At 74.9% G+C, this 53,241-nt stretch carries 63 protein-coding genes (1 of these 63 only partly in view); 26 read left to right on the forward strand and 37 right to left on the reverse strand.

From position 1 onward, the window contains the following. Positions 1-65 precede the first annotated feature (65 nt). Positions 66-440: a hypothetical protein gene (locus WCD58_RS27900; protein ID WP_337706383.1), complete on the reverse strand. Its 375-nt coding sequence runs from the start codon at positions 438-440 to the stop codon at positions 66-68. Positions 441-573: 133 nt separating this feature from the next. Between WCD58_RS27900 and WCD58_RS27905 the strand changes: the two genes are divergently transcribed. Then, complete coding sequence (locus tag WCD58_RS27905) at positions 574-1,011, forward strand: VOC family protein (RefSeq protein ID WP_337706384.1); 438 nt, start codon at positions 574-576, stop codon at positions 1,009-1,011. Here the strand turns inward: WCD58_RS27905 and WCD58_RS27910 are convergent. Genes WCD58_RS27910 through WCD58_RS27925 form a run of 4 tightly spaced genes read right to left on the reverse strand, consistent with a single transcriptional unit; the run spans position 957 to position 4,605 of the window. Continuing rightward, complete coding sequence (locus WCD58_RS27910; protein WP_337706385.1) at positions 957-2,615, reverse strand: long-chain-fatty-acid--CoA ligase; 1,659 nt, start codon at positions 2,613-2,615, stop codon at positions 957-959. The two genes, WCD58_RS27905 and WCD58_RS27910, sit on opposite strands and share 55 nt — an antisense overlap. 31 nt (positions 2,616-2,646) lie before the next feature. Beyond that, a complete protein-coding gene (locus tag WCD58_RS27915; protein WP_337706386.1) occupies positions 2,647-2,985 on the reverse strand; it encodes an EthD family reductase in 339 nt (112 codons plus the stop codon). 22 nt (positions 2,986-3,007) lie between these two features. Beyond that, positions 3,008-3,943, reverse strand: a complete 936-nt coding sequence (locus tag WCD58_RS27920; protein ID WP_337706387.1) for an NAD(P)H-dependent flavin oxidoreductase — start codon at positions 3,941-3,943, stop codon at positions 3,008-3,010. After that, a complete protein-coding gene (locus WCD58_RS27925; protein ID WP_337706388.1) occupies positions 3,928-4,605 on the reverse strand; it encodes a nitroreductase family protein in 678 nt (225 codons plus the stop codon). Before WCD58_RS27925 ends, WCD58_RS27920 begins: the two co-directional genes overlap by 16 nt. Before the next feature lie 92 nt (positions 4,606-4,697). Between WCD58_RS27925 and WCD58_RS27930 the strand changes: the two genes are divergently transcribed. Next, entirely contained in the window at positions 4,698-5,351 is a 654-nt protein-coding gene (locus tag WCD58_RS27930; RefSeq protein WP_337706389.1) for a TetR-type transcription factor C-terminal domain-containing protein, read from the forward strand. A 97-nt stretch (positions 5,352-5,448) separates the two neighbouring features. Further along, a complete protein-coding gene (locus tag WCD58_RS27935; RefSeq protein ID WP_337706390.1) occupies positions 5,449-5,730 on the forward strand; it encodes a hypothetical protein in 282 nt (93 codons plus the stop codon). A gap of 64 nt (positions 5,731-5,794) precedes the next feature. Here WCD58_RS27935 and WCD58_RS27940 read toward each other — a convergent pair whose 3' ends face one another. From WCD58_RS27940 to WCD58_RS27955, 4 genes are all read right to left on the reverse strand, one after another. Then, entirely contained in the window at positions 5,795-5,950 is a 156-nt protein-coding gene (locus tag WCD58_RS27940) for a DUF6131 family protein (protein WP_337706391.1), read from the reverse strand. A gap of 135 nt (positions 5,951-6,085) precedes the next feature. After that, positions 6,086-7,060 (reverse strand): ATP-binding protein, encoded by a 975-nt coding sequence (locus tag WCD58_RS27945; protein ID WP_337706392.1) that lies wholly within the window; start codon positions 7,058-7,060, stop codon positions 6,086-6,088. Then, a complete protein-coding gene (locus WCD58_RS27950; protein ID WP_337706393.1) occupies positions 7,057-7,410 on the reverse strand; it encodes an STAS domain-containing protein in 354 nt (117 codons plus the stop codon). The genes WCD58_RS27945 and WCD58_RS27950 overlap by 4 nt, the downstream gene beginning before the upstream one ends. Continuing rightward, positions 7,407-9,266 (reverse strand): GAF domain-containing SpoIIE family protein phosphatase, encoded by a 1,860-nt coding sequence (locus WCD58_RS27955; RefSeq protein ID WP_337706394.1) that lies wholly within the window; start codon positions 9,264-9,266, stop codon positions 7,407-7,409. The genes WCD58_RS27950 and WCD58_RS27955 overlap by 4 nt, the downstream gene beginning before the upstream one ends. 177 nt (positions 9,267-9,443) lie before the next feature. Here WCD58_RS27955 and WCD58_RS27960 point away from each other — a divergent pair, with 177 nt between their 5' ends. Together WCD58_RS27960 and WCD58_RS27965 are read left to right on the forward strand one after the other, a co-directional pair. Beyond that, a complete protein-coding gene (locus WCD58_RS27960; protein ID WP_337706395.1) occupies positions 9,444-9,863 on the forward strand; it encodes a YciI family protein in 420 nt (139 codons plus the stop codon). Continuing rightward, positions 9,836-11,131: an RNA polymerase sigma factor gene (locus WCD58_RS27965; protein ID WP_337706396.1), complete on the forward strand. Its 1,296-nt coding sequence runs from the start codon at positions 9,836-9,838 to the stop codon at positions 11,129-11,131. The genes WCD58_RS27960 and WCD58_RS27965 overlap by 28 nt, the downstream gene beginning before the upstream one ends. A 78-nt stretch (positions 11,132-11,209) precedes the next feature. Here the strand turns inward: WCD58_RS27965 and WCD58_RS27970 are convergent, their stop codons facing one another. The 7 genes from WCD58_RS27970 to WCD58_RS28000 all read right to left on the reverse strand — a co-directional run bounded on the left by WCD58_RS27970 (position 11,210) and on the right by WCD58_RS28000 (position 19,788). Continuing rightward, positions 11,210-13,102, reverse strand: a complete 1,893-nt coding sequence (locus WCD58_RS27970; RefSeq protein WP_337706397.1) for a hypothetical protein — start codon at positions 13,100-13,102, stop codon at positions 11,210-11,212. Positions 13,103-13,318: 216 nt separating this feature from the next. Further along, the gene (locus tag WCD58_RS27975) at positions 13,319-14,593 is read right to left on the reverse strand and encodes an MFS transporter (RefSeq protein WP_337706398.1); all 1,275 of its coding nucleotides are present in this window, start codon (positions 14,591-14,593) and stop codon (positions 13,319-13,321) included. A 135-nt stretch (positions 14,594-14,728) separates the two neighbouring features. Then, on the reverse strand, positions 14,729-16,132 hold the full coding sequence (locus WCD58_RS27980) for an MmgE/PrpD family protein (protein WP_337706399.1): 1,404 nt from the start codon (positions 16,130-16,132) through the stop codon (positions 14,729-14,731). A gap of 20 nt (positions 16,133-16,152) precedes the next feature. Next, positions 16,153-16,980 (reverse strand): cyclase family protein, encoded by an 828-nt coding sequence (locus tag WCD58_RS27985; RefSeq protein ID WP_337706400.1) that lies wholly within the window; start codon positions 16,978-16,980, stop codon positions 16,153-16,155. Then, the gene (locus WCD58_RS27990) at positions 16,977-17,831 is read right to left on the reverse strand and encodes an HpcH/HpaI aldolase/citrate lyase family protein (protein WP_337706401.1); all 855 of its coding nucleotides are present in this window, start codon (positions 17,829-17,831) and stop codon (positions 16,977-16,979) included. The genes WCD58_RS27985 and WCD58_RS27990 overlap by 4 nt, the downstream gene beginning before the upstream one ends. Then, positions 17,828-19,021 carry a CaiB/BaiF CoA transferase family protein gene (locus WCD58_RS27995; RefSeq protein WP_337706402.1) on the reverse strand — a complete coding sequence of 398 codons (1,194 nt, stop codon included), beginning with the start codon at positions 19,019-19,021 and terminating at the stop codon, positions 17,828-17,830. Before WCD58_RS27995 ends, WCD58_RS27990 begins: the two co-directional genes overlap by 4 nt. Beyond that, the gene (locus tag WCD58_RS28000; RefSeq protein ID WP_337706403.1) at positions 19,021-19,788 is read right to left on the reverse strand and encodes an IclR family transcriptional regulator; all 768 of its coding nucleotides are present in this window, start codon (positions 19,786-19,788) and stop codon (positions 19,021-19,023) included. Before WCD58_RS28000 ends, WCD58_RS27995 begins: the two co-directional genes overlap by 1 nt. Positions 19,789-20,000: 212 nt before the next feature. On the opposite strand from WCD58_RS28000, the gene WCD58_RS28005 reads away from it, so the two are divergent. Both WCD58_RS28005 and WCD58_RS28010 read left to right on the forward strand, forming a co-directional pair. Beyond that, positions 20,001-21,386: an FAD-dependent oxidoreductase gene (locus tag WCD58_RS28005; RefSeq protein ID WP_337706404.1), complete on the forward strand. Its 1,386-nt coding sequence runs from the start codon at positions 20,001-20,003 to the stop codon at positions 21,384-21,386. Continuing rightward, a complete protein-coding gene (locus WCD58_RS28010) occupies positions 21,383-22,843 on the forward strand; it encodes a dihydroorotase (RefSeq protein WP_337706405.1) in 1,461 nt (486 codons plus the stop codon). The genes WCD58_RS28005 and WCD58_RS28010 overlap by 4 nt, the downstream gene beginning before the upstream one ends. 51 nt (positions 22,844-22,894) lie before the next feature. On the opposite strand, the gene WCD58_RS28015 is transcribed toward WCD58_RS28010, so the two are convergent. Beyond that, positions 22,895-24,442, reverse strand: a complete 1,548-nt coding sequence (locus tag WCD58_RS28015) for an acyl-CoA synthetase (protein WP_337706406.1) — start codon at positions 24,440-24,442, stop codon at positions 22,895-22,897. A 215-nt stretch (positions 24,443-24,657) separates the two neighbouring features. Between WCD58_RS28015 and WCD58_RS28020 the strand changes: the two genes are divergently transcribed. Continuing rightward, the gene (locus WCD58_RS28020) at positions 24,658-25,800 is read left to right on the forward strand and encodes a TetR/AcrR family transcriptional regulator (protein ID WP_337706407.1); all 1,143 of its coding nucleotides are present in this window, start codon (positions 24,658-24,660) and stop codon (positions 25,798-25,800) included. 3 nt (positions 25,801-25,803) lie between these two features. Here the strand turns inward: WCD58_RS28020 and WCD58_RS28025 are convergent, their stop codons facing one another. After that, entirely contained in the window at positions 25,804-26,442 is a 639-nt protein-coding gene (locus WCD58_RS28025) for a LysE family translocator (RefSeq protein ID WP_337706408.1), read from the reverse strand. Between the two features lie 205 nt (positions 26,443-26,647). Between WCD58_RS28025 and WCD58_RS28030 the strand changes: the two genes are divergently transcribed. Both WCD58_RS28030 and WCD58_RS28035 read left to right on the forward strand, forming a co-directional pair. Beyond that, positions 26,648-26,998 carry a DUF3099 domain-containing protein gene (locus WCD58_RS28030; RefSeq protein WP_337706409.1) on the forward strand — a complete coding sequence of 117 codons (351 nt, stop codon included), beginning with the start codon at positions 26,648-26,650 and terminating at the stop codon, positions 26,996-26,998. Positions 26,999-27,002: 4 nt separating this feature from the next. Continuing rightward, a complete protein-coding gene (locus WCD58_RS28035) occupies positions 27,003-28,397 on the forward strand; it encodes an MFS transporter (protein ID WP_337706410.1) in 1,395 nt (464 codons plus the stop codon). Here WCD58_RS28035 and WCD58_RS28040 read toward each other — a convergent pair. The 3 genes from WCD58_RS28040 to WCD58_RS28050 are packed head-to-tail and all read right to left on the reverse strand — an operon-like array spanning position 28,394 to position 30,654. Beyond that, complete coding sequence (locus tag WCD58_RS28040) at positions 28,394-28,894, reverse strand: hypothetical protein (RefSeq protein ID WP_337706411.1); 501 nt, start codon at positions 28,892-28,894, stop codon at positions 28,394-28,396. The genes WCD58_RS28035 and WCD58_RS28040 overlap by 4 nt on opposite strands. A gap of 39 nt (positions 28,895-28,933) precedes the next feature. After that, positions 28,934-29,296, reverse strand: a complete 363-nt coding sequence (locus tag WCD58_RS28045) for a nuclear transport factor 2 family protein (RefSeq protein ID WP_337706412.1) — start codon at positions 29,294-29,296, stop codon at positions 28,934-28,936. Then, positions 29,293-30,654 carry a PP2C family protein-serine/threonine phosphatase gene (locus WCD58_RS28050; protein WP_337706413.1) on the reverse strand — a complete coding sequence of 454 codons (1,362 nt, stop codon included), beginning with the start codon at positions 30,652-30,654 and terminating at the stop codon, positions 29,293-29,295. The genes WCD58_RS28045 and WCD58_RS28050 overlap by 4 nt, the downstream gene beginning before the upstream one ends. A gap of 47 nt (positions 30,655-30,701) precedes the next feature. On the opposite strand from WCD58_RS28050, the gene WCD58_RS28055 reads away from it, so the two are divergent. Beyond that, positions 30,702-31,115, forward strand: a complete 414-nt coding sequence (locus tag WCD58_RS28055) for an ATP-binding protein (protein WP_337706414.1) — start codon at positions 30,702-30,704, stop codon at positions 31,113-31,115. Between the two features lies 1 nt (position 31,116). Here WCD58_RS28055 and WCD58_RS28060 read toward each other — a convergent pair whose 3' ends face one another. Next, the gene (locus WCD58_RS28060; protein ID WP_337706415.1) at positions 31,117-31,770 is read right to left on the reverse strand and encodes a hypothetical protein; all 654 of its coding nucleotides are present in this window, start codon (positions 31,768-31,770) and stop codon (positions 31,117-31,119) included. A gap of 123 nt (positions 31,771-31,893) precedes the next feature. On the opposite strand from WCD58_RS28060, the gene WCD58_RS28065 reads away from it, so the two are divergent. Beyond that, positions 31,894-32,691 carry an excalibur calcium-binding domain-containing protein gene (locus WCD58_RS28065; RefSeq protein WP_337706416.1) on the forward strand — a complete coding sequence of 266 codons (798 nt, stop codon included), beginning with the start codon at positions 31,894-31,896 and terminating at the stop codon, positions 32,689-32,691. A 162-nt stretch (positions 32,692-32,853) separates the two neighbouring features. Here the strand turns inward: WCD58_RS28065 and WCD58_RS28070 are convergent, their stop codons facing one another. After that, on the reverse strand, positions 32,854-33,021 hold the full coding sequence (locus WCD58_RS28070; protein WP_337706417.1) for a hypothetical protein: 168 nt from the start codon (positions 33,019-33,021) through the stop codon (positions 32,854-32,856). Between the two features lie 167 nt (positions 33,022-33,188). Continuing rightward, positions 33,189-34,055, reverse strand: a complete 867-nt coding sequence (locus WCD58_RS28075; protein WP_337706418.1) for an NmrA family NAD(P)-binding protein — start codon at positions 34,053-34,055, stop codon at positions 33,189-33,191. A 108-nt stretch (positions 34,056-34,163) separates the two neighbouring features. Here WCD58_RS28075 and WCD58_RS28080 point away from each other — a divergent pair, with 108 nt between their 5' ends. Beyond that, on the forward strand, positions 34,164-34,997 hold the full coding sequence (locus tag WCD58_RS28080; RefSeq protein ID WP_337706419.1) for an alpha/beta fold hydrolase: 834 nt from the start codon (positions 34,164-34,166) through the stop codon (positions 34,995-34,997). 4 nt (positions 34,998-35,001) lie between these two features. Here the strand turns inward: WCD58_RS28080 and WCD58_RS28085 are convergent, their stop codons facing one another. Continuing rightward, a complete protein-coding gene (locus tag WCD58_RS28085) occupies positions 35,002-35,406 on the reverse strand; it encodes a RidA family protein (protein WP_337706420.1) in 405 nt (134 codons plus the stop codon). A gap of 96 nt (positions 35,407-35,502) precedes the next feature. Between WCD58_RS28085 and WCD58_RS28090 the strand changes: the two genes are divergently transcribed. The 10 genes from WCD58_RS28090 (at position 35,503) to WCD58_RS28135 (ending at position 42,413) form a co-directional block, all read left to right on the forward strand. Further along, complete coding sequence (locus tag WCD58_RS28090) at positions 35,503-36,081, forward strand: TetR/AcrR family transcriptional regulator (RefSeq protein ID WP_337706421.1); 579 nt, start codon at positions 35,503-35,505, stop codon at positions 36,079-36,081. An 11-nt stretch (positions 36,082-36,092) separates the two neighbouring features. Beyond that, a complete protein-coding gene (locus WCD58_RS28095) occupies positions 36,093-37,439 on the forward strand; it encodes an amidase (protein WP_337706422.1) in 1,347 nt (448 codons plus the stop codon). 286 nt (positions 37,440-37,725) lie between these two features. Next, the gene (locus tag WCD58_RS28100; protein ID WP_337706423.1) at positions 37,726-38,655 is read left to right on the forward strand and encodes an acyl-CoA dehydrogenase; all 930 of its coding nucleotides are present in this window, start codon (positions 37,726-37,728) and stop codon (positions 38,653-38,655) included. Beyond that, positions 38,652-39,386 carry a PIG-L deacetylase family protein gene (locus WCD58_RS28105; RefSeq protein WP_337706424.1) on the forward strand — a complete coding sequence of 245 codons (735 nt, stop codon included), beginning with the start codon at positions 38,652-38,654 and terminating at the stop codon, positions 39,384-39,386. The genes WCD58_RS28100 and WCD58_RS28105 overlap by 4 nt, the downstream gene beginning before the upstream one ends. After that, the gene (locus tag WCD58_RS28110) at positions 39,383-39,991 is read left to right on the forward strand and encodes a class I SAM-dependent methyltransferase (RefSeq protein WP_337706425.1); all 609 of its coding nucleotides are present in this window, start codon (positions 39,383-39,385) and stop codon (positions 39,989-39,991) included. Before WCD58_RS28105 ends, WCD58_RS28110 begins: the two co-directional genes overlap by 4 nt. Next, a complete protein-coding gene (locus tag WCD58_RS28115) occupies positions 39,988-40,734 on the forward strand; it encodes a glycosyltransferase family 2 protein (protein WP_337706426.1) in 747 nt (248 codons plus the stop codon). The genes WCD58_RS28110 and WCD58_RS28115 overlap by 4 nt, the downstream gene beginning before the upstream one ends. A 153-nt stretch (positions 40,735-40,887) precedes the next feature. Beyond that, positions 40,888-41,106 carry a hypothetical protein gene (locus WCD58_RS28120; protein ID WP_337706427.1) on the forward strand — a complete coding sequence of 73 codons (219 nt, stop codon included), beginning with the start codon at positions 40,888-40,890 and terminating at the stop codon, positions 41,104-41,106. 145 nt (positions 41,107-41,251) lie between these two features. Continuing rightward, positions 41,252-41,668: an STAS domain-containing protein gene (locus WCD58_RS28125; protein WP_337706428.1), complete on the forward strand. Its 417-nt coding sequence runs from the start codon at positions 41,252-41,254 to the stop codon at positions 41,666-41,668. Between the two features lie 22 nt (positions 41,669-41,690). Continuing rightward, positions 41,691-41,897 (forward strand): DUF2795 domain-containing protein, encoded by a 207-nt coding sequence (locus tag WCD58_RS28130; protein ID WP_337706429.1) that lies wholly within the window; start codon positions 41,691-41,693, stop codon positions 41,895-41,897. A 24-nt stretch (positions 41,898-41,921) separates the two neighbouring features. Further along, positions 41,922-42,413: a nucleoside deaminase gene (locus WCD58_RS28135; protein ID WP_337706430.1), complete on the forward strand. Its 492-nt coding sequence runs from the start codon at positions 41,922-41,924 to the stop codon at positions 42,411-42,413. 39 nt (positions 42,414-42,452) lie between these two features. Here the strand turns inward: WCD58_RS28135 and WCD58_RS28140 are convergent, their stop codons facing one another. The 4 genes from WCD58_RS28140 to WCD58_RS28155 form a co-directional block, all read right to left on the reverse strand. After that, entirely contained in the window at positions 42,453-42,770 is a 318-nt protein-coding gene (locus WCD58_RS28140; RefSeq protein WP_337706431.1) for a hypothetical protein, read from the reverse strand. Positions 42,771-42,900: 130 nt separating this feature from the next. Then, entirely contained in the window at positions 42,901-43,539 is a 639-nt protein-coding gene (locus WCD58_RS28145; RefSeq protein ID WP_337706432.1) for a DUF1707 SHOCT-like domain-containing protein, read from the reverse strand. A gap of 15 nt (positions 43,540-43,554) precedes the next feature. Continuing rightward, positions 43,555-44,799 (reverse strand): RNA polymerase sigma factor, encoded by a 1,245-nt coding sequence (locus WCD58_RS28150; protein ID WP_337706550.1) that lies wholly within the window; start codon positions 44,797-44,799, stop codon positions 43,555-43,557. After that, entirely contained in the window at positions 44,799-45,149 is a 351-nt protein-coding gene (locus WCD58_RS28155) for a YciI family protein (RefSeq protein WP_337706433.1), read from the reverse strand. The genes WCD58_RS28150 and WCD58_RS28155 overlap by 1 nt, the downstream gene beginning before the upstream one ends. A gap of 174 nt (positions 45,150-45,323) precedes the next feature. Between WCD58_RS28155 and WCD58_RS28160 the strand changes: the two genes are divergently transcribed. Further along, positions 45,324-45,566 (forward strand): hypothetical protein, encoded by a 243-nt coding sequence (locus WCD58_RS28160; protein ID WP_337706434.1) that lies wholly within the window; start codon positions 45,324-45,326, stop codon positions 45,564-45,566. Positions 45,567-45,572: 6 nt separating this feature from the next. On the opposite strand, the gene WCD58_RS28165 is transcribed toward WCD58_RS28160, so the two are convergent. Both WCD58_RS28165 and WCD58_RS28170 read right to left on the reverse strand, forming a co-directional pair. Beyond that, complete coding sequence (locus tag WCD58_RS28165; RefSeq protein ID WP_337706435.1) at positions 45,573-46,208, reverse strand: pyridoxamine 5'-phosphate oxidase family protein; 636 nt, start codon at positions 46,206-46,208, stop codon at positions 45,573-45,575. Positions 46,209-46,218: 10 nt separating this feature from the next. Next, positions 46,219-46,785, reverse strand: a complete 567-nt coding sequence (locus tag WCD58_RS28170) for a TetR/AcrR family transcriptional regulator (RefSeq protein WP_337706436.1) — start codon at positions 46,783-46,785, stop codon at positions 46,219-46,221. A 94-nt stretch (positions 46,786-46,879) separates the two neighbouring features. On the opposite strand from WCD58_RS28170, the gene WCD58_RS28175 reads away from it, so the two are divergent. Continuing rightward, the gene (locus WCD58_RS28175; RefSeq protein ID WP_337706437.1) at positions 46,880-47,608 is read left to right on the forward strand and encodes a molybdopterin-dependent oxidoreductase; all 729 of its coding nucleotides are present in this window, start codon (positions 46,880-46,882) and stop codon (positions 47,606-47,608) included. On the opposite strand, the gene WCD58_RS28180 is transcribed toward WCD58_RS28175, so the two are convergent. After that, positions 47,579-48,166 carry a TetR/AcrR family transcriptional regulator gene (locus tag WCD58_RS28180; protein ID WP_337706438.1) on the reverse strand — a complete coding sequence of 196 codons (588 nt, stop codon included), beginning with the start codon at positions 48,164-48,166 and terminating at the stop codon, positions 47,579-47,581. The genes WCD58_RS28175 and WCD58_RS28180 overlap by 30 nt on opposite strands. A 69-nt stretch (positions 48,167-48,235) precedes the next feature. Here WCD58_RS28180 and WCD58_RS28185 point away from each other — a divergent pair, with 69 nt between their 5' ends. Then, positions 48,236-49,375, forward strand: coding sequence for an acyl-CoA dehydrogenase family protein (locus tag WCD58_RS28185; RefSeq protein ID WP_337706439.1), 1,140 nt, complete (start codon positions 48,236-48,238; stop codon positions 49,373-49,375). Between the two features lie 16 nt (positions 49,376-49,391). Here the strand turns inward: WCD58_RS28185 and WCD58_RS28190 are convergent, their stop codons facing one another. The 5 genes from WCD58_RS28190 to paaE all read right to left on the reverse strand — a co-directional run. Beyond that, positions 49,392-49,706: a DUF8129 domain-containing protein gene (locus WCD58_RS28190; protein ID WP_337706440.1), complete on the reverse strand. Its 315-nt coding sequence runs from the start codon at positions 49,704-49,706 to the stop codon at positions 49,392-49,394. Positions 49,707-49,748: 42 nt separating this feature from the next. Then, on the reverse strand, positions 49,749-50,384 hold the full coding sequence (locus tag WCD58_RS28195) for a DedA family protein (RefSeq protein WP_337706441.1): 636 nt from the start codon (positions 50,382-50,384) through the stop codon (positions 49,749-49,751). Positions 50,385-50,504: 120 nt separating this feature from the next. Further along, positions 50,505-50,879, reverse strand: a complete 375-nt coding sequence (gene paaI / locus WCD58_RS28200; protein ID WP_337706551.1) for a hydroxyphenylacetyl-CoA thioesterase PaaI — start codon at positions 50,877-50,879, stop codon at positions 50,505-50,507. 22 nt (positions 50,880-50,901) lie between these two features. Continuing rightward, positions 50,902-52,935 (reverse strand): phenylacetic acid degradation bifunctional protein PaaZ, encoded by a 2,034-nt coding sequence (gene paaZ / locus WCD58_RS28205; RefSeq protein ID WP_337706442.1) that lies wholly within the window; start codon positions 52,933-52,935, stop codon positions 50,902-50,904. A 10-nt stretch (positions 52,936-52,945) separates the two neighbouring features. After that, a protein-coding gene (gene paaE / locus WCD58_RS28210) for a 1,2-phenylacetyl-CoA epoxidase subunit PaaE (RefSeq protein WP_337706443.1) crosses the window boundary here: on the reverse strand, positions 52,946-53,241 show its 3' portion. The gene runs 808 nt beyond the window's last position; the window shows 296 of its 1,104 coding nt (coding positions 809-1,104); its start codon lies beyond the right edge, outside the window; the stop codon is at positions 52,946-52,948.

Consider the following 53,241-nt stretch of genomic DNA (forward strand, 5'->3'; position numbering starts at 1 on the left):
CGCCGCGGGCGGGGGCCGGCCCCCCCCCCGCCCGCCCCCCCCCCCCCCCCCCCACGGCCGGACGGTCACGCCAGCTGCCGTCCGAGACGCTGCGGCAGCCGCGCGACGACCTCGTGCCCGAGCTCGCCGGGCTGCGGGAGCGCGTCGAGGAAGCCGGTGGCGACGATCGCGCGCAGCACGTCGTCGCCGTCGCGGAACTCCTGGGCCAGCGCCACCACGACACGGTCGGCGACCGCCCGCGAGCCCGCCACCGGCCCGAGCGCGGCCGCGACGTACCAGTGGGCGAGATCGGCGAGCAGCACCGTGAGCTCCACCTCGCCGTACTGCTCGCCGTGCTCGCGCACCAGCTCTGCGGTCTGGGGCCCCGCGTCGACGAGGACCCGGGCGACGGCGAGCGCGATCGAGGGACGTGTGTGCCGGCGGTGTCGCAGCCGCAGCATCGCGTGTTCCCCTCTGCTCGGTGTCGTGCTGCACCATGGCGCCCCGCATCGCGACGGCGCATCCGGTTTCCGTCGAGAACGCCGCGCCGGCTCCGTCCCCGGGTCAGGAACCGGAACGACGGGGAGGACCACCATGACGATCAAGCAGATGCACCACGTCGGCGTCGTCGTCGACGACCTCGACGCGGCGGTCGCGTTCTTCCTCGAGCTGGGCATGGAGCTCGAGGAACGGACGCCGGTCGAGGGGACGTGGGTCGACCGCGTCGTCGGCCTCGAGGGCGTCCGCGTCGAGATCGCGATGGTGCGGACCCCCGACGGGCAGAGCCGCCTCGAGCTGACGGCGTTCGCCACGCCGACGGCGACCACCACCGAGCCGGACGCGCCGGCGAACACCATCGGCCTGCGCCGGCTCATGTTCGCGGTGGACGACATCCACGACACCGTCGACCGCCTGCGCGCCCACGGCGGCGAGCTCGTCGGGGAGATCGCGCAGTACGAGGAGATGTTCCTGCTCTGCTACCTGCGCGGGCCCTCGGGAATCATCGTCGCGCTCGCCGAGGAGCTGAGCTGACCGCGCAACACCAACTTGTCGAACTTCCCCGTGCTCGTGCGCGGGATCTCCTCGACGAACGCGTAGCCGTCGGGCAGCCACCACCGGGCGACGCGGGTGGCGAGGAAGTCGCGGAGCTCGTCGACGGTCACCGGGCGGTCGGCGACGACGTAGGCGAAGGGGCGTTCGCTCCAGCGCGGGTCGGGCCGCCCGACGACGGCGGCCTCGCGGACGGCGTCGTGGGCCATGAGCTCGGCCTCGAGGTCCACCGAGGAGATCCACTCGCCGCCGGACTTGATCGCGTCCTTCGACCGGTCGGTGATCCGCAGCCATCCCCGGCGGTCGAGGGTGCCGACGTCGCCGGTGCGCAGCCAGCCGTCGTGGAAGCGGTCGGCGGTGTCGGTCCCGGGCGCGAAGTAGGCGCCGGCGACGGCGGGTCCGCGGACCTCGACCTCCCCGACCGACGCCCCGTCCGACGGCAGCGTCGACCCGTCCTCGCCGGTGACGCGCAGCTCGTAGAGCGGGCTGACGCGGCCCGCGGCGCCGCGGTGCGACCAGCGCTCGGGGTCGTCCGCGCCCTGGTCCATGCTCAGCGTCGCGCCCGGGAAGATCTCGGTCATGCCCCAGCCCTGCACGAGGTCGACGCCGAAGCGTTCCGCGTAGGCGCGCATGAGGCTCTCGGGCACCTGGGTACCGCCGGAGATGACGGTGCGCAGGGTCGCCAGCGTCACCGGCCGTCCGCCGGTGCGCGCCATCTCGTCGGCATGCCGCAGGACGTCCATCCAGACCGTCGGCACCCCGCACGACCAGGTCACGCCCTGCTCGTCGACGACCCGGCCGACCGGCCCGGGCTGCAGGTGCGCGGCGGGCATGACGAGGTCGGCGCCGGCGACGGCGCAGACGAACGGCAGGCCCCAGCCCATGGCGTGGAACATCGGCACGATCGACAGCACGCGGTCGCGGCGGGAGATGCCGTACGCGTCGGTGCCGGCCATCGCGAGCGCGTGCAGCACGATCGAGCGGTGGGAGTAGAGGACGCCCTTCGGGTGTCCGGTGGTCCCGGACGTGTAGCAGAGCGAGGCGGCGGCGCGCTCGTCGAGCTCGGGCCAGTCGTAGGAGCCGGCGCCGTCGAGCAGGGTGTCGTAGTCGAGGGCGTCCGGGACCTCGACGCCGTCGGGCAGCGCGCCGACCACCACGACGTGCCGCACGCCGCGGACCCGCGCGAGCACGGGCAGGAAGCGCTCGGCGAGGGTCGCGTCGAGCAGGATCACCTCGTCGCCGGCGTGCTCGACGGTGTAGGCGATCGTGTCCTCGTGCAGGCGCAGGTTGATGGTGTGGAGCACGGCGCCCATGCCCATCACCGCGTAGTAGATCTCGAGGTGCTCCTGGGTGTTCCAGGCGAACGAGCCGACGCGCGTGCCGACCCCGACGCCGAGTTCGGCCAGCGCGGCGGCCAGGCGGTCCACCCGCTCGGCCACGGCCCCGAAGGTCGTCGTGCGGCACGCCCCGGACGCGTCCGTCACCGTGCTGACCCGCGCGTCCGGGTGCACCGCGCGCATCCGCCACAGCAGGTGCGCCGTGGTGAGGGGGACGTCCATCATCAGCCCGGGCAGGGCGGTGCTCATCGACTTCCTCCGGGGTCGCGGTCCGCGCCGGTCAGCTGTTCGTCGGCTTCCCGACGACCTCCTCGCCCATCGAGACCGTGAGGCTCACCCCGAAGCGCTCGATGATGTCGCCGGAGCACCCCCGCATCTCGGCCCACTCGGGCGACCGGGTGCTGGCCTCGAACGCGGCGCGGTCGGCGAACGCCATCTCGGCGATCCGGTACGTCACGGGCTGGGCGTCGCCGAGCCCGTCGGTGGTCAGCGTCGTGACGATCGACTCGAGGTGCGGGACCGCCGCGGCGCGCGGGACGTGGGTGCTGGCGTAGTACTCCTCGAAGGCCTCCCGGTCCTCGGGCTTCGGCGCGGACCAGAAGGCGTAGAGCTTGTACACGGTGACCTCCGGGTTGGGGTGTTCAGATCGGACCGCCGGCGGCGGCGTACTCGGATGCGAGCCGGTCGACGAGCTCGGCGAGGGCGGGGACGTCGTCGATGACGCCGGTGACGTGCCCGGCGCTCCAGGCGTCCTGCCAGCGCGAACGGCGCCCGCCGTTGGCGCCGGCGAGGGTGGTGGTGACGTCGAAGCCGGCGGCCTTCTCCCCGGCGCCGTCCTGCGGCAGCGAGTCGCGCAGGAACGAGGCCGGCAGTCCGGTGACGGCGTCGGTGAGCACGATGTCGCCGCTGGTCGCGCCGGCGACCATGGCCTTGTACCCGGGCGCGGCCAGGCTCTCGCGGGTCGCGAGGAAACGGGTGCCGGCGTAGCCGAGGTCGGCGCCGAGCACGCGCGCCGCCGCCAGGGATGCGCCGTCGCCGATGCCGCCGGCGAGCACCACCGTGCCGGCCCAGCGGCGGCGCACCTCGCGCACGAAGGCGAACGGGTTCATCGTGCCGGTCTGCCCGCCCGCACCGGCGGTGAGCAGGATCAGCCCGTCGGCCCCGGCCTCGATCGCGCGGTCGGCGTGGCGGATCGAGGCGACGTCCGACCAGACCGTGGTGCCGGCGGCGTGCAGGTCCTCGATCACTCCCGCCGGCGAGCCGACGCTGGTGATCACCAGCTCGCAGCGGCGCCGGACGAGGACCTCCAGGTCGTCGCCGAGACGTCGGTTCGAGCGGTGGACGATGAGGTTCGCGGCGACGGGGGCGTGCGCGGCGTCGAGCTTCCCGTCGAGGAGGCCGAGCCAGTCGTCGAGCTCGTCGACCGACCGGCAGTTCGCCGTCGGGAAGGCGCCGATCACCCCGGCCGTGCACGCCGCGGCCACGACGTCGGGACCGGAGACGGTCAGCATCGGGGCCGCGACGAGGGGCAGGCGCAGCCGGCCCCGCAGGCGGTCGGGGATCACCGACGTCCCCACTGCTCCCAGTGGATGACCTCGGCGGGGTCCGGGCGCATCGCCGGACGGAAGTCGGTGCCCTTCGTGTACGCCACCGGCGAGAGCGCCGCGATCGTCACCTCGTCGATCGGGATGCCCACGACGTCGGCGGTCTCCTGCTCGCGGAACAGCGAGACGGAGGTCCACGACGTCCCCAGCCCGCGGGCGCGGGCGGCGAGCATGAACGACCACATGCCGGGCATGACGCTGCCGAGCAGCGTGGTCTTCGCGATGGCCGGGCCGTTGTCCGGCCGGCCCATGGCGCAGGCGAGGACGAGCGCCGGGGCGCGGTGCATGTTCTCGGCGAGGTAGTCGGCCGACGCCGAGGTGCGCTGCTGGCTGGCGTTGCGCTCGGGCGTGCCCTTGTCGACGGACCCGATGTAGGTCGGGATCTGCCGGTACTGCTCGTAGGCGGCCCGGTAGACCGCGGCCAGGGCCTCGCGGCGCTCCCGGTCGGTGACGATCACGAACTGCATCAGCCACCGGTTCGACCCCGACGGGGCCTGCAGCGCGACCCGGACGCAGTCGGTGAGCAGCTCCTTCGGCACGGGGCGCTCGAAGTCGAGGCGCTTGCGCACGCTGCGGGTGGTGGTCAGGACGTCCTCGGCGGACAGACCGAGTTCGGTGTCGGCGGGCAGAGCCACGGCGTCGTGCTCCCTTCGGGCAACCTACGCAGTAGTATGTTGGCTCGTCGCCTAGTGTCAAGGGTCACGTCGGAGTCGTCGAGGGGAGCCGGGTGAGCGAAGCGACCGCGATCAGTCAGGGACGGCCGGGGCCCGGTGACCAGGGCCGATCCGCCGTCCTGGACGCCGCGGCGAAGACCTTCGCGCGGCGCGGCTACGCCGGCTCGAGCATGGACGACATCGCCGACGAGCTGGGTTCGACCAAGGGCCGGGTCTACCACTACTACCGGAGCAAGGCGCGGGTCCTCGAGGACATCCTGCTGCTCGGCGCCCGCACGCTGCACGAGGCCGTCGCGCCGGTGGCCTCCCGACCCGGGCTCGCCCCCGCCGCACGGCTCGAGGAGATGGCGGTCGAGCACGCCCTGGTGCTCATGCGCCAGAACGACGTCCAGGCCGTCACCCTGCACACGATCCACCTCGTCACCGGGCGGGCCAGCGAGCCCGGCGAGGCCAACCCGTTCCGCTACATCGTCGAGGCCCGCGACGCCTACGAGGAGCTGTGGCGCACGGTCATGGCGGACGGCGTCGTCGCCGGCGCCTTCGCCGCCCCCGACCCGGACCTCGCCGTCCGCGCCGTGCTCGGGGCCTTGAACTGGTCGACGGTCTGGTACCGCCCGAGCCCGCACGACACCGACGACCGCACCCGCCGCCTCGCCGAGGGCCTGGCGTCCTACGCCGTGCGCGGGGTGCTCCGGCACGACGGCTGAGATCCCCTGGCTGGTCATGCCGACCGGGTGGCGGGGGCGCCGACCTCGCGACCCAGGACGTGGGAACAACCCCGGGCTCCCGGACCGTCACAGCAGCATGGAGCGACAGACGATCCGGCACCCCGCCCCGCCGCGGATCGAGGCGCCGGCCGGGCTGGCCGACGTGGGCGAGCTCGGGGAGCCGTGGGCGGCCGCCGCCTGGCAGCACGCCGTCGCGATCGCGGCCGGCTGGCGGGGCGACGCCCCGGCGCGGACGCCCTGGGGCTACCCGCCGCCCATCCCGTACGCGGCGATCCCGCGGCCGCGGGGCCCGATCCCCGCTCCTCCGCAGCACGCCCGACCCGGCACGACCCCGCGCCGGCTGCTCGCCCCGGCGTGATGCGCTCCGCGCAGGTGAGTGATCCGGGTCGTCATGACGACCCGGATCACTCACCTGCGAAGCATCAGAAGTAGGTCTTGCGTCCGCCGACCCCCCGCCCGGCGGCGCCCAGCAGGGTGAGCACGAGACCGACGACGAGCAGGATCGCGCCGATCGTGTAGAGGATCGAGATCCCGAGCACGTAGCCGAGGATGATGAGGATGACGCCGAGGACGATCACTGATGGTCTCCTTGGTGGCGCGGGGCCCGCGGGCCCGGCACCCGGCCGACTGCAGTCGAGCAGCCGCCGGATGCTCGACGGCTGCGCGGCCGACAACACCTCAGATCGGCGCCCGCGGGTGGAGGAAATCGGGAACTAATTTCCTGCTCTGCTGCCGATCTCGAGGCGGACGTGGGTGCCGTCGACGCCGGTCCAGAGGTGCAGGACGTCGCTGAGCTGGCGTGCGAGCCACACACCGCGGCCGCGCACCGACCGGATCTCGGGGCAGCGCAGCCCGGGCGTCGTGGTGGTCATGTGGCCGGGGTCGCTGATCTGCGCGACGAGCCGGTCCGGCCCCGACCACCAGGACAGGGTCCCGTGCCCCGGACCGTGCTCGATGCTGTTGCTGACCAGCTCGCCGATCGCGAGGACGAGGCCGTCGAGCTGGTCGTCGTCGAGGCCGGCCTCCTCGCCGCGGAGGTGGGTCTCGCGCCGCACGTCGCGCAGCGCCCCGACACCGTCGAACGCGGTGACGTGCTGCGGCGGGCCGAGCGCCGGCGCGGGCGGGGCCGGGACGGCCGTCAGCACCGTCTCCGGGGTCCGGTAGCGCGGGTTCGGGCTCGCGGTCGCGCCGACGTAGAGCTCGGGGTGGTTCCAGTCGAGGAAGCGCTCGGCCTCGTCCGCGGCGCGGGTGGCGTCGCAGAGGCAGAGCAGGGTGACCGGGAGCCCGCGCAGGGCCAGGTTCGAGCTCGCCTCCAGGACGCTCCACGCGTCGGGCGTGCCCGCGGCCGAGCTGTCGGAGAGGACCAGTGCGGCGCGCCCGTCCGCGGTCATCTCGCGCAGCGTCGTGGCCCGGCGCGCGGCGGTGGTCTGGCCGCTGTAGCTGTAGGGCTGCGCCGGCTCGCCGAACACGATGCCCGCGGCCGTCGCCCCGAGGTGGCGTTCCAGGGCGTCGCGGACGACGTCGTCGATGACGGCGAGGACGAGGTCGCCGCGGGTCAGCGCCTCCTCCAGCACCGGGGCCAGCGTGGCGACGAGCACGTCGACGTCGCGGTAGTTGATCGCGAGGTGGCGGAAGGGATCCGCCGCGCCGCCGGTCGGCGGGGCGGGACGGTCGGGGGCCGCGGTCACGTGGCCGGGTCCTCGGGTGCGGCCCGGTCGAGCACCTCGAGGCGGCTCGTGAGCCCGAGGATGTCGAACATGCGGCGTGTCTGCCCGTGCCCGAGGCGCACCGCGAGACGCCGGTTCGCGGCGTCCGCGCCGTGCTGGGCGAGCAGCACCAGGCGCACGCCGCACGACCCGACGTACTCCAGCCCCGACAGGTCGAGGACGAGGACCGGCGGGGCGTCGGCCTCGGCCGCGGCGACCTGGTCCTGGGCGACGGCGAGCGTGTCGTTGTCGAGCTCGCCGCGCAGGGCGAGCTCGAGGCGGTCGTCGTAGGACGTGCGGTCCACCTCCAGGACGGCGGGGGTCTCGGTCATCGCTGCGCCTGCACCACGAGCAGGGCGACGTCGTCGCGGAGCCGTCCGCGCTGGAAGTCCGAGACCGCGGCGAGGACGCCGTCGGCCAGGGCGTCGGCCGACCGGCCGGCGAGGCCCGCGACCACGGCCGCGAGACGTTCGGGCCCGAAGAAGCCCGCCGGGCCGCGGGCCTCGGTGACGCCGTCGGTGTAGAGCACCAGCGTGTCGCCCGGGGCGAGACGGATCTCGGTCTCCGCGAGGTCGAGGTCGGCGAACACCCCGACCAGCGTGCCGGGGAGGTCGATCCACTCGACACGATTCCCGCGGAGCACGAGACCGGGCGGGTGCCCCCCGTTCACCAGCGTGACCGTGACGTCCTCGGCGTCGCGCGACATGACGGCGTGGGCCATCGTCGCGAACCGGGAGCGGGCCTCCCCGCGGTGGCGCAGCATCGCGGCGTTGACCCGCCGCAGCACCTCCGCGGGCCGCAGCCCGTGCCGGACCTCGGCGTGCACGGTGTGCCGGATGAGCGAGGTCAGGGCGGCCGCCTGCGGGCCCTTCCCGCACACGTCGGCGACGGTCAGCGCCCAGCGCCCGCGCTCCTCGTCGAGGTGGACGTCGTAGAGGTCGCCGCCGACGTAGACGTCGGTGAGGTCCGGGTCCGGCGGGAGGTAGCGCCCGGCGCAGGACACCCCGGGGATCTCCGGCAGCTCGCTCGGCAGCAGAGCGGTCTGCAGCGTGCGCGCGACCAGGCGCTGCTGCTCGTAGAGCGCGGCGTTGTCGAGGGCGAGCGCGGCCGTCGCGGCCAGCTGGCCCACGAACGTCAGGTCCTCCTCGCCGAAGCGCCGCCCCGACTCGGCCTGGACGAGCGTGAGCGCGCCGAGGCTGCGGCCCCGCACCAGCAGCGGCACGACGATCGCCGAGCGCATGCCGAGCTCGCGGATCAGCTCGAGGTGGGTCTCGTCGACCGCGGACGCGACGAGCAGCTCGTCGGGGACCTCGGGCAGGACCACCGGCGTGCCGGTCCGGGCCACGTCGACGGCCCCGCCGCGGGCGTCGGGGTCGCGCGGGTAGCGGCGCTCGAGCCGGTCCACGAACTCGATCTTGCCGGGGTCGAGGTGCGCGACGGCGACCTTCTCCACGCGTGACCCGCGCACGAGGTGCACGGCCGACCAGTCGGCGATCCCCGTGACGGCGAGGTCCGCGAGCTGGCGCAGGCGCTCCTCCACCGACAGCGGCGCCTCCATCAGCCGGCTCGCCTGCGCGAGGAACGCCATGCGGTCGCGCTCGCGTTCGGCGGCGGCGCGCGCGTCGCGCTCGGCGCTGTAGAGCCGGGCGCGGTCGAGGGCCTGGGCGCACAGCGAGGCGACGGTCACGAGGAACTCGCGCTCGGCGGGGTCGAAGGCCCGCGTGCGGTAGAAGCTGAAGACCACGGCACCGAGGTCGCGGTCGTCGACGCGCAGGGGCAGGACCGCGGACGCCTCGTGTCCCTGCGACACCCCGAGCGGGGCCATCTCCGGGTAGCGCGCGCGCCACTGCTCGGCGTCCTCGAGCCACACCGGCCGCCCGGTGAGCACCGCGTCCGACATCGGCCGCCCGCGGTGCAGCGGGATCGTCGCGAACGCCCGGGTGTCGCCGGGCCAGCCGTGGGTGTGCAGCGACTCCATGACGTCCGCCCCGTCGCGGCGCCCGTACGCCGCGCAGGCGTCGGCGCCGATGAGGGCGGCGGCCGTCGTCGCCGTCAGCCGGCCGATGTCCGCGGGCGTGAGGGCGCGGGACAGCTGCTCGGTCAGCTGCTGGATCCCGGCGGCCCGGGCCGAGGTCGCGTCGAGCACCGACTCGGCCACGGCGAGTAGCTCGTGTGCGTCGGCCGTCACCCGGCGGAGCCTAACCGCCACGACTCCCCGCGGACAGGGAGCGATTCCGGTGACAGAAGGTGATCATTCGGGTGACGCGAGGAATTCTGCGCGCCGATGTCGATCCGCGTCGCGGCCGCTCGACCTGAGGGTGCCAGGGTCCGCGAGGGACCCGGAACACGCCAGGGAGACAGAGCCATGAAGTACATGCTGATCATGCGCGCGACCGACGAGGCCTACGCCGGGATGGCGGACGTGAGCATGGACGAGATGATCGAGCTGATGGGCCGGTTCCAGGAGGAGATGCTGCGGGCCGGGGTGCTGCTCGCCGCGGAGGGCCTCGACGACCCCGCCGACACCGTCGTCGTCGACCACGGGTCCGAGCCGCCGGTGGTCACCGACGGCCCGTACGGGGAGACCAAGGAGCTCTTCGGCGGCTTCTACCTGCTCAACGTGGCCTCGCGCGAGGAGGCCGTCGAGTGGGCGAAGCGCGCGCCGGGGACGGGCCCGGGCTTCAAGACCGAGATCCGCCGTGTCACCCAGATCGACGAGTTCCCCCAGGACAACGAGTGGATCCGGAAGGAGCGGGCGTGGCGCGAGGCGACCGGTCAGCTCTGAGCGGCCGTGACGCGGTCGCCGCGGTGTGGCGGATCGAGTCCCCGCGCATCGTCGGCGCGCTCGCGCGCTACACCGGCGACTTCGCGCTGGCCGAGGACCTCGCCCAGGAGGCCCTCGCCGAGGCCCTGGTGACCTGGCCCCGTGACGGTGTCCCGCGCGAACCCGCGGGGTGGCTGCTCACGGTCGGGCGGCGGCGCGCCATCGACGCGTTCCGCCGGCGCGCCGGGCGCGACGAGCGCTACGCCGCCCTCGCCCACGAGCTGGGCGAGGGCGGCGCGGCGACCGGGGGCGCCCCGACCGGCGACCCCGGCGACGACCTCCTCTTCGACCCCGACCGGATCGACGACGACGTCCTTGCGCTGATCTTCGTCTCGTGTCACCCCGTGCTGTCGCGCGAGGCCCGGGTGGCGCTGACGCTCCGGGTCGTCGGTGGCCTGACCAGCGACGAGATCGCCCGGGCGTTCCTCGTGCCGACGGCCACCGTGCAGGCCCGGATCACCCGGGCGAAGAAGACGCTCGGCGCGGCGGGGGTGCCCTTCGGGGTGCCGCCGTCCGACGAGCGGGCCGAGCGGCTCTCCTCGGTGCTCAACGTGATCTACCTGATCTTCACCGAGGGCTCGTCGGCGAGCTCGGGCGACGACCTCATCCGCTTCGACCTCGCCGCCGAGGCCGTCCGGCTCACACGGGTGCTCGCGCGCCTGGTGCCCGATCACGCCGACGTCCACGGCCTGCTCGCCCTGCTCGAGCTCACCGCCGCGCGCTTCCCGGCGCGGATCGGGCCCGACGGCGAGCCGGTCCTGCTCGAGCACCAGGACCGCCGCCGGTGGGACGTCGCCGCGATCGGCCGCGGCCGGGCCGCGCTCGCCCACGCCCAGGGCGTCGGCCGGGGCCTCGGCGCCTACGGGCTGCAGGCCGCCATCGCCGCCTGCCACGCGGTCGCCCCGTCCGTCGAGGACACCGACTGGGAGCGGATCGTGCTGCTGTACGAGGCGCTCGGCCGGCTCGCGCCCTCCCCGGTCGTCGAGCTCAACCGCGCGGTGGCGGTGTCGATGGCGCAGGGGCCGGCGGTCGCGCTCACGATCGTCGACGAGCTGGAGGGCTCCAAGGTCCTCGCGGGCTCCCACCTGCTGCCGAGCGTGCGCGGCGAGCTGCTCACCCGGCTCGGGCGGCCCGACGAGGCCCGGGCGGCCCTGGCGCTCGCCGTGGAGCGCTGCGGCAACGAGCGCGAACGGGGACTGCTGCGGCGCAAGATCGCCGCGCTGACCTGACCCGGACACGACGACGGGGCCGCCGCACCGCCCACCGGGGTGGGGGTGCGACGGCCCCGTGACGGCCGTGCGGGTGGGTCAGCCGACCCCGACGGCGTCGTCGGACGCCTCCGCGCCGGAGTCCGAGCCGGAGTCCGAGGACGAGCTGCTGCTCGCCTCGTGACCGCTGTCGGAGCTGGACGAGGACTCGTGCGACGAGGAGCTGGACGCCAGGTCCTCCTGCCCGCCGCTGTTCTGCGCCGGGATCTCGGTCGCCTCCCGGGTCTCGGCGCGCGGCGCCGGCTCCGTGGTCTGGAACGGCGCCGACGAGGTGTCCGGCGTCGAGGGCTGCGACGTCCCGAACGGCTCGTCGACCGGCACGGTGGTCTGCGCGCCGCCGAACGGATCGGTCGTGGACGACGGCTCCGGGAACGTCGTCGGGACCTGCGTCTGCGGGACCGGCGAGGCCTCGCCGCCGAAGGGCGAGGACCCGACCGTGCCGAGGTCCGTGCCCGCCGGCGTCGTGCCGACCGGCTCCGTCGTCGGGAGGCCCTCGACGGGCGGGTCGACCAGGGTGTGGTCGATCGTCTCGGGCAGGAGCGGCATGCCCTGCTCGCCGGCGATCTCGGCCTCGATGCCCTCGTTCTCCTCCTGGGTCCGGAGGTCGTCGCCCTCGTCCCCGCCGTCCTTCGGCTCCCGGTCCTCCGGGCGCTGGAACGGGTTCTCGATGTCGACCGGCTGTCCGTCGACGCCGAGGGGCCGGCCGGTGTCGGCGTCGAAGCTCGTGACACCCGGAGGCACGGTCACGACCACGTTCGGCGCGGGCACGGGGTTGCCGTTCTTGTCGTAGTCGATCGGCAGCCCGTTGGTGGTGTCGTAGTCGGGACGCTGCCAGGGGTTCCTGGCGTCGGGCAGCTCCTTGCCCGCGGCGTCGAGGGGCCGGCCGGTGTCCGGGTCGAAGCCGGCGATGTTCGGGTCCTTCGGGAGGTTGGTCGCGGGGAGGCTGGGCTGCCCGAGCTCGTCGTAGGTGATCGGCTTGCCGGTCGTCTCGTCGTACATCGGCCGCTGCGACATGACGTGCCCCGTGGGGTCGACGTCGTCGCGCAGGTCGACGTCGTTCTTGAAGACGTGCTCGCCGAGCGGGTTGTCGTAGTCCTCGACGACCTTGCCGTCCTTGTCGAGCGGCTCGCCCGTGATGGGGTCGAAGCCGACGACGTTCGCCGGGTGGGTCGGCACCAGGTCCGTGATCGGCTCGAGCGCACCGGTGACCGGGTCGACCTTGTCGAGCGGCACGCCGGTGACCGGGTCGAAGTTGTGCAGCGGCTGGTCGGGGAGGGTCTTGTCGTCGACGTTCTGGTGCGGGTTGCGCGCTCCGGGCACCACGTCGCCGTTCTCGTCGAGCGGGTCGCCGGTCTTCGGGTCGTATTGGTGGACGCCCTCGGGCTTGTCGACGTGGATCTGGGGCAGCGACGGCGCGCCGGTGTGGGGGTCGTAGTGGATCGGCAGCCCGGTGGCGTCGTCGTAGGCCGGCCGCTGGTGGGGGTTGACGGCCCCGGGCACCGGCTCGCCGAAGACGTCGAGGGGCTCGCCGGTCCGGTCGTCGAAGTGGTCGACGCCCGGGGGCTTGGTGGTCGGGGTGGGCGGGACGAGCGGGTTGCCGAAGTCGTCGTACCGCAGCGGCAGGCCGGTGTTCAGGTCGTACACCGGGCGGTTCTCGATGACGTGCCCGGAGGGGTCGACGCCGTGGCGGTGCTCGACGGCGGTCTCGAAGTCCCACCGACCGAACGGGTTGTGCTCGTTCGGGATGGGGCGGCCGTGGACGTCCAGCGGCCGGCCGGAGATCGGGTCGTAGTGGTCGACACCCTCCGGCTTCGTGAGATCGGTCGTGGTCGGGTCGAAGGGCGTGCCGTCGTGCCGGTACTCGATGGGGTGGCCGGTCTCGCGGTCGAAGTTGGGCCGCGGGGGCGGGGGAAAGCAGTGCTGCTGAGTCATGGTGTCCGCCTCGGGGTGTCGGTGTGGCGTTCGGTGACACCGAGAATGGGCGATCGAGGCGACGACATCATGAGTAGAGCATTACTCAGCTTTGACCGTCGTGATGGGCCGGCCGTTGAGTGCTGACGGTTCGCATTCCGCCGCTCACGAGCGGTCCGGAATGGTCGTCCGGCACCGCTGTGAGGGTGAAGAGCTCGCCTCGGAACGGGTGACCGCTCAGACCTCGACCGACGGGGTGCGCTCCCGGACGGGCTCGCGGGTCGCGAACAGCATGAGCAGGGCGCCGATCGCGGTCAGCACGCTCATCAGCACGAAACCGCTGGTGAAGGTGCCCGTGGACTGGACGATGAAGCCCATGGCGGCCGGCGCGACGATGCCCGCGAGCGCGAACGCGGCGTCGGCGAACCCGGCGGCGCTGCCCGGCTGTCCGGGCTCCGCGTCGATCGAGGCGACCCACCAGATGCCGCCCGTGACGAATCCGCAGCCGACACCCAGCGAGATGAAGATCAGAGCGACCGTGAGTGTCGGGTCGAGGAACACGGGAATGAGCGATGCGCCGGAAAGCAAGAGGGCAAACCCCATGATGGTGAAACGGCTGCGGATGCTCTGCGTGCGGCGGTAGACCCGGTCGACGAGCACCCCGCCGACGAGCGCGCCGACCACGCCGGCCGCCCACGGCGCCACCGAGAAGGCGCCGACCGCCTTGATGCTCAGCCCGTAGTTCGTCGAGAGGAACTGCGGCAGCCAGTACATGAAGCCCCAGAACATGAAGCCCCACGCGAAGTAGCCGACCGCGACGATCCAGAGGTTGCGGTTGGTCAGCAGCGAGCGCCAGTCGACGCCGCCGGTGCGGTTCTCGGCCTCCTCGACGTCCTGGCCGGCGGCGATGTGGGCGCGCTCGGCCTCGTTGACCCGCGGTGACTCGTTGGGCGTGTTGCGCAGCAGCCCGATCGCGACGACGGCCCAGACGACGCCGAGCACGGCCATGACCCAGAACGTGCCGCGCCAGCCGACGGCGCCGATGAGGTTGGTGAGCACCGGGCCCGCGATGAGCAGGCTGCCCGAGACCGCTACGCCGCCGATGAGCGCGAGGGCGAAGCCGCGCTCGGCGCGCGGCAGCCAGCGGCTCACGGTGCGCGTGGCCGCCGGGAACGCCGGGGCCTCGCCCGCGCCGAGGACGATGCGGATCAGCAGCAGGCCGATGAAACCGCCGGCGAGCGGGATGAGCGCCGTCGCGAGCGAGAAGATCGTGATCGCGACCAGGAGGACCTTGCGGGGCCCGAAACGGTCCACCAGCGGGCCCGACAGGAATGCGAACACCATGTACCCGATGGCGAACGCACTTGAGATGATCCCGTACTGCGCCGTCGAGATCCCGAATTCACGCTGGAGCGGCTCGACCGCGTAGGAGACCGCTGAGCGGTCGATGTAGTTGATGATGATGAGGGCGACGATCAGCGCGATGGTGGCCCAGCGGAACCGTGTCTGCATCGGTGGTGTTCCGTTCGGAGAAACGGGATTTCCTGGTCGTTGATTCGAGCCTGGCCTGTTGAACAGTGCAGGTCAAGGGCCTGCGAGGCCGCCGTATCGTCGATTTCACCATTGTTCCGGTGAGAGGAACAATGGTCAGAGGCGGGAGCCCAGATCGGCGAGGAGATCGGTGACGGGGCGCCCGCCCTGCAGTTCCCGCACGGCGTCGACCACCGTCGGCACCTCGTCGGCGGAGATCGAGCGGATCGCATTGGTGCGGAATTTCTCGGCGACCTCGTCGGGCGAGAGCGGGCGCTCGGGCCCGCCGCGGTTCTCCCGGATCCGCTCGGTCACCGATCCCCCCTCGTCGAGCCGCACGGTGAGGACCGCCGGGAACTGCCGGGGGAAGATCGCGGTCGACTCCTCGTCGGGCACGCACCGCACGCGCTCGGCGAGCGCGAGGCGTCCCGGGTCGGCGGCCGCCGCGTCGGTGAAGTCGTCGTGCGAGAGGCCCAGCCCGCCGCCGCCGAGCAGCGCGGCGGCGACGGTGTAGGGCCCGCTGAACGCCGCGTGGTACCCCGAGCGGGGCCGCGCCTTCTCCTCGGGCGGCTCGGCGATCGTGCGCAGCACCGGTGCCGGCGCGCCGAGGGTCAGCTCGCGGATGCGCTCCGGGGCGACGCCCGCGTCGCGGATCCGCAGCGCCGCGTCCACCCCGGCGTGGGTGAAGTGGTTGCACGGGTAGGGCTTGGTGAACACGCGCAGCGTCTCCCAGTGCTCGCCGAGCCCGTCGGTGACGCGGTCGGCGCGGAAGCGCTCGCCGCAGAACGCGCGCAGGAAGCCGAAGCGGCCCTCGATCACGGTCGGCGGGCCGGTGAGCCCGTGGCGTGCGAGGTCCGCCGCGGCCACGCCGGCGTGCGCCGCCCAGCCGCAGTGCACCCGCTTGACCGTGCCGCCGGTGCGGTTGGCCTCGATGACGCCGGCGCCGGTGCTCGCGGCGATCCCGATGGCCGAGGTGAGCCCGTCGGCGTCGAGCCCGCGCAGCATGCCGGCGGCGACCGCCGCGCCGACCGCCCCGCAGATCGCGGTGGCGTGCTGTCCGTGCTCGAAGAACACGGAATTGCCGAGCTCCTCGTCGTAGCCCGCCATCCCCAGCCGGCAGGTCAGCTCGACGCCGACGGCGGCGGCGTCGAGGTACGCCGTCCCCGACGCGCCGGCGGCCTCCGCGGCGGCGAGCGCGGCGGGCAGCACCGCCGCCGACGGGTGCAGCACCGAGGGCAGGTGCGTGTCGTCGAAGTCGAGGCTGTGCGCGAGCGTGCCGTTGACCAGCGCCGCCGACGGCGCCGGCAGCCGGCGCCCGTCCGCCAGCGAGGTCGCCGCGCCGGTGCCGCCCCACTCCGCGACGACGGCGGCGGCCACACGGGCGGGCTCGGCGTCGCGGGCCGCGAGGGAGTTGCCGAGGACGTCGGCGGTGCGCGCGACGAGGTCGGCGCGCAGCTCCGGGGGCAGGCCCTCGGTCGCGGCGCGGGCGGCGAAGGCGGCGAACTCCTGGGCGGGTGTCATCGCGGGTGTCATCGCGGGGCTCACGCGCCGACCACCGCGACCGGGCGCACCGGCGAGCCCGTGCCGCCGACGATGCGCAGGGGCGTGAGGACGAAGAGGAACTCGGTGAGCCCCTGCTCGGCGGCCTCCTCGAGGGCCATGTGCTCGATGATGTGGATGCCGTGCTCGACGAGCAGGATCCGGTGCACCGGCAGCACGCGGTGGCCGTCGCCGGGCGGGATGCGCTCGAAGGCGGTGGTGTCGGCGCCGGCGGCGACCACGCGGCGCTCGGCGAGCCAGCGCGCGCCGTCCTCGGTGACGCCGGGCACGCCGGTGTCGTGGCCGAGGTACGACGCCGCGTCGTCGAAGCGCTGAGCCCAGCCCGTGCGCACGAGCGCGACGTCGCCGGGGCCCGGCTCGGCGCCGGCGCGCTCGGCGGCGGCCGCGAGGTCGTCGGCGGTGACGCCCTCGCCCGGGTCGAGCGCGGTGACCCCGCGGGCGCCGGGGACGTCGAGCAGCACGCCGCGCGTGATCATCGGCGGGATGCGCTCGGCGCCGTGCTCGGTGTGCCGCCCGCCGCGCTGGGCCGCCTCGGCGTCGACGCCGCCGTGCAGCAGGCCGTCGTGGCTGACGTGGGACAGCGCGTCGACGTGGGTGCCGACGTGGCCGCCGGTCACGAGGATCTCGTTGGACGCCGACCCGCCGTCCGGGCGCACCGCGTCGCCGTGGCGGCGGATGAGCGTCATACGGAAGCCCGGGTGGTTGGGCGAGGTCGGCATGCCGGTGAACAGCGGCTGCCCGAGCTCGACCGTGCGGGTGCCCGCGGCGACGGCGTCGATCAGCGCGCGGGTGCTCGTGGCGGTGGTCATCGGTTCTCCTCGACGAGGGTGGAGTCGGCCTGCTCGAGCACGCGGTGGGCGCCCGCGACGACGGCGGGGTCGACGAAACGCCCCTGCCCGTCGACCCAGGCGCTCTCCCCGCGCCCGGCAGCGTCGGTCAGCGAGTCGAGCAGGGCGCGCGCGCCGGCGACCTCGTCGGCGCTCGGCGTGAACGCCCGGTGCACCGGCTCGACCTGCCGCGGGTGGATCACCGAGCGCCCGAAGAAGCCCAGGTCACGGGCCTCGCGGCTGTCGCGCTCGAGGCCGTCGGTGTCGGCGAGGTCGGTCCAGACGCTGGTGATCGGCGCCGCGAGCCCGGCGGCACGCGCGGCGACGACGACGCGCTGGCGGGCCCACGCGAGCGCGTCCGGCCGGCGGACGCCGAGGTCGGCGGCGAGGTCGGCCTCGCCGAGCGACACCGCGACGACGTGCGGGTGCGCGCGGGCCAGGGCGAACGCCTGCTCGATGCCCAGCGCGGACTCGAGCAGCAGGTGCAGCGGCAGGTCCAGCCGCCGGGCGAGCACCGCGACGGTGTCGGGGTCGCCGGCCTTGGGCAGGCGGACGCCGTCGAGCGCGGTGCCGGCGAGCGCGGCGACGTCGTCGGCGAACCACGGCGTGCCGACGGCGTTGACGCGCACCCAGAGCGGCGTGGCGCGCGGAGCGGCGGCCGCCTGCACCGCGGCCTCGCGGCCCGCGGCCTTCGCGTCGGCGGGTACGGCGTCCTCGAGGTCGAGCACCACCGCGTCCGCGGGCCCGGCGAGGGCCTTGTCGAGCAGCTCGGGGCGGTGGGCCGGGACGTAGAGCCAGCTGCGCGCCCGCCCCGGACCCGGTCCGGCCGTCACACCGCCCCCGCGGCCCGCAGCTCCGCCAGTCGCGCGTCGTCGACGCCGTGCCGGGCGAGCACCTCGGCGGTGTGCTCGCCGAGGCGCGGGCCGGTGGTGCGGACGCGTCCCGGGGTCTCGGAGAGCCGGAACGGCACGTTCTGGAAGCGCACCGGGCCGAGCTCGTCGTCGTCGACGGAGACGATGCTGCCGAGCGCGGCGTACTGCGGGTCGTCGAGCACGTCGGCGGCCGTGTAGATCGGTGCCACCGCGGCCTCGGCCTTCTCGAAGGCGGCGACGACCTCCTCGCGGTCGCGCTGCGCGATCCACGAGCCGACGGCCTCGTCGAGCACGTCGGCGTGCCGCGCGCGCTCGGCGCCGGTCGCGAACCACGGCTCGTCGATCAGCTCCGGGCGCCCGACCAGCCGCATCACGCGCTCCGCGATCGACTGCGCGCTCGTCGACACGGCCACCCAGCGGCCGTCGGCGCACTCGTAGGTGTTGCGCGGCGCGTTGTTCGAGGACCGGTTGCCGTGGCGCGGCTGGAGCTCGCCGAGCTGGTCGTAGGCGATGACCTGCGGGCCGAGCACCGTGAGCAGCGGCTCAATGATGGCCATGTCGAGCACCTGGCCGCGGCCCGTCTGCTCGCGGGCCCGCAGGGCGGTCATGATCCCGAACGCGGTGGTCAGCGCGGCGACGCCGTCGGCGAGGCCGAAGGGCGGCAGCGTCGGGGGACCGTCGGGCTCGCCGGTGATCGCCGCGAAGCCGCTCATGGCCTCGGCGAGCGTGCCGAACCCCGGCCGTGACGAGTACGGGCCGAACTGCCCGAACCCGGTGACCCGCGCGAGGACGAGCCCGGGGTTGGCCTCGGACAGCACGTCCCAGCCGATGCCCCAGCGCTCGAGCGTCCCGGGGCGGAAGTTCTCGATGACGACGTCCGCCTCGGCCGCGAGCGCCCGGAACACCTCCTGGCCCTCGGGCGACGAGAGGTTCAGGGTGATCGCCTGCTTGTTGCGGCCGAGCATCTTCCACCACAGGCCGACGCCGTCGCGCTGCGCGCCGTGGGTGCGCGACGGGTCGCCGCGCGGGTGCTCGACCTTGATCACCTCGGCGCCGTGGTCGCCGAGCATCGTCGCGGCGAGGGGGCCGGCGAACAGCGTGGCGACGTCCAGGACCTTGAGGCCGGCGAGGGCGCCGGTGGGGGCCGTCATCAGGCGTTCCTTCCCGCCGCCACGGGGGCGGCGCTGCGGCCCGGGTCGCCACCCAGGCGCCGGGAGATCTGGGCGGCGACCGTCGCGACGCGCGGGCCGAGGTCGGCGACGAGCTCGTCGGTCATCCGGTAGCGCGGGCCGCACACGGAGATCGCGCCGAGCACGTCGCCGGAGACGCCGAAGACGGGGGCCGCGACCGAGCCGGCGTCGGCCTGGCGCTCGCCCGCCGAGACCGCCCAGCCGCGGGCGACGATCTCGTCGAGCTCGCCGCGCAGCGCGGTCGTGTCGACGGGCGTGTGCGGCGTCAGCGACTCCAGCGGCCCGGCGAGGGCCTCCTCGCGCTGCTCCGGGTCGAGGTGGGCGAGCATGCACTTGCCGGAGCTGCCGGCGTGCAGCGGGAACCGGCGGCCGAGCTCCACGGTCATCTTGATCTCGTGGAGGCCGACGACCTGGTCGAGGTAGACACGCCCGTGGGGCACCGGCGTGGACAGCGTCGCGGTCTCGCGCGTCTCGTCGCGCAGGCCGCGCAGCAGCGGCAGGGCCGCGGAGCGCAGGTCGGAGTCGCGCAGCGCCCGCGCCCCGAGCGCCGCGGCGGCGCCCCCGAGCCGGTACTCGCGGGTGGCGGGGTCGAGCGCGACCATGTCCCGCGCCGCCAGCGACTGCAGGATGCGGTGCACCACGGCCTTCGACAGGCCCAGATCGCGCGCGATGCGCGACACCCCGAGCGTCGAGGGTCCCTCGACGAACAGCAGCAGCACGTCCGCCACCCGTGAGGTGGACTCCGTGCCCCCCGCTGTCCCGGCTGCGTCTGCCATGGACACCGACCTCCCGTCTCGCTCGACGGAACACACCTTCAGGGCGTTCCGGTCGGCGTGTCAACCGCTCCGGACCGCTCTCTTGCTAACGAGCCGCTGAGCTGCTGTCATGCGGCGAGAAGCCCGTAGCAAGTCGTTTCTTCCAGCGGAACGAGGTGAGCGCGGTGGCGGACACCGACCTCGTGGTGGTCGGCGCGGGCGGCGGCCTGGCCGGCGCGCTGCGCGCCGCGGAGCAGGGCCTGGACGTCGTCGTGGTCGAGGCCGACGAGCACTTCCGGCGGGGCAACAACACCGCCATGTCGACCGCGATGGTCCCGGGCGCCGGCAGCCGCTACCAGCGCGCCGCGGGCATCGACGACTCGCCCGAGCGCTTCCTCGCCGACGTCGAGGCGAAGACGGGCGGGGCCGCCGACCGCCGCGTCGCCCGCGCGCTGACCGGCGTGAGCGCGGCCCTCGTCGAGTGGCTCGCCGACTCCGTCGGGCTGCCCATCGAGCTGCCGGTCGACATGGACTACCCCGGGCACTCCGCGCGGCGCGTGCACACCGTGCCCGGCCGGCACGGCTCGTCGCTGCTGCGCGGTCTCGCCGACGCGGTGACGGCGTCGGAGCGGATCGACCTGCTGTGCCCTGCCCGGGCGGTGGACGTCCGGCTGGACAACGGTGCCGCGGTCACCGTCGAGGACCCCTCGGGTGCGCGCGAGACGATCACCGGGCGGGCCGTCCTGCTCGCCACCAACGGCTTCGGCGCCGACGCCGGCCTCGTCGCCGAGCACCTGCCCGAGATCGCCGGCGCGACCTACCACGGCAGCGAGTACGCCCGCGGCGACGCGCTGCGGCTCGGCATCGCGCTGGGCGCCGCCACCGGGTGCCTCGACGCCTACCAGGGTCACGCCGCGCTGTCGGCGGCCGCGCGCACGCTCGTCACCTGGACGACGGTCATGCACGGCGCGGTCGTCGTCGACGCCGAGGGGCGGCGCTTCGCGGACGAGACCGCCGGCTACTCGGAGTTCGCCGCCTGGCTCGCGGCGCGCCCGGGCGCCCGCGGCTGGGTCGTGCTCGACCAGCGCATCGACGTGCTGTCCCGGGCGTTCGGCGACTACCGCGACGTCGTCGACTCCGGCGCCCTGCGCTGGGCGGGCGACGCCGCCGACCTGGCGGCGCTGATGGGCGTCCCCGCCGGTGTCCTGGCCGGCGAGCTCGCCGACGCCGCCGCCGTCGCCCGGGGCGAGCAGGCCGCCGACCGCGTCGGGCGGACCGCCGTGGAGGCGCCGCTCGAGGCGCCCCTGGCCGCGGTGGAGATCGTCCCCGCGCTGTTCCACACCCAGGGCGGCCTGCGGGTCGACGAGCACGCCCGCGTGCTCGACGCCGCCGACCGCCCGCTCGGGCCCGTCTACGCCTCGGGCGGCGCGGCGGTCGGCATCTCCGGCCACGGCGCGGCCGGCTACCTCGCCGGCAACGGCCTGCTCCCCGCCCTCGGGCTCGCCCACCTCGCCGCGGACCACTGTGCTGGTCGTAAGGCGGCGACCCGACTCCTGGAGGTCTCCCCGTGAGCCACGACCTGATCATCCGCGACGTCCGCGTCGTCCGTCCCGGGGTCGAGGAGGTCGCCCACGCCGACATCGCCGTCGACGACGGGCGCGTCACCGCCGTCGGACCGGACCTCGGCACGGACGCCGCGCGGGTCGAGGAGGGCCGGGGCCGGCTCGCGTTCCCCGGGGTCGTCGACGCCCATCAGCACTGGGGCATCTACAACCCGCTGTCCCAGGACGCCGAGACCGAGAGCCGCGCCTGCGCGCAGGGCGGCGTGACCACCTCGCTGACCTACATGCGCTCGGGGCAGTACTACCTGAACAAGGGCGGGGACTACGCCGACCTGTTCCCCGAGGTCCTCGCCGCCGCCGACGGCCGCTCGTACGTCGACTACGCCTTCCACCTCGCGCCGATGCAGGCCTCGCACATCGACGAGATCCCGATGCTGGTCGACGAGCACGGCGTCACGTCGTTCAAGATCTTCATGTTCTACGGCAGCCACGGCCTGCACGGGCGCTCGAACGACCAGAACGCGTTCCTCATGATCCCCGAGGGCGAGCGCTACGACATCGCGCACTTCGAGTTCGTCATGCGCGGCATCCAGCGGGTGCGCGAGCAGCGTCCCGACATCGCCGACCGCATCTCGCTCTCGCTGCACTGCGAGACCGCCGAGATCATGACGGCGTACACGCGCATCGTCGAGCAGGAGGGGCGGCTCACCGGCCTCGAGGCCTACAGCGCCTCCCGCCCGCCGCACTCCGAGGGGCTCGCGGTGACGATCGCGTCGTACCTCGCCCACGAGACGGGGCTGCCGACGATCAACCTGCTGCACCTGTCGTCGGCCAAGGCGCTGGAGGCGGCGCTGCTGATGGCCGGCACGTTCCCGCACGTCGACTTCCGCCGCGAGGTGACGATCGGCCACCTGCTCGCCGACACCACCACGGCCGACGGGGTGGGCGGCAAGGTCAACCCGCCGCTGCGCCCGCGCGACGACGTCGAGGCGCTGTGGCGTCACGTGCTCGCCGGCGAGGTGTCGTGGGTCGTGTCCGACCACGCCTGCTGCAAGGAGGCGACGAAGTTCGGCGACGACCCCGCCGACATCTTCGCCGCGAAGTCGGGGTTCGGCGGGACCGAGTACCTGCTGCCGGGCCTGGTCGGCGAGGGGCTCAAGCGCGGCCTGCCGCTCGGGGCGGTGGCCGCGCTGACGTCGTGGAACCCGGCGCAGCGCTTCGGCCTCGGCTCCAAGGGCGACATCGCGCCGGGCTACGACGCCGACGTCGTGCTCGTCGACCCGGACCGCTCGTGGACCGTCGACCCCGCGCAGTCCGAGTCGACCCAGGAGTACACCCCGTTCCGGGGTCTCGAGATCGGTGCGACCGTCGACGCGACCTTCCTGCGCGGGCAGCGCGTGTGGGCCGACGGCAAGGTCGAGGGCACCCCGACCGGCCGCTACCAGCACCGCCCGACGTCGGTCTGAGGCGCGCAGGACCTCGGCCCGACCCGTGTCCTCGGGACACGGGTCGGCGTCCTACGACACGCCGCGGTCGGCCGCCGACCAGCGCTCCGCGCGCAGGTCGCGCTTGAGGATCTTCCCGGCGCCGGAGATCGGGAGGGCGTCGCGGAGCTCGACGGTGCGCGGGGCCTTGTAGCCGGCGATGAGGCCCTTGACGTGCTCGCGGAGCTCGTCGCTCGTCGGCGCGGCGCCCGGGACGGCGACGACCACCGCGTGCACGCGCTCGCCCCACTCCTCGTCGGGCACCCCGATCACCGCGCAGGACGCGACGTCCGGGTGCTTCGCCAGGGCGTTCTCGACCTCGACCGAGTACACGTTCTCGCCGCCGGAGACGATCATGTCCTTGATGCGGTCGACGACGTAGACGTAGCCCTGGTCGTCCATGCGCCCGCCGTCGCCGGTGTGCATCCAGCCGCCGCGCAGCGCGGTCGCGGTCTCCTCGGGACGGTTCCAGTAGCCGATCATCACGTGGGGTCCGCGGCTGACGATCTCGCCGACCGTGCCGTAGGGGACCTCCTCGTCGTTCTCGTCGACGATCCGGACCTCCGAGTGCGGCGCCGCGCGCCCGGCCGAGCGCCGCAGCCGGTCGACACCGTGGTCGGCAGGCGAGAGGAGCGTCGCCACCGGCGACAGTTCGGTCATGCCGTAGGCCTGCGTGAACTCCGCGGACGGCAGGCGCTTGGCCGCGCGCTCGAGCACCGCCTCCGAGATCGGCGAGGCGCCGTAGAGCAGGTGGCGCAGGCTCGAGAGGTCGGCGTCGGCGGCCTCGGGCGCGTCGACCAGCATCTGGATCATCGTCGGCACCAGCAGGACGTCGGTGACCTCGTGCTGCGCGATCGCCGCGGCCACGCCCGCCGGCGTGAACATCGGGACGATGACGTGCGTGCCGCCGACGACGTTGCGCGCCACCCAGGACGCGCCGTCGGCGAGGTGGAACATCGGCGCGGCGTGCAGCAGGCGTCCGCCGGGGGTCATGAAGTCGCCGCTCGCGGCGCAGCCGAGCGCGGACGCGAGCAGGTTCGTGTGGCTGAGCACCACGCCCTTCGGCGTCCCCGTGGTGCCGCCGGTGTAGTAGATGCCGTACGGGTCGGCGCCGCCGCGACGCGCGTCGGGCACCGGCGCGGCGTCGGCGACGAGCGCCTCGTAGGAGAGCGTCCCGTCCGGGAGCTCGCCGTCGCCGCAGTGGACGACGGTGGCGACGACCGGCGCGGCCGCCCGGATCGCGGGCACCGCCGGAACGAAGGTGTCGTCGACCAGCAGGATCGTCGCGCCGGCGTCCTCCAGCGAGAACGCGATCTCGGCCGGACTCCAGCGGATGTTCACCGGGGTGACGACGCCGCCCGCCCACGGCACCGCGAACAGGTACTCGTGATAGCGGTCGGAGTTCAGCGAGAGCATGGCCACGCGGTCGCCCGGACCGATCCCGAGACCCTGCAGTGCGCCGGCGAGCCGGGCGACGCGCTCCCGGCACTCGGCCCACGTCCGGACGCGGTCGCCCGCGATCGTCGCCGGCCGGTCGGGGGTCTGCTGGGCGGCCCGGTGCAGCGCCTGGGTGATCTCCACGGCCGGTCACTCCTCGATGCTTGTCGCGCTATGTGAATGATGATTAGCTGCCGATGCAGTGAAGCACGTCACCTCGGTGCGGGGGAAGCGTCCGTTGTGTCCACAGGAGGCGGGATGAGAGGGGTCGACGACGGCTACAGCCCGTACCCCTGGCCCCCTCCGGCCCCGGAGCCGCCGCAGCGCTCTCCCTCGACGACACGCGAATCGTCGTTCACATGACCGCCGCGCCCGTGCGCCGGCGTCCCCGCGACCGGCGCCGGCGGATCCTCGCCGCGGCGGCCGCCCTGTTCTGGTCGGAGGGCTACCACCGCGTCGGGATGGCGGACGTGGCGACGGCGGTCGGCATCGCGCCGAGCGCGCTGTACCGCCACGTCCGCGGCAAGCAGGAGCTCCTGCTGGCGATCCTCGACAAGCACCTCGCGCGCATCGAGGCGCTGGTCGCCGAGCCCGACGGCGACCTCGTCGACGGGCTCGCCGCGCTCGCCCTCGAGCGCCGCGAGTTCGGCCTGCTCTGGGAGCGCGAGGCCGGGCACCTGCCCGCCGAGGAGAGCCGCGCGATCCGTCACCGCCTGCGCGCCGTGGCCGCCGTCGTCGGGGCCGGATGCGCGGACGCTGACCCCGCGACCGCCGAGCTGCGGGCCTGGGGCGCGCTCTCGGTGCTCGACAGCCCGTCGCACCACCGGTGGGAGCTCGCGGGCGACCGCTTCGGCGACCTGCTCGCCGGGGCCGCGCGCGCCGTGCTGACGGTGCCGCTGCCTCCGGCGACCGGCGCGGACGGGACCGACGGGCGACCCCGCGGGCTCGCGCCGGCCTCCCGCCGCGAGGCGCTGCTCGCGGCCGCCACCCGGCTCTTCGGCGAGCAGGGCTACTCCGCGGTGGGACTCGGCGACATCGGCGCCGCGGCCGGCATCGCGGGCCCGAGCGTCTACCGGCACTTCGCCACCAAGACCGACCTGCTGCTCGCCGCCCTGCACCGGGGCAACGAGGCGCTCTGGCTCGGCCTGCACCACGCGCTCGCCCGCGCGGGCGACGCCGACGACGCCCTGACCCGCCTCGCCGCCGACTACACGGCGTTCGTCGCTGCCAACCCCGAGATCGTCAGCGTGCTCGTCTCGCAGACCATCCACGTGCCCGCCCCGGACCGCGAGGAGCTGCGCCGATCGCAGCGCGCCTACCTCGCCGAGTGGGTCGCGCTGCTGACCGCCTCGCGCCCGGAGCTGCCGGCGGCCGAGGCCCGCGTGCTCGTCCACGCCGCGCTCGCGCTGATCAACAGCCTGGGGCGGGTCCACCACCTGACCGTCCGCCCGGGTGCCCGGGAGCGGACCGCGGCGCTGGCCGCCGCGGTGCTCGGCAGCTGAGCGCTACGCGGCCCGCGAGGTCGTAGCGAGGCCGGCGCCGAGACCGATCATCGCGACGCCGCCGGCGCCGCCGAGGACCGACAGCCGCCGCGGCGAGCGCGCGAACCACGCCCGGGCGGTGCCGGCCCCGAGCGCCCAGACGCTGTCGAACGCGAGGCCGATCGACGTCATGATCACGCCGAGCACGAGGACCTGCGGGCCGGTCGCGGCGGCGGGGTCGATGAACTGCGGCAGGAACGCGACGAGGAACAGCGCGCTCTTCGGGTTGAGCAGCCCGACCACGACGCCGTCGAGGGCCGAGCGCCACCAGCCCGGCAGGGCCGGGGTCGTGGTCGGGGTGGCGAGGGCGGCCGCGGTCCGGTGCCGGTGGCGGATGGCCGTCACGCCGAGCACGACGAGGTAGGCCGCGCCCGCGAGCTTGACCACGGTGAACGCGGCGGCCGACTGCGCGAGCACCGCCCCGAGCCCGGCGCCGACGGCGAGGACCTGCAGCCCGATGCCCAGGGAGTTGCCGATCACCGAGCAGAGCGCGCGCCGGCGTCCGGCCGCGAGGGCCCGGCTGATCGCGAACACGACGCTCGGACCGGGGACGATGATGACGATCACGCAGGCGACGACGAAGGCGAGCAGGTGGTCGGGCACGGTCCGGAGCCTCGTCCGCGCCGGGCCCGCGGTCCAGGGGTTTCCGGTGACGCGCCCCACCGCCGCCGGGCGAGGATGACCGGATGGTCGCGGGGACCCGTGACGTTGGACGAGATGACGGTCCGAGACCGCGCCGAGATCGACGCGACGGGCCGGCCCAGTCGGAAACGTCAGCCGGACATCGGAGTCCGGAGAGGAGACGTCGGTGCGACGTCACGACAGCAGTCCCGTCCTGATCACCGGCGCGGCCGTCTCCCCCGCGGAGGAGTTCGCGGCGCGCCGGCGTCGCTACTCGTTGATCATGTCCCTGCGCATCCCGTGCCTCGTCGTGGCCGGGGTGCTCGCCATCGCCTTCGGCTGGACCGTCGCGGCGGCGGTGCTGGTGATGCTGTCGGTGCCGCTGCCCTGGGTGGCGGTGCTGATCGCCAACGACGGCCCGCCGCGCAAGGCCGAGAAGGTCGCCCGCTTCCGCGGTGACCGTGTCCTGGGGACACGGTCGGCCCGGGCGATCGAGCCCGGCCAGGTCATCGACGTCCCCACCGACCGGGCGGCGTGAGCCGATGACCGATGAGCAGGGCGGTTCGTGGGCGCAGATGCTCGCGCCCGGGCGTCGCGGAGCCGTGACGGTGCTGGCCGGCGGCACGCTGATGTTCGCGGTCGACACCTACGTCACCGCGAGCCTCCTGCCCTCGGCCGTCGCCGAGATCGGCGGCGCGGCGTTCTACGCCTGGCCGACCACGCTGTTCCTGCTCGCGGCCGTCGTCGCCTCGTCGCTGACCAGCCGGGTGCTGGCCACGGTGGCGGCGGCGCGGGCCTACCTCGTCGCGCTGGGCGTCTTCGCCGTCGGCGCGCTGATCGACGCCGTCGCCCCGACGATGGCGGTGCTCCTGTTCGGGCGCGTGGTCCAGGGCCTCGGCGGCGGGCTGCTCGCGGCGATGGGCTACGCGCTCATCCGCGTCGCGCTGCCCCGCACGCTGTGGACGCGCGGCAGCGCCGTGATCGCCGCGATGTGGGGCGTGGCGCTCGTCGTCGGCCCGGGCGTGGGCGGGCTGCTCGCCGAGTACGCGTCCTGGCGCTGGGCGTTCGGAGCCCTGGTCGTCGGGAGCCTCGTGATCGCGGCGATCGTGCCCTCGGCGCTGCACCGCGCCCGCGCCCCGATCTCGCCGGGCCCGTTCCCGGTCGGCTCGGTGCTCCTCGTCGGGGCGGCCGCGGGCGTGCTGAGCCTCGCCGGGCTGGCCGCCAGGCCGCTGGTCGCGGGCCTCGGTCTGCTCGTGGCCCTGGTGCTGCTCGTCCTGTTCGTCGTCCACGAGCGGCGGACGCCGGCCGCGGTGCTCCCGCGCGCGACGTTCCGCCCCGGCTCGCCGCTGCGCTGGGTCTACGGGCTGATGGCGGTGCTGGTCGGCGTCTCCGGGGTGGAGGCGTTCGTGCCGCTGGTCGGCCAGCAGGTCGCCGGCCTCGACCCGGTCTTCGCGGGCTTCCTCGGTGTCGCGCTCGGCGCCGGGTGGGTGCTCGGCGAGATGATCAGTGCGTCCGCGCGCCGCCCGCGCCCGCGGGTCCTCGGCGGTCCCGTGCTGCTCGCCGCCGGCACGGTGCTGGTCGCCGTCACGCTGCTGACGCTCGACGGCACTGCCGGCGTCGTGCTCTGGGCCGTCGGGCTCCTGGCGGGCGGCATCGGGATCGGGACGGCGTGGCCGCACCTGGCGGCGTCGGCCATCGGAGGCGCCGAGCCGGTGTCCGACCAGGAGGAGCGCGACGAGGGCGAGGCCGACAAGGCCTCCGCGGCCGTGACGACCGTGCAGATGCTCGCCGTCTCGGTCGGCACCGCGCTGGGCGGCGTCGGCCTGGCCCTCGGGGGCGCCGACCCGGTCGCGTCCGCGCGCTGGCTGTTCGCGACGTTCGCCGCCGTGGCGGTGGTCGGCGCGCTCGCCGCGCGGCCGGCGTCCCGGGGCGTCTAACGCAGGATCTCCACGAGCAGCGCCCAGGCGTTGACCAGGCCGCCGGCGAGCGCGAGCGCGACCGCCGCCGGGAGCCAGTAGAGCCCGCCGAGCGACTCGGTGAGCAGGCCGATCGCGGCGACCCCGGGCGCGAGCGCGGCGACCGTCGACGGGACGATGTTCGTCGCGATCCAGGAGGTCATCGGCTGCTCAGCGGCGTGCGCGGCGGGCCGGACCAGGTAGCCCAGCGACGGCACGGTCACCGCGGAGATCACGAGGAGCTCGACGGCGAGGGCGACCTCCGGCTGGCCCGGGACCAGCAGCACGAGCGAGAGGAAGACGGGCAGCGCGAGCAGGATCAGCGAGAGCGCGGCCCGTCCCGCGATGCGGGGATCGGTGAGGATCGTCCGGATGTTGATCGAGACGGCGACGAACAGCAGGCCGGCGAGCGCGGCGGCGGCCCCGGCCATGCCGGCGGCGAAGTCGGACCACGGCTCGGCGTCGTAGGCGGCGTCCACGACCGGAGAGTGTGCTGGTCGGGACGCCGCGGGAGAAGATCAGCCGCCCAGCTTCTCCCGCATCGTCGTCGCCACGGCCTGCAGCGCGGACAGCGGGCGGATCATTACCGTGAGCCGGTCGATCGCGCCGGACGCGTCGTGGTGCAGCAGGTCGATGCCCTCGAGCTCCCGGTCCCCGACGTGCGCGCGGAAGACGAGCAGGTGGTCGTCCCCGCCGTCGATCTCGTTCACGTAGCGGAAGTCCTCGAAGACCGTGAACACCGCGTGCAGGATCGGCGCCACGGCGTCGCGCCCGTGGTACGGCGAGTGCACCACGGGGCTGGAGAACGCGACGTCCTCGGCGAGCAGGGCGACGGCGGCGTCGATGTCGCCGGCCTCGACGGCGGCGCGGAACGTGGTCATGCGGGCTCCGGGATCGGGAGGGCGCTCTGCGGGCTGCGGACGACGACGATCGCGGTGTCGTCGGGGACCTGGTGGTCGCCGTGCTCGAGGGCGGCGCGGCTGACCGCCTCGGCCACCGTCTCGGCGCTCGACGCGGGCGGCAGCGACGCGAGCACGCGGGCGATGCCGTCCTCGCCGAACTGGTCGGTGCTGCCCGGCGGGCGCGACTCGGTGACGCCGTCGGTGTAGAAGACGAGGCTGTCGCCCGGCTTCAGGCACTCCTCCTCGCGCCCGATCGACGCCTCCGGGCGCAGGCCGAGGGCGCGGCCGCCGTCGGCGAACTGGCGGACCTCGCCGTCGGCGCGCAGCAGGAACGCCGGCGGGTGGCCGCCGTTGACCACCACGGTGTTCAGGCCCTCGTCGGCGGCGGTCATGGTCGCGTAGGTGGCGGTGACGAAGCTGTGCCGGCCGGCGAACCACACGTGCAGGACGTCGTTGAGCGCGGCGAGGACGGCCTCGGTGCGCTCCTCGGAGTGCCCCACGGCGCGCACGGTGGAGCGGGCGAGGGCGGTGGTGCGCGCGGCCCACGGGCCCTTGCCGCACACGTCGCCGACGACGACGCCCCAGCCACCCGGCACCGGGAAGACGTCGTAGAAGTCGCCCAGCACCTCGGCGCCCCCGCCGCCGGGCCGGTAGCGCGCGGCGACCTCCATGCCGGGGATCCGCGGGTTGCTCGCGGGCAGGAGGCTCTGCTGCAGCGTCTCGGCGAGCTCGGTGGCCTCGGCGGCGGAGCGTTCGGCCCGTTCGGCGTGGCGCTCGGCGTCGGCGGCGTGGCGCTCGGCCGCCGCGGAGGCGACGCGGGCCTCCTGCAGGGCCATCCGCAGCGCGATCTCGCCGCCCGCGGCCTGCGCGAGCGTCCGCAGGATCTCCAGCTGGCGGTGGCTCCACCCGCGCGGGCGGACGTCCATGGCACAGAAGGTGCCGAGCACGTCGCCGCTCGCGGCCCGGATCGGGATGCCCGCCCAGGCCTTGATGTTCATGGTCTCGACCGCGGCCATGAGCTTCGTGCGCGCGTCGGCCCGGGTGTCCGGGATGACCTGCTCCGCGCCGCTCGTGACCACGAACTGGCAGAACGACTCGCTCGCCGGGTTCTGGCGCGGGCCGGCGCCGTCGCCGACGCCGGTGGTGCTCTTCCAGTACGAGACCTGGTCGTCCACGAGCGTCACGAACACCATCGGGGCACCGATGAGGTCGGAGGCCAACCGGGTGAGGCGGTCGAACGCCTCTTCGGGAGGAGTGTCGAGGAGACCCGTGGACGTGACGGCGGCGACCCGGCGCGGATCATCGATCCCGCGCGGCGGATTGGGCTCGTCCTCCACCGGGAACAGCCTACGGCCAGGGGAGGTCGGGCACGGACGAGGCGGGGGTGCTGGTGGGGGAGGGCGAGGAGATGCTGCACCTCGAGGTGCCGGCGACCCCTGCGTACGTCGGGCGGCTGCGGCGCGCGGTCCGGGGCTGGCTGCGCGGGGCGCTCGGCGAGAACGACCCGGACGCCGTCGACAACCTGACGCTGGCCGTCAGCGAGGCGCTGGAGAACGCGGCCGAGCACGCCTACGCCGACCGGGACGAGCCCGGGACGATGACCCTCTCCGCGCAGCGCGACCCCGTCCGGACGGGCTCCGTGGTGATCAGCGTGTCGGACTCGGGCAGCTGGCGCTCCCCGTCGGAACCGAACGGCTACCGGGGCCGCGGCCTCGCGCTCATCGAGGAGCTCTCCGACGCCCACACCGTGCGGCCCGGCCCGACCGGGACGACGGTGACCCTGCGGCACCCGGCCTGAGCTACACGACGTCGGGCAGCTTCAGGTCGACCTGGTAGCCGCGGTCGCCGTGGGTGACGACGCCCCGGCAGCGCACGGGGCCGACGACGTCGACGAGGTGGCGGTAGCGGGCGCTCATCAGCGCGGTCAGCTCCCCGACCCGCTCGCCGTCGAGGCGGACCTCTACGGCGTAGTCGCCCCGGTACTTGCCGCGGGTCACCGACGACGACCACAGCTCGACGGTCAGCGGCCTCGGCGCGGCGCCGGGGCGGTGGTGGCGGGCGAGGACGTCCTGGTGGTCCTCCTCGCGTGTCACCACGACCTCGCGGTCGGGGTCGAGGACCCGGGGCCCGGCCTGTCGCGGCGGCTCGGGCCGACGCGAAGGCTCGGGCCGGCGGTCCTGGCGGGGGACCGGGACCGGCGCGGTGGCCGGCTCCTCCCGGGGACGGAGGGTGCGCAGGGGGCGGCGGGGGAGCGGGGCCGCCGGGGTGGCGCGCGGCGCCGTGGGCCGTGCGGGCCGGATCGCCGGCGTGACGATCGGGGCGGCCATCACCGGCGGTGCGGGCACCGCGAGCGCCGGGCGTCGTGACCGGTCGATCGTCCACCAGATGCCGAAGGGCACGGCGAGGATCACCGCGGTGATCACGAGCCACTTGATCAGCAGGAGGACCGCCACACCGCCCTCATCGTCCCGGGAGGGCGATTCGTGACAGGCCGCGTCCGGTCGGTAACGACGGAGCTCACCGGCTCGACAAGTCGATGGTCATCACGGGGTTGCGGGTGTCGAGAGGACGGCGACGTGCGCCAGGCGTACAAGGTGTGGTCGGGCATCGCGGCCGGTGTGTTCTGCCTTGTCGCCGCCACCGACCTGTCCGGGCGGGGCGTGACGCCGCCGGCCGGCACCGTCGCGAGCTCGTCGTCGCTCCCGGCGAGCTCGTCGACCGCTCCCGCGGCGCCGGCCGTCGCCGGCTCGTCGGCGGGCGGCGGCTCGACCTCGGCGCGGGTCGTCGAGGTGATCGACGGCGACACCTTCCGCCTCGCCTCCGGCGACGAGGTGCGGGTGCTGGGCATCGACTCCTGCGAGGCGGCGACCCCGGGCGGACGTCGGGCGACCGACGCCGCCCGCGCCCGGCTGCTGACCGCCCCGGTGACCCTGGCCGCGCAGCCCGGCGTCGACCGCGACCGGTACGGGCGGATGCTGCGCTACGTCTCCGCCGGCGGCGGCGACTTCGCGTCCGCGATGGTCGCGATGGATCACACGTCGATCTACACGGGCGGGCGCAACGACGCCTCGCCGACCGTGCAGGCCACGCTGCGCCGGATCGACACGAACGGCCGGACCTGCGGCACCACGACCACTGCGCCGACGACCACCCGCCGCACGGCCACCCCGTCGCCGGACGCCGACCGTCCCCGCTCCGCGCTCCCGGCGGCCCCGCGCACGCCGACCCGCGAGCCGGCCGCGGCGCGCTCGGGCGGGGGGTACTACGCGAACTGCTCGGCCGCGCGGGCCGCCGGCGCCGCGCCGCTGCTCCGGGGGCAGGCGGGCTACCGCGCCGCCCTGGACCGCGACAGCGACGGCGTCGCCTGCGAGTGAGCGTGTGTCAGCGTGGCGGCGGCGCGGGTGTTTCAGCGTGGCGGCCACGCTGACGTTGAACGTCAGGAAATCCGCCACGATCACTCGCGGCATCCGTTCCCTGAGATCAGGAGTGTCTGGTGCACCTCGGTCGGCGTCGCGACGTCGATGAGGTGCTCCTGATCAACGCTCGGCGCGCTCCGGGCGGCGCGGCTGACGCCGGTCGGCGCGCGGCGACCCCGCCGGGCGGGCGGTGGACGCCCGCGGGCGGGGTGCCGGCGAGGTGGCCGGGGGCTCGACGAGCCCCAGGGCGGAGTCCGGGATGAGGGCCAGCTCCCGATTCTTGATCATGTCTGCCCCTTCCGATCGACCCGGACGCCTCGGGGTCCGGGGTGGCTGACACCCAGTGAACGCGATCACGCCGCGCGAGACTCCGTCTCAAGGAACCTGATCGATCAGGCGGGCGGATCTCGGCGGCAGATGGTCGACGCGCGCGGACGAACGGCGGACCGGTCGGCTCAGAGCAACGGCTTCAGGTGGGCGTCGACCCAGCCGGCGAGGGGGCTCGGCGTCGTCGTGACCGCGGTGCGCGGCTGCTCGGGGACGAAGCCGTCGCGCAGACCGGCCGCCATGCCGACGATCGCCTCGATCTGCACGTCCGCCAGCCCGGCCGACGCCAGGGCGGCGCGCACGTCGTCGTCGGTGACCCGCTCGGCGCGGACCGGGCGCCCGAGCACGGCCGTCAGCACCTCCGCGACCTCGGCGAAGGAGTGGTCGCGGGGCCCGTGGACCGCCTGCACCCCGCCGACCGTCCACGGCGCGAGCAGGCGGGCGGCGCCGACCTCGGCGATGTCGCGCGGGTCGACCCACGGCATCGGGGCGTCGAGCGGCCACGCCGTGCGCAGCACGCCCTCGCGCAGCCCGTCGAGGTCGAGCGCGAGGTTGGTGAAGAAGTAGGCGCACCGCAGGTGCAGCACCGGGGCCCCGGTGGCGTCCAGCGCCTCCTCGACGCGGGCGAGGCCGTCGATCTCCCCGGCGCCGTGGCGCTTCTCGGCCCCGCCGCTGGACACGAACACGGTGCGCGCGATGCCGTTCTCCACGACCGCCCGCGCGACGTGGGCCCCGAGGCGCGCGTGCCCCTCGACGGGGTCGCCGGTGGGCATCGTCGGGCTGACCCACAGCAGCGCCTCCACGCCGCGCGTGGCCTCGACGACCGCGTCGCCGTCGTCCTGGTCGCAGCGCACGGCGTCGACGTGCCCCCGCCACACGGGGTCGAGCGCCCCCGGATCCCGCATCAGCACGCGGGGTCGTACCCCGGCCCGGACCAGCGCGGAGAGGACGTGGGCGCCGACGTGACCCCGTGGGGTGGTGATCGCGATCGTCATGGCCGCGAGCGTGCCCGAGGGGTCCGACACCGGGTACGCGCTTGACGGCTCACGGCCCGAGTAGTTAAGTCGTGGGCGATTCCATCGTGCACGATGAAAGGGACTTCCATGCCGACCCTCACCGTCGGGAACGAGAACGGCAGCCCGGTCGACCTCTACTACGAGGACCACGGCGCCGGGCGCCCGGTCGTGCTCATCCACGGGTGGCCGCTGTCCGGCCGCTCCTGGGAGAAGCAGGTCCCGGCCCTCGTCGACGCCGGCCACCGCGTCGTCACCTACGACCGCCGCGGGTTCGGCTCGTCGTCGCAGCCGTGGACCGGCTACGACTACGACACCTTCGCCGCCGACCTCGACGCCCTGCTGCGTCACCTCGACCTGCGTGACGTCACGCTCGTCGGCTTCTCGATGGGCGGCGGGGAGGTCGCGCGCTACCTCGGCCGCTACGGCAGCGAGCGCGTCGCGCAGGCCGTGTTCGCCGCGGCCGTGCCGCCGTACCTGTACAAGACCGACGACAACCCCGACGGCGGTCTCGACGACGCCACGATCCAGAGCTTCCTCGACGGCGTCACCGGCGACCGGATCGCGTTCCTCGACGGGTTCACGACCAGCTTCTTCGCCGCCGGCGACCGCACCGACCTCATCGGCGAGCCCTCGCGCCTGTACCACCGCGCGATCGCCGAGTTCGCGTCGCCGAAGGGGACGCTGGACTGCATCAGGGCCTTCAGCTACACCGACTTCCGCGACGACCTCGCGAAGATCGACGTCCCGACCCTGGTGATCCACGGCGACTCGGACGCGATCGTGCCGTTCGAGGTGTCGGGCCGGCGGACCGCCGAGGCGGTCAAGGACGCCCAGGTCGCCGTGATCGAGGGCGGCCCGCACGGTCTGAACGCCACGCACGCGCCGGAGTTCAACAAGGCCCTGCTGGGGTTCGTCGGCTGATCGTTCAGGGCAGCACCGCGGTCGCCTCGACCTCGACGAGGAGGTCGGGCTCCCCGAGCGCGGTGACCCCGATCAGCGTGATCGCCGGCGTGACCTGGCCGAGGGCGGCGGCCGCCCGCATCGCGCCCTCGCCGAAGCCGCCCATCTTCTCGGGGGTCAGGTCGACGACGTAGACGGTCATCTTGGCGACGTCGTGGAGCGTCGCGCCGACGGCCTCGAGCGCGGTGGCGACGTTGCGGTACGCCTGCTCGGTCTGGGCGGCGAGGTCGCCCGGACCGACGGGCGTGCCGTCCGCGGTGCGGGCGACCTGGCCCGACACGAAGACCGTGCGCGTGCCCGTCGCCACGGCGACCTGGCGGTAGACGTCGGGGGCGGGCAGGCCGGCGGGGTTGATCAGCTCGACGGTCATGGTGACCTCCGTGATATCGGATAGCGCTGTTATGTCTCGCTAGATATAGCAGTGTTATGCAACACTGCACAAGTGCCCCGTCCTCCCGATCCCGCCGTGCGCACCGCCCTCATCGAGCAGGCGGCGGCGATGCTCGTCGCGCGCGAGCCGGTGACGCTGCGGGCGCTCGCGACGCGGGTCGGCACGTCGACGATGGCCGTGTACACGCACTTCGACGGGATGTCGGGCCTGTGGGGGGCGGTGCGCCAGGAGGGGTTCGCGCGCCTCGCGGCCCGGTTGTCCGACGTCGCGCCGACCGACGACCCGGTGCGCGACCTCGCCGCCCTCGGCGCGGCGTACGCCGCCAACGCGCTCGGGCACCCGGCGCTCTACCGCGCGATGTTCGACGCGGCCGCCGACCTGCCCGACCCCGAGGCGGCGGGCGCGGCGTTCGGGGTGCTCGTCGAGGCCGCGCGGCGGGCCGTGGCGGCGGGGCGCTTCGCCGGCGCCGACCCGGTCGCCGTCGCGACGCGGCAGTGGGCGTCGGGTCACGGGCTGCTCCTGCTCGTGATCTCCGAGGTCCTGCCCCGCGAGGCCCTCGACGAGCACGTGCCGGCCATCCTGGGCGCGCTGTTCACCGCGGCCGGCGACGACCCGGCGCGCTGCGCGGCGTCGGTCCGCGCCGGCTGGGGATAGCGTGCGCCCGCGTGGACGCCGCCGCGCTGGTCACGCAGCCCCCGCTCGCCCAGGCCGCCGCGCTGCGCGCGGGTGAGGTCAGCGCCGTCGACCTCGCCGAGGCGACGCTGCGGGCGGCGGCGGAGGTCGACGCGCGGGTCAACGCGTTCGCCGAGCTCGATCGTGACGGGGCCCGTGCCGCGGCGGGCGAGGCCGACCGGCGACGGGCCGCCGGCGAGGACGGTCCGCTGCTCGGGGTGCCGATCGCGCTCAAGGACGACCTCGACGCCGCCGGGCACGTGACGTCGTGGGGCACGCGGTCCCGCCGGACGGCGGCTGCTGCGGACGGACCGGTCGTGAGCGTGATCCGGGCGGCCGGCCTGGTGCCCGTCGGCCGGACGACGCTGCCCGAGCTCGCCGTCTACGGCTTCACCGAGTCCGAGCGCTTCGGCGTGACGCGCAACCCCGTCGACCCGAGCCGGACCTCCGGGGGCTCGTCGGGCGGGTCGGCGGCCGCGGTCGCCGGCGGTGCGGTGGGGATCGCGACGGCCAGCGACGGCGGCGGCTCGATCCGCATCCCGGCGTCGTGCTGCGGGCTCGTCGGGATCAAGCCCGGCGCCGGGCGCACGCCGGGCGGCGGGTGGAACGGGCTGTCCGTGCAGGGCTGCGTGACGCGCCGCGTCGCCGACTCCGCGACCTACCTCGACCTCCTCGGCGACTTCCCGACCCCGCTCGCCGCCGCCGCGGAGCAGGAGCCGCCGCGGCTGCGGATCGGCGTCGACCTCGCCTCGCCGGCCACCCCGTCCCTGCCGCTGGACCCGGAGCTCGAGGCCGCGGTGCGCCGGGCCGCGGACGCGCTCGCCGGGCTCGGCCACGAGGTCCATGACGTGCGGGTGCGCTACGGCGCGATGGCCGCCGGGTTCGTGGCGCGGATGCTGCACGGCATCGCGCGGGCGGCGTCCGAGGTCGACGACCCCGCGCTGCTCGAGGCGCGCACGGCCGAGGTGGCGTGGATCGGGCGGCGCGTCCCGTCCGCCGCGATCCCGCGGGCGCGCCGGCAGGGCGAGGCGTTCGGGCGGCGGGCGCTCGCCGACCTCGGCGTCGACGTGCTGCTCACCCCGCCGGCCCGGAGCCCTGCGGTGCCCGTCGGGCACTGGGCGGGGCGGCGCGGGCTGCCGACGATGCTGGGGCTCGCGCAGCAGTACGCGCACACGCCGCCCTGGAACCACGCGGGGATCCCGGCGGCCGTGGTGCCGGTGGGCCGGTCGGCGGCGGGGCTCCCGCTCGCGGTGCAGTGCGTCGTGGGACCGGACCAGGACGCGCGCCTGGTGTCGGTGGCGGCGCAGATCGAGCGGGCGCTCGACGTCCCGCCGCCTTGATCGACGGAAGATTTCGGACGCTGGGTGTCAGCGACGACACGCCGCTGACACTTACCGCGAGCGTGTGGCCCTATCGGCGTGCTCAGTAGGACGCGGACAAGTCCGGTGTGAGCGGTGGGCCCCCGCTGACATCACACGGATGAGCCCGGTGATCGCCGGGTAGCCCTGGCCGGTCCGCCGAGCGTGGGCGCCGGCCGGCGTCCGACTCCGCCTCCGGGGTACAGCCCTCCGCCCCGTGAGCGTCGCCGTGGCGGTCAGCACCCGCCCGTGCGCGCCGAGGAGTGCCATGACCCCACTCGCCGCGGTCCGGCCTGTCCTGGGCCGGTTCCGCACCACGCCGACACCGCGGGGCGAGGGGCGCACGCGGCACAACTTCTCGGTGCTCGCCGCCGCCGCGACCGAGGACCTCGACGTCGCCCGCCTCGCCGAGGCGCACCTCGACGCGACGACGATCCTCGCCGAGCTCGACGGCCCCGCACCCCCGGCCGGGTCGTGCTGGGGCGTGTGGGCGGCGGAGACCGCGACCGACGCGGTGCGCGAGCGGGCGGGTCGCCTCTCGGGGCGCAAGCCGTTCTGCTCGGGCGCGGCGGGGCCGTGCACGCACGCCCTGGTCACGGTCGAGGGGAAGCGCCTGTTCGCGATCGAGCTCGCCGACCCCGGGATCACGGTGCACGCGGGGGAGTGGCAGGCGCTGGGCATGCGCGGGAGCGCGGCGGCGACCGTCGACCTCGCCGACGTGCCGGCGACGGAGATCGGCACCGCCGGCGCCTACCTCGAGCGCCCCGGGTTCTGGCACGGCGCGATCGCCGTCGCCGCGGCGTGGTTCGGCGGGGCGGTCGGGGTCGCCGCGCCGCTGCGCCGCGCCGGTCGCGACGGGCGCCTCGACGCGCACGGCCTCGCCCACCTCGGGGCCGTCGACGCCGACCTCGCCGCCGCGCGCGCCCTGCTCCGCGACGCCGCCGGGTCCCTCGACGCCGGGGAGCCGGGGGACGCCCGCCTGCGCGCCCTGCGGGTCCGGGCGGTCGTCGAGCGCGCGGTGGACAGCGCCGTCACGCGCACCGGGCGCGCGCTGGGGCCCGCACCGCTCGCCCGCGACGCCGCCCACGCGCAGCGCGTCGCCGACCTCGAGGTCTACGTCCGCCAGAGCCACGCCGAGCGCGACCTCGCGACCCTCGGCGAGCTCGTGCCCGCCGACACGACGGACCCGCTGTCGTGAGCCCGTCGCTGAAGGGCGCGGGAACCCCCGAGGAGGCATGGTCGGACGCCGTCGACGAGGTGCCGGCCCGGGACCCGGCCGCCGTCCGCCCGCCGGGGCGGGTGGTCGTGGTGGCCCCGCACCCCGACGACGAGGTGCTCGGGGTCGGCGGCACGCTCGCCGTCTGGGCGGCCGAGGGCACCGAGGTGGCCGTCGTCGCGGTCACCGACGGCGAGGGCTCGCACCCCGACTCCCCGACCCTGACCCCTGCCGCGCTCGCCGACCGCCGCGCCGAGGAGCGCCGGGTCGCGCTCGCGGCGCTCGGCGTCGAGGCCGCCGTGGACCGGCTCCGGCTCCCCGACGGGGCGGTCGCCGCCGACGACGTCGCCGACGGGGTGGTGGCGATCCTGCGTCCCGGCGACACCGTGATCGCGCCCGTCACCGGCGACGGCCACCCGGACCACGACGCGACGGCGGCCGGCGCCGGCACCGCCGCCGCGCGCGCCGGGGTCGCCTGCTGGCGCTACCCCGTGTGGCTCTGGCACTGGGCGCGGCCCGGGGACGTGTCGTTCGACGGCGCCCGCCGCCTGCGCCTGCCCGGCACGGCCGTGCGCGCCAAGGCGGCGGCCATCGACCACTTCACCACCCAGGTCGCGCCGCTGTCGGACGACCCGCGCGACGCGGCCGTCCTGACCGAGCCCGTGCTCGCCCGCTTCCGGCGCGACACCGAGATCGTCTGGGGTCCCCGATGAGCCTGTCCGGTGCGTACTTCGACGACCTGTACGCCGCCGACGCCGACCCGTGGGGCATCGAGCGCGGCTGGTACGAGGAACGCAAGCGCGCGGTCGTCCTCGCCGCCCTGCCCCGGGCGCACTACGCGCGCGCCTTCGAGCCCGGCTGCGCCGGCGGGGCGTTGTCGGTGGAGCTGGCCGGCCGCTGCGACGAGCTCGTCTGCTGGGACCCGGCGGCGCAGGCCGTCGCGACGGCGCAGGAGCGCCTGGCCGACCGCCCGGACGTGCGCGTCGAGCAGGGCGCGCTGCCCGGGCGCACGCCGGACGGGACGTTCGACCTCGTCGTCGCCTCGGAGGTCGTCTACTACCTCGACGCCGACGACCGGGAGGCGTTCTGGCGCAGTGTCGAGGCGTGCCTGCGCCCGGGCGGTCACCTGCTCGCCGTGCACTGGCTGCGCGAGGCGCCCGAGTACCCCGTCGAGGGCGCGGGGGTGCACGACGGGCTGGCCGAGCGCCCCGCGTTCGCCCGGACCGTGCGCCACGAGGAGGCCGACTTCCGGCTCGAGGTGTACGCGCGCGTCCCGCCGCCCGCGCGGTCGGTCGCCGAGGAGACGGGTCTGCGGTGATCGATCTGGGTGTCGTCGTGCCCGCGCACGACGAGGAGGACCTGCTCGCCGACTGCCTCGCGGGGCTGCGGCACGCCGCCGCGGCGGTCGCGGACCGCGCCCGGGTGCGCGTGCTCGTCGTCGCCGACGCGTGCACCGACCGCACCGGGGAGGTGGCCCGCGCGCACGGCGTCGAGGTGCTGACGATCGCGGCGCACAACGTCGGGCGGGCGCGGGCGGCGGGCGCGGCCGTGCTGATCGACACGGTGGACTGGCTCGCGACCACCGACGCCGACTCGGTGGTGCCCCGGGAGTGGCTGGCCGCCCAGCTCGCGGCCGCGGCGCGGGGCGCCGACGCCTGGGTCGGCACCGTCGAGGTCGTCGACTGGAGCGGGCTGCCCGGGGCGGTGTCGGCCCGGTACCGCGCGGACTACGAGGGCGGCGACCCGCACCGCCACGTGCACGGCGCGAGCCTGGGGGTCGCGGCGGCGGCGTACCGCGCGGTCGGCGGCTTCCCGGCGCTGGCGACCGGCGAGGACGTCGCGCTCGTGGGCCGTCTCGAGAGGACCGGTCACCGCCTGGTGCGGGACCGCGCGCACCCCGTCGTCACCAGCGCCCGCACCGAGGGGCGGACGCCCGGCGGATTCGCCGGACATCTGAGGGGGATCGCGAGGCATGTGATCCCCACCGCCCCGGGTACCACCGTCTCGTCCCCGCGTCCGGCCCTGCGGCGCGAGGACGACGGGCCGGCGGCCCGCATCTGACGAGGGCCGTCGAGGAGACCGACGACACCGACTCGACCGCTCGAGACCGGGGCGGTGCGCAGTGACCCTGCGCGCGCCCGCAGCGGCGCGCCCCGTTCCCCGGAGCCGTCTCATGATCGAGCGAATCCGTCCCTCCGACCGGCGAGCCCTCCCGTGAGCGCCGACTCCGCCGCGTGGCGCGCGCACGTCGACGCGGCGACCGACCCCCGTTTCGAGCGCGCGTTCGCGATCCTCGACGCCGTCCACGCCGAGCGGCAGCGCAGCGGCGAGCGCTGCGTCACCCGGATCCTGCAGCTGCGTGGCGAGCTCGCCGCGCTGTTGGCCGAGGTCGACGGCCGGCGTGCGGGTCGCGACACCCGGGAGACGCCGTGACGCCCTGTGCGCACGGCGCGTGCGTGACTCGTCGCCGTGGGTTAACTTCAGATGACAGTCGACGGTTGAGACCTCCACGCCGCGACGGACACGTGGCCCGCCCTCCGGGGATCGGGTCGCCCCGTGGCCGTCCCAGGGAGGCCCGATGACCATCGACACCCCACCGCGCTCGCTCATCGACGACGTCGATCTGCCCGCGGACCTCACCGAGCGCCGCCGCCGGGCGGTGGCCGACGCCGTCGCCCACGCCGAGCCCGCCGCGACCGGCAACCGCCGCGCCGCGGTCGGCATCCGCCGATATGCGCCGGGATGCGTCGCGCTCGCGCTGCGCGGACGGTTCGACCGGGTCGGCCGCGAGCGCCTGCGCGCCCTGGCCGTCGAGATCGAGCGTCAGGCGGGCACCGAGCTCGTCATCGACCTGTCGGGTCTGGAGCAGTGCGACGCCGGGCTCGCCCGGGTGCTCGCCCGGCTGCGCATCCGCTGCCTCGCCCGGGAGGCCCGGGTGGAGCTGCACGACCCGCCCGAGGCCCTCGCCGCCGAGCTGGGCCAGTTCCGGCTCTAGAGCACCGTCCCGGGAGGGACCGATGACCGATCGCGACGACCTCCGGGTCCGCAAGGCCCTGCAGGGCATGGCGTTCCCGGCCGACCGCACCCAGGTGATCTCCTGGGCCCTCGACCGCGGGGAGGGCGACGACCGCGTGCTCACCGCCCTGCGCGCCCTGCCCGACCGCACGTTCTCGACGGCGGACGACGTCGTCATCTCGGTGCCCCAGCGCCCCGAGCAGGCGTGACCGCCCCGTGGCACGGTCGGTGCCGTGACCACGGAGTTCACCGACGACGATTTCGCCCACCTGCGCCGATGCGTCGACCTCGCCCGGGAGGCACTCGAGGCCGGCGACGAGCCGTTCGGCTCCGTGCTCGTCGGCGCGGGTGGGCGTGTCCGGTTCGCCGACCGCAACCGGGTGGCCGGCGGCGACGCGACCCGGCACCCCGAGTTCGCCATCGCCCGGTGGGCGGCGTCCGAGCTGACGCCCGAGGAGCGGGCCGCCAGCACCGTCTACACCTCCGGCGAGCACTGCCCGATGTGCTCGGCGGCGCACGCGTGGGTCGGGTTGGGCCCGATCGTCTACGCGAGCTCCGCGGCGCAGCTCACGGCCTGGCGCTCGGAGCTCGGCGCGCCGCCGTCACCGGTGCGCCCGATCCCGATCACCGAGGTCGCGCCCGCCCTCCGGGTCGCCGGCCCCGTGCCCCCGCTCGACGACGAGGTCCGGGACCTGCAGGTCCGCCACCTGGACACACGTGCGTGATCTTCTGAGCGATAGCTCAGAAGATCACGCACGTGGGAGTCAGAAGCCGTTCGGGTCGCTCGCGACGGTCTCGTAGGTGCCGTCGTGGTCGGTGTCGACCGCGGCGGCGTCGAAGTCAGCGTCGTTGTCGGTGTCGACGAGGATCGTCTCGCCGTAGCCGTCGGCGTCGGTGTCGACCACCGCGGTCTCGAAGGACCCGTTGTGGTCGGTGTCGGCCACGACCGTGTCGACCGCGCCGTTGCCGTCCTCGTCGGTCGAGACCGAGTCGATCTGCCCGTTGGCGTCGGTGGTGTAGCTGCCGACGACCTGGCCGCTCGCGCCGTAGACCGTGCCGTTCGAGAAGGTGTAGTCGCTCATGATCGGTGCTCGCTCTCGGTGAGTGTCCGTGCCCGTCGTGGTGGGCGATCGGCACTCTGACGGCGCGGGCGGAGCCGGATGTTCCCCGTGGAGCAGGAAATTCTTTCCGTTCGGCGCCGGCTACGCAGCGTCAGTCGTCATCGTCGTCGTCATCGCGCAGCCCGCCCGCCGCGGCCTCGGCGGGCGTCACGACCTGGACGTTGCCGAAGGCGCCGTTCGCGTCGACGACCACCTCGGGCAGCGTCGCCCCGCCCGGCGGGGTCTGGCACGCCTGCTGGCACTCCGTGCTGCCGAAGATCATCGTTCCGGTGGTGCGCGCGACCGTCCCCGGCGGCACGACGACCTCGGTGCGGCCGAAGAGCGTGGCCACCTGGACCTCGGGGTCCCCGGCCTGCACCTGCACGGTCCGGCTGCCGAAGACGCTCGACCCGTCGTCGGCGGTGACGACGTGCCCGCCGACGAACACCGCGACCCCCGCGATGAGCAGCGGGACGATCGCCCCGCCGAGGCGCTCGTGCCACGGCTTGCGCGGGCCGTGCTCCTCAACCGGTGCCGGAGCGGCCGCGGGTGCCGGCGCCGGGACACCGCCGGGGATGTCGGCGACCAGCACGTCGAGCTCGCGCTGGGTGCGCGCGGCCCAGGCCTGCTGGGTGCGCTCGTCGTACTCCACGAGCGTCAGCACGCCGTCGTCGAGGGCGGCGCGGAGGCGGTCGTCGGTGGCCCTCCGTTCGCGGTCGCCGATCCGCATCTCCGGGGGCTCCGCGCTCATGCTCCCATCCTGCCCTCACCGCGTGTGGGGGAACCGTTCACCCAGAGCAGTGCGTCGTGCCGCCAGCAGCGCCCGGTCGTCGGGGTCGTGGCTGCGCGCGAGCGCCGCGTCGAGCGCCTCGCGGGCCTCGGCGTCGCGGCCCAGCCGCCCGAGCAGGTCGGCGCGCACGGCGTGCAGCAGGTGGTAGCGGTCGAGGCGCTCGGCGAGCTCCTCGACGATCGTCAGCGCGGCCGCGGGCCCGGCGGTCTCGGCGAGCGCGACGGCCCGGTTGAGCGCGACGGTCGGGCTCGGCGCGACGGCGAGCAGCTGGTCGTGCAGCGCGACGACCTGCGCCCAGTCGGTCGAGGCGGTGTCGGGCGCGGAGGTGTGCACGGCGTTGATCGCGGCCTGGAGCTGGTAGGGCCCGGGCGCGTCGCGGCGCAGGCACCGGCGGACGAGGTCGAGGCCCTCGGCGACGAGGTCGGCGTCCCAGCGCGTGCGGTCCTGGTCGGCGAGCAGCACCCGCGACCCGTCGGCAGCCGTCCGCGCCGGCCGGCGGGCCTCGGTGAGGAGCATGAGCGCGAGCAGTCCCAGCACCTCCGGCTCGTCGGGCATCAGCTCGGCGAGCAGCCGGCCCAGCCGGATCGCCTCGGCGGCGAGGTCGTCGCGGGTCGCGGTCGCGTGGCCCTCGGTGAAGACGAGGTAGACGACGGCGAGGACGCCGGGCACGCGGTCGGGCAGGTCGGCGTCGCGCGGCACGCGGTACGGGATGCGGGCGGCCCGGATCTTGTTCTTGGCGCGCACGATCCGCTGCGCCATCGTCGGCTCGGGCACGAGGAACGCGCGGGCGATCTCGGGGGTCTCCAGCCCGCCGAGCAGGCGCAGCGTCAGCGCGACCCGCGCGGGCAGGGCGAGGGCCGGGTGGCAGCACGTGAAGATCATGCGCAGGCGGTCGTCGTCCACCGGTCCCTCCTCCTCCGGCTCCTCGTCGTCCTCGTCGGGCGCCGGCTCCTCGCGGGCGGCGCGCGCCTCCTTGTCGCGGCCGACGGCGTCGCGGCGCAGGCGGTCGATCGCGCGGCGCCGCGCGGTGGTGACGATCCAGCCGCCCGGGTTCGGCGGGACGCCGTCGGCCGGCCAGCGGGTGAGCGCCACGGTGAGCGCGTCCTGCACGGCGTCCTCGGCGAGGTCGATGTCGCCGAGCACGCGCGTCAGCGTCGCCACGCACCGCCCGTACTCCTCGGTGACGATCCGGGTGATCGTCACCGAGGAGGGCGCGTCGATCACGGGGCCCAGTGGAACGGCCGGACCTCGATCGGCAGGCCGACGGCCTCGGTGGAGCGCCGGCCCCAGTGCAGAGCGGCGTCGAGGTCCGGCGCGTCGATGATCGTCAGACCGCCGACGTACTCCTTGAGCTCGACGAACGGGCCGTCGGTGACGAGGACGTCGTCGCCGCTCTGCCGCAGGACCGTCGCGGTGTCCGGCGCCTCGAGGCCGCCCGAGAACACCCAGACGCCCGCCTCCTGCATGTCCGCCTGGAGCTTCGCGACGTTCCCCATGATCGTCTGCATCTCCGTGTCGGAGGGCATCTCGCCGTCGGTGGGGGTGATGACGCTGAGCAGGTAGTGGGCCATGGGAGCCTCCTGGATAGATGGGGGTCGGGTGCGGGCCCGTCGCCCGCACACCTCTCCACGAACGGCCCGGCGCCGATCGACAGGGTCCCGCGAAGATTTTTCCGAAGGGACCGGTGAACCGCCGTAGTGTCCCCCGCGAGCCGAGTGCCCGACCGGATCCTCGAGGGGGACGACATGCTCTGTGTCCTGGCCGGACGGGGTCGGTACGCCGGCGGGGTGTACCGCGAGCCCGGGCCCGACGGCGGCCCGCCCGCGGAGATCGAGCTCGAGTCGCCCCGCCGCTTCGCGCGCACCGACCCGAGGCTCGGCGACGTGTACGAGGTCCACGTGGCGGTGTGGCGCCGCGCCGGGACGACCCGCGACGGCGAACCGCAGTACGTCCACGACCGCACCTACCTCGCGGAGCGCACCGACTAGTACCGGCTAGTACAGCAGCGTCTTGTAGTGCTCCGGGGCGTAGCGCTGCTCCAGCTCCTCGAGCGAGGAGTCGGGGCTCGTCCGGTGCGCGATCTCCGCGACGCTCGGGAGGTCGGTGGGCGCCCAGGCGTCCGGGTCCCAGAGCCCGGAGCGCATGAGGGCCTTCGGGCAGTGGAAGAAGACCTCGTCGACGGTGACCTCGACGAGGATGCGCGGGCGGTGGCCGCGCACCTCGAACGCCTCCGCGTCGTCGGGGTCGAGGAGCAGCCGCGCGCGCCCGTTCACCCGCAGCGTGTCGCGCCGGCGCGGGACGAGGAACAGCAGGGCGACGTGGGGGTCGCCCAGGATGTTGATCATCCCGTCGACGCGGCGGTTGCCGGGCCGGTCGGGCAGCAGCAGCGTCCGGTCGTCGACCACGAGCACCTCGCCGGCCGGGTCGCCCTTCGGTGAGACGTCCAGCGAGCCGTCGGCGCCCGACGTGGCGAGGAGGTGCAGCGGCGAGGACGCGATGAAGGCGCGGTCGACGTCGTCGAGCTGTGCGCGGACCTTGGTGACGGCGCGCGGCATCGGCTCGCCCACGACGGCCCGCAGCTGCTCGAGGTCGGTGATCTCCGTGCCGCCGCGTGCGCCCGGTCCGCTCACCGGCCCGAGGTTACGGACGCCCGGGCGCCCGTGCGAAGAGCTGGCGCCGATTGATCGCGTCGAGCACGTCGGCGCGCGAGCGGATGCCGTGGTCGGCGGCGATGAGCCGGTCGGCGATCGCCACCGAGAAGGCGACGAGGCAGCGCGCCTCGAGGTCCTCCGCGTCGGCGGACACGGGCGCCAGCAGCTCGCGCAGGTAGGCGATGCGCTGGTTGTCGACGCGGCGCAGGCGCTCGGCGACCCCCGCGTCGCGCCGCGCCCAGTCGCGGACGGCGAGGTCGATCGGCCGCAGCTCGGTGCTGAAGGTGAGGTCGGCGGCCCGGCGGGCCTTGCGCATCGCGTCGCCGCCCTCCTCCTCGACCTGCGCGAGGACGCGCTCGGTGCTGCGGGACTCCCAGGTGTCGAGCACCTCGGTCAGCAGTGCGCGCCGGTCGTCGAAGTAGCCGTAGAAGCCGCCCTTGCTGACGCCCAGCGACCGCGCCAGCGACTCGATCTGCACCGCCTCCGGGCCGCCCTCGGCCAGCGCCAGCAACGCCGCGTCGACCCACCGGTGGCGCGGGGTGCGGGCAACCGCCATGGACCTTCCTCCCGGAGCTCGGTCTGTACGGCACCGTACAGATGCTGCTAGCGTCCGCCATGTATACGGCCTCGTATAGATCGGGGGAGCGGCCATGACCAGCGCACCGACCGTCAGCTCTGTCGGCCATGGACTGCGGCTGCCGCCGGGCCAGCGCCCGGTCACCGGCTTCCCGCGCTTCGGCACCCACCTGCACCACCCGCCGCCGGCGGTCCCCGCGGACCACGCCATCGAGGTCCGCGGGGCGGTCCGGGCCGGGTTCACGGTCCCGCTGGCCGGGCTCGCGCAGCTCCCGCGCCGCGAGCTCACCGCCGACCTCCACTGCGTCGCCGGCTGGTCGGCGGTCGACCTGCGCTGGGAGGGCGTGCCGTTCGCGAGCTTCTGGCGCGAGCTGATCGCGCCGGCCCTCGACCCCGACGCCACGGTCTCCCACCTCGTCTTCCGGGGGCTCGACGGGCACCGGTCGGTCGCGACGCTCGAGGACGCGCTGGACGACGACGTCCTGCTCGCCGAGAACCTCGACGGGCGGCCGCTCGACGGCGACCACGGCGCCCCGGTCCGCCTCGTCAGCCCGCGCCAGTACGGCTACGTCAGTACCAAGCACCTCCGCCGGATCGAGGTCCTCACCGCCCGGCCGGAGCCCCGCACGTCCCTGACCGACCGGCTGATCGAGGAGCACCCGCGCGCCCGCGTGTGGGAGGAGGAGCGCCACGGCTCCCTGCCCGGCCCGTGGGTGCGGCCGTTCTACCGCGCGCTCATCCCGCCGATCCGGGCTCTCTGCGCGCTCGGGCGCTCAGGACCGCGTGAGGCCGTGGAGCAGTAGCGCCGCGAGCGCCTCGTAGGCCTCGGCGTCGGCGAGCCCGGTGGCGCCGGCGATGCGGCGTTGCTGGATCGCCACCATCGTCGTCGCGACGGTCTCGGCGGCGAAGGACACGGGGACGTCGCGGAAGTCGCCGGCCTCGACGCCCTCGCCGATCAGCTCGCCGACGCGCCGGGCGGCGGCCTCGGTGTTGCGCGCGTAGACCTCGGCGGCGGGCGGGAACGCGGCCATGTCGTCGAAGAAGCGGGCCGACGCGGGCGCGAGCTCGGCGGCGACGGCGCGCAGGTAGGCGGCGACGCGGTCGGCGGGCGCCGCGCAGGCGTCGACGGCGGCCTCGACGCGGACGGTGGCGCGCTCGAAGAAGCGCACGACGGCCGCGCGCACCAGCTGCTCCTTCGACCCGGCCAGTGCGTAGAGCGTGCGCTTCGAGCAGCGCAGCCGGGCGGCGACGTCGTCGAGGGTGAGGTGGGCGAAGCCCTCGGCGAGCAGCAGGTCGATGAGCGCGTCAAACAGCTCCGAGTGGCGCGCGGCGCCGCGGCGCGTCGGGCTCGGGGCGGTCACGAGACCCTACCCTAGCGCCACTCTCATCGGTACTCTAGGACCGATCTGAGTACCGATAGGAGTCCCGCGATGCCCGTCGATCGGCTGCTGCCCACCCAGGAGGCCGAGGACCTGCTCGACCTCACCCGCGAGCTCGCGGACAAGGAGCTCGCGCCGCGGGTGGACGAGCACGAGCGGGCCGAGACGTATCCCGAGGGCCTGTTCGCGACGCTGGGGGAGGCGGGGCTGCTCGGGCTGCCGTATCCGGAGGAGCTCGGGGGCGGCGCGCAGCCCTACGAGGTGTACCTGCAGGTGCTCGAGGAGCTGGCGGCCCGGTGGGCGGCGGTCGCCGTCGCCACGAGCGTGCACTCGCTGTCGTGCTTCCCGCTGGCGACGTTCGGCACCGCCGAGCAGCAGCAGCGGTGGCTGCCCGACATGCTCGGCGGCGGGCTCGTCGGGGGCTACTCGCTCTCGGAGCCGCAGGCCGGGTCGGACGCGGCGGCGCTGCGGTGCAAGGCGTCGCCCGTCGAGGGCGGCTACGCGATCACCGGCACCAAGGCGTGGATCACCCACGGCGGGCGGGCGGACTTCTATGCCCTGTTCGCGCGCACCGCCGAGGGCTCGCGGGGGGTGTCGTGCTTCCTCGCGCCCGGGCAGGCCGAAGGACTGACCTGGGGGAAGCCGGAGGAGAAGATGGGTCTGCACGCGGTGCCGACCACCACGGCCAACTGGGACGGCGCGGTCCTCGAGGGCGAGCGGCTGATCGGGCGCGAGGGCCAGGGGCTGGAGATCGCGTTCTCGGCGCTGGACTCCGGGCGGCTGGGGATCGCGGCGTGCGCGGTCGGGCTCGCCCAGGCGGCCCTGGACGCCGCCGTGGACTACGCGAACGAGCGCGAGACGTTCGGCCGCAAGATCGTCGACCACCAGGGGCTGGGGTTCGTGCTGGCGGACATGGCCGCGGCGGTCGACTCGGCGCGCGCGACCTACCTGGACGCGGCGCGCCGGCGCGACCTCGGGCGTCCGTACGGTCGCCAGGCGAGCGTCGCGAAGCTCGTCGCCACGGACGCGGCCATGAAGGTCACCACCGACGCCGTGCAGGTGTTCGGCGGCTACGGCTACACCCGCGACTTCCCGGTGGAGCGCTTCATGCGCGAGGCCAAGATCATGCAGATCTTCGAGGGCACGAACCAGATCCAGCGCCTGGTCATCAGCCGCCATTTCGCCCGGTGAAGCAACCACCGGTTAGCTAGCCGCCCCAGGTGACCTGGCGCAGGCCGTGGCGGTCGGGCGGGCCGGGCTGGGCGGCGCCGTCGGGGGAGACCGGCGAGCCGTGGCTGGTCTCGCCGCCGCGGGCCTCGGTCTGGTCGCCGCCGGACGGTTCGGCGCCCGCGTCGAGCTCGGACAGGCGCGTCCGCAGCACCTCGACGACGGGCATCCGCGACGCGTGCGCCTGCTCGTGGTCGAGCAGACCCTGCACGTCCTCGCGGGACAGTGAGCGGATGCGGTGCTTGACCGTGTCGACCGTGGCGTGGTCGAAGTCGGGGAACGGGGCGTCGGCCACGGGATACCTCCTGCCGAGGGGGCGGGGCCGAGGCCTACCCGCTCACGACGCCGCCGCACCCTCCTCCGGCCGGGTGAGCAACCCGATCACGCGCCTCTTGACGAGGAACCCGACGGTCAGCCCGACCAGCACCGCGACGACCAGCCCCGCCCACGAGAACCGCTTGAGCCACGTCTCCGCGGCGATCCCCAGCGCGTAGACCAGCGCCGTCGTCCCGAAGGTCCACAGCACGCCGCCGACGAGGTTCGCCGGCATGAACTTGCGGTACGGCATGCGCAGCGCCCCGGCCAGCGGGCCCGCGAGGATGCGCAGGATGGCGATGAAGCGCCCGACGATCACCGTGAGCACGCCCCAGCGCTCGAACGCCCGCTCGGCGAGCGCGACGTGCGAGGGCCCGAAGTGCTTGGGGAACCGCCGGCCCGCCGCCTCGAGCAGCCCGATCCCGTAGCGGCGCCCGACGGCGAAGCCGATGGAGTCGCCGACCACCGCGCCGATCAGCGCGCACACGGCGACCCAGATCGCCGACACCGCGAGCTCCGGGCGGGTGGCCATCAGCGTCGCGCTGACGAGCACGATCTCGCCGGGCAGCGGGATGCCGAAGCTCTCGATGCCGACCACGCCCAGCACGGTGAGGTACACCGCCAGCGGCGGGATCGTCTGCAGCCACTCAGCGATCACGCGACACGCCCCTTCCCCGGCTCCGTCGCCCCCGAGCATGACGCACCGTGGCGATCGACGACAGCCGTTGCGTCGTCAAGGCGACAGCGGGCATGTTCCGGACGAACGGAGCGTGACGAGTCAGCTGCGCAGGATGCGGCTCCGCCCCCGGAACTCGGCGATGACCTGCCCGTCGCGCGGCCGGGTCACGGTGACGTCGTAGACGCCGCTGCGCCCGAACGCGACACGCTCCTCGGCGACGGCCTGCAGCACGTCACCGAGGTGCGCCGACGCGACGAAGACGATGTCCGCCCCCGCCGCGACGGCGACCGGCCCGGGCGAGTTGCAGGCGCACGCGAACGTCGAGTCGGCGAGCAGGAACAGGTAGCCGCCGTGGCACATCCCGTGGCCGTTGACCATCTCCGCGGTCACCGGCATGGAGATCCGCGAGCGGCCCTCCGCGGCCTCGTGCAGCTCCATCCCGAGCTTGCGCGAGGCGGCGTCGTCGTCCCACATGCGCCGGACGGACGCAGAGATGTCACGCGTCACGCTTGGCCACCAGCGTCAGCACGTCGTACTTGGCCACCGGCTCGCCGGCCGCGTTGACGACCTCGGCGTCCCAGCGCACCTCGCCGTACGCGGCGGACGCGCGCGGCGAGATCTGCTTGGCGGTCAGCGTGATCGTCAGCTCGTCGTCGAACTTCACCGGCGTCAGGAAGCGCAGGTTGTCGACGCCGAAGTTCGCCAGCACCGGGCCCGGCGCCGGGTCGACGAACAGGCCCGCGGCGAACGACACCACGAGGTAGCCGTGGGCGACGCGCTCGCCGAAGAACGGGTTCGCGGCGGCCGCCTCGGCGTCGAGGTGGGCGTAGAACGTGTCGCCGGTGAACTCGGCGAAGTGCTCGACGTCGGCCTCGGTGACCCGCCGCGGGCCGCCGACGACGGTGTCGCCGGGGCGCAGGTCCTCGAGGTGCTTGCGGAACGGGTGCTCGTCGGTGACCGTGCGCACGCTGCCCGGCACCCACCGCCCGGTGATCGCCGCGAGCATGTCCGGGCTGCCCTGCACGGCGGTGCGCTGCATGTGGTGGGCGACGCCGCGCAGCCCGCCCATCTCCTCGCCGCCGCCGGCGCGCCCCGGACCGCCGTGCACGAGCTGCGGCATCGGCGAGCCGTGGCCCGTCGACTCCTTCGCGTCGTCGCGGTCGAGCACGAGCAGGCGCCCGTGCCACGGCGCCGTGCCGAGCACGACCTCGCGGGCGAACTCCGGGTCGGCCGTGACCACCGAGCCCGCCAGCGAGCCCTGGCCGCGCGCGGCGAGCTCGACGACCTCGGCGGTCGACGCGTACGGCACCACCGTCGACACCGGGCCGAACGCCTCGACCTCGTGCACCGCGGCGCTGTCGCCCGACGCCCGCAGCAGCACCGGGGAGAGGAACGCCCCGCGCTGCGCGTCGGCGCCGGTGACCTCGACCTGCTCCGGGTCGCCGAACACCACCTCGGCGGCGTCGGTCAGCGACTTCAGCGAGCGGCGGACCTCCTCGCGCTGCTCGAGCCCGGCGAGGGCGCCCATCGTGACGCCCTCGGCCGACGGATCGCCGACGACGACCTTCGCGAGCTTCTCCCGCACCGCCTCGACGACGGCGTCGGCCTGCGCCGCCGGCACGAACGCGCGCCGGATCGCGGTGCACTTCTGCCCCGCCTTGACCGTCATCTCGGTGACGAGCTGCGTGACGTAGAGGTCGAACTCCGGCGTGCCCGGCGTCGCGTCCGGGCCGAGGATCGAGCAGTTCAGCGAGTCGGCCTCGGCGGTGAAGCGCACCGCGCGCGCCGAGAGCACCGGGTGGGTGCGCAGCTGCCGCGCGGTGGAGGCCGAGCCGGTGAACGAGACGAGATCCTGCTCGGTGAGGTGGTCGAACAGGTCGCCGGTCGACCCGGCGAGGAACTGCACCGCGCCGTCGGGCAGGAGTCCGGACTCGACGATCAGCCGGACCAGCTCGGCGGTGAGGAACGCGGTCGGCGTCGCCGGCTTGATGATCGTCGGGACGCCGGCGAGGAGCGCGGGCGCGAGCTTCTCCAGCGGGCCCCAGACGGGGAAGTTGTAGGCGTTGACCTGCACCGCGACGCCCTGCAGCGGCGTGTACAGGTGCTGGGCGAGGAACGTGCCGCCCTTGCTCAGCGGCACGACGTCGCCGTCGAGCCACGGCCCGGACGCGGGCAGCTCGCGCTTGCCGAGCGACGCGTAGACCTGCAGCACGCCGATGCCGCCGTCCACGTCGAACTTGGAGTCGCCCTTCGTCGCGCCCGTGCGCGCCGAGACGGCGTAGAGCTCCTCGCGGTGCTCGCGCAGGTGGCCGGCGAGGGCCTTGAGCAGCGACGCGCGCTCGTGGAACGACAGCTCGCGCAGCGCGGAGCCGCCGACGCGGCGGCCGTAGCCGGCCACCGCGGCCATGTCGATGCCGTCGGTGGCGAGCCGGCCGATCTCCTCGCCGGTGACGGCGTCGGCCATCGGGCGGCCCTCGGCGCCGTCGGGGGTGACCCACTCGCCGCGGACGTGGCTGGACAGGACGCTCATCGATGAACCTCTACACGTCGTAGTCGACCGTGACCTCGTCGGACACGGGCAGGGCCTGACAGGTCAGCACGAACCCGGCGTCGACCTCCTCGGGCTCGAGCGCGAAGTTGCGGCGCATCGTCACCTCGCCGGCGGTCACCTGCGCGCGGCAGGTGCCGCAGACGCCGCCCTTGCAGGCGAACGGCAGGTCCGAGCGGGCCTTCTGCGCGGCGTCGAGCACGGGCTCGGTGCGCGGCAGCGTGAGCACCGACGCGCGCCCGTTGACGATCACCGTCACGGTGGCGCCGGTGCCGTCGTCCTCGACGG

Source organism: Actinomycetospora flava, from assembly GCF_037400335.1.
Lineage (GTDB): Bacteria > Actinomycetota > Actinomycetes > Mycobacteriales > Pseudonocardiaceae > Actinomycetospora > Actinomycetospora flava.

Excerpts from the sequence above, each read along its gene's own strand:
- WCD58_RS28070 (WP_337706417.1), bottom strand. The coding sequence starts at position 33,021 with ATGATCAAGAATCGGGAGCTGGCCCTCATCCCGGACTCCGCCCTGGGG.
- WCD58_RS27900 (WP_337706383.1), bottom strand. The coding sequence starts at position 440 with ATGCTGCGGCTGCGACACCGCCGGCACACACGTCCCTCGATCGCGCTC.
- WCD58_RS28100 (WP_337706423.1), top strand. The coding sequence starts at position 37,726 with ATGACCCCACTCGCCGCGGTCCGGCCTGTCCTGGGCCGGTTCCGCACC.
- WCD58_RS27995 (WP_337706402.1), bottom strand. The coding sequence starts at position 19,021 with ATGACGGCCCCCACCGGCGCCCTCGCCGGCCTCAAGGTCCTGGACGTC.
- WCD58_RS27935 (WP_337706390.1), top strand. The coding sequence starts at position 5,449 with ATGGAGCGACAGACGATCCGGCACCCCGCCCCGCCGCGGATCGAGGCG.
- WCD58_RS28075 (WP_337706418.1), bottom strand. The coding sequence starts at position 34,055 with ATGACGATCGCGATCACCACCCCACGGGGTCACGTCGGCGCCCACGTC.
- WCD58_RS28155 (WP_337706433.1), bottom strand. The coding sequence starts at position 45,149 with ATGGCCCACTACCTGCTCAGCGTCATCACCCCCACCGACGGCGAGATG.
- WCD58_RS28170 (WP_337706436.1), bottom strand. The coding sequence starts at position 46,785 with ATGGCGGTTGCCCGCACCCCGCGCCACCGGTGGGTCGACGCGGCGTTG.
- WCD58_RS28140 (WP_337706431.1), bottom strand. The coding sequence starts at position 42,770 with ATGAGCGACTACACCTTCTCGAACGGCACGGTCTACGGCGCGAGCGGC.
- WCD58_RS27910 (WP_337706385.1), bottom strand. The coding sequence starts at position 2,615 with ATGAGCACCGCCCTGCCCGGGCTGATGATGGACGTCCCCCTCACCACG.
- WCD58_RS27985 (WP_337706400.1), bottom strand. The coding sequence starts at position 16,980 with ATGACCACCGCCACGAGCACCCGCGCGCTGATCGACGCCGTCGCCGCG.
- WCD58_RS28035 (WP_337706410.1), top strand. The coding sequence starts at position 27,003 with ATGACCGATGAGCAGGGCGGTTCGTGGGCGCAGATGCTCGCGCCCGGG.
- WCD58_RS27905 (WP_337706384.1), top strand. The coding sequence starts at position 574 with ATGACGATCAAGCAGATGCACCACGTCGGCGTCGTCGTCGACGACCTC.
- WCD58_RS28020 (WP_337706407.1), top strand. The coding sequence starts at position 24,658 with ATGACCGCCGCGCCCGTGCGCCGGCGTCCCCGCGACCGGCGCCGGCGG.
- WCD58_RS27970 (WP_337706397.1), bottom strand. The coding sequence starts at position 13,102 with ATGACTCAGCAGCACTGCTTTCCCCCGCCCCCGCGGCCCAACTTCGAC.
- paaI (WP_337706551.1), bottom strand. The coding sequence starts at position 50,879 with ATGTGGGACGACGACGCCGCCTCGCGCAAGCTCGGGATGGAGCTGCAC.
- WCD58_RS28130 (WP_337706429.1), top strand. The coding sequence starts at position 41,691 with ATGACCGATCGCGACGACCTCCGGGTCCGCAAGGCCCTGCAGGGCATG.
- WCD58_RS27960 (WP_337706395.1), top strand. The coding sequence starts at position 9,444 with ATGAAGTACATGCTGATCATGCGCGCGACCGACGAGGCCTACGCCGGG.
- WCD58_RS28160 (WP_337706434.1), top strand. The coding sequence starts at position 45,324 with ATGCTCTGTGTCCTGGCCGGACGGGGTCGGTACGCCGGCGGGGTGTAC.
- WCD58_RS27950 (WP_337706393.1), bottom strand. The coding sequence starts at position 7,410 with ATGACCGAGACCCCCGCCGTCCTGGAGGTGGACCGCACGTCCTACGAC.
- WCD58_RS28185 (WP_337706439.1), top strand. The coding sequence starts at position 48,236 with ATGCCCGTCGATCGGCTGCTGCCCACCCAGGAGGCCGAGGACCTGCTC.
- WCD58_RS27980 (WP_337706399.1), bottom strand. The coding sequence starts at position 16,132 with ATGACACCCGCCCAGGAGTTCGCCGCCTTCGCCGCCCGCGCCGCGACC.
- paaZ (WP_337706442.1), bottom strand. The coding sequence starts at position 52,935 with ATGAGCGTCCTGTCCAGCCACGTCCGCGGCGAGTGGGTCACCCCCGAC.
- WCD58_RS27975 (WP_337706398.1), bottom strand. The coding sequence starts at position 14,593 with ATGCAGACACGGTTCCGCTGGGCCACCATCGCGCTGATCGTCGCCCTC.
- WCD58_RS28045 (WP_337706412.1), bottom strand. The coding sequence starts at position 29,296 with ATGACCACGTTCCGCGCCGCCGTCGAGGCCGGCGACATCGACGCCGCC.
- WCD58_RS28085 (WP_337706420.1), bottom strand. The coding sequence starts at position 35,406 with ATGACCGTCGAGCTGATCAACCCCGCCGGCCTGCCCGCCCCCGACGTC.
- WCD58_RS28145 (WP_337706432.1), bottom strand. The coding sequence starts at position 43,539 with ATGAGCGCGGAGCCCCCGGAGATGCGGATCGGCGACCGCGAACGGAGG.
- WCD58_RS28110 (WP_337706425.1), top strand. The coding sequence starts at position 39,383 with ATGAGCCTGTCCGGTGCGTACTTCGACGACCTGTACGCCGCCGACGCC.
- WCD58_RS28125 (WP_337706428.1), top strand. The coding sequence starts at position 41,252 with ATGACCATCGACACCCCACCGCGCTCGCTCATCGACGACGTCGATCTG.
- WCD58_RS28175 (WP_337706437.1), top strand. The coding sequence starts at position 46,880 with ATGACCAGCGCACCGACCGTCAGCTCTGTCGGCCATGGACTGCGGCTG.
- WCD58_RS28080 (WP_337706419.1), top strand. The coding sequence starts at position 34,164 with ATGCCGACCCTCACCGTCGGGAACGAGAACGGCAGCCCGGTCGACCTC.